Source organism: Gammaproteobacteria bacterium (assembly GCA_024235095.1).
Taxonomy (GTDB): domain Bacteria; phylum Pseudomonadota; class Gammaproteobacteria; order Competibacterales; family Competibacteraceae; genus UBA2383.
Map to the genome: position 1 here is coordinate 115344 of JACKNC010000004.1, position 47449 is coordinate 162792.

Below are 47449 nucleotides of genomic sequence, written 5' to 3' on the forward strand. Positions count from 1 at the left end.
AGCCATTCCTTATTACGCAACCGGGCGTTAAAACGCAGGAAACGCTCGGGACTGTTTTTAGCATCCGCCGGGATGTGTAAATAGGTAAAAGGCTGTCCGGGCTGGGCGCGCATCCCGCTAATGTAGAACCAGCGGCCTTCTAATTGGGCAGGCGCCATGTAGTTAAAGTACTCGTGGGCCACGCCCGTGGCATCGCGCAGTTTGAAAGCAAAACTGGGTCCAAAATTACGGAACTTGCGATCGCCTGGTTGTGCGTCGGGTTCCGGCAGCAGATTAAATAATCGGAATTCGTCCAGTTCCAGCGTCAGTGCAGCATCCTGGCTCCCTACCTTGAGCGTGTTGCCTACAGTCCCCTGCGCTGCAATGGGATCAGGACGGGCGGCCATCAACGGCCAGGCCCGCAGATCCAGCCGGGAGCCGCCATCGCCAAAATCGGATTGGTAAATAGCGTAGCCCCGATAAACCAGCGGGTGATTAACGCGAATGGTCGCTTTTAGAGGGTGCTCGCCCAAATGCTCCTGATCATGGATCAACACTTCGCTGGCGAAGGATTTGGGCTGACCCGTGTCATAGTAGGCTACCTGGAAGTCCTTCAATTCGATAGCAAACGGCAGTTCCTGGAGCACGAAACCGTCGCGCACCCGCAGAAAGACGAAGTTCGCAGCGGCGCCCTCGGGCAGCATCACATTGCCGCGAAAAGCGGGCACCGCGCCCGGTGCCAGCCGGCTTTCCGGGGGAAGGTCACGGGCAGCCAGGTTACGGGTTTCGATACGCAAATCGCCCCGCCATTCCTTGAGCTTCAACCACAGGTTGCCATCCAGCAGTCCGCCTACCCCAATGACCACTACCGCTGCATGAGTGCACAAATAACCCAACCGGCTAAAGCGACCTTTGCTTGCCGCCATCACTCGATGATCGCCATGATTTTCAACTCGCCGGCGGTAGCCGCGACTGCGCAGCATCTGCCCAACAGTCTCCTGCACCGCGTCGACGGCATGATTCGGCAATCGCCATTCCGCCTGGTGATGAAAACCGCGCAGGGAATCGAGACGCACTCGGGTGCGGAACCGGGTCATCTCCCGCCACAAAATCGGCGCCTGGCGGTAGATGCACACGCTGGTGGACAGGATCAAAAAGGCAAGAATCCCGATGAACCAGCCAGTCCCGTAAACATCGTAGAGGCCCAACTGACGGAAGACCTCGAACCAGAACGGCCCGAATTTCAACACATAGTCAGGATAAGGCTGGTTCTGCTGCAACACCGTGCCGATGATCGAGGCGATAGCGATCACCACCAGCAAGGTAATGGCCAGATTCATCGAGCCGAAGAATTCCAGCCACACCCAGCTCAAGGCGCGCGGGCGGACAGGCTTACAAGCGGTGGTATCGTTCACGGAATCCTTGAGCAGTCGAGGCAAGTTGCCTGAATGTGACCCGGTGAGCGGCAATCCGTTCACCGCAGGAACAGAATATCAATGCTTGGCTAAACCTCCACCTTGGCATAAACATCCTGGAGCTTCAGGCTGCAATCCACGCTCTTCAATCCGACTTCATCATTGATCTCATCACTTTGCGAATAGACCCAAGTGTCATCAGACTGGCGCGTGAATTGTTCAATTCGACAGGATTTCTGCGAAACCAACAGATATTCAGCCAAGGACGGGATACCCTGGTAATGAAGAAATTTATCACCACGATCATAAGCTTCTGTTGAATCCGACAATACCTCCATAATTAGCAACGGGTTTAGCAAAACGTCCTCGTTTTCGTCCTCGAATTGTTGTTGCCCACACACGATGAGAACATCCGGATAGGCGTACTTGTTCAGTTTTTCGATCTTAACCTTCATATCGCTGGAATAGACGCTACAGGGTCGATTCGCCAATTGATTGCCTAGAATGCGCGTCAAGTTGGATGAGATTTGATTGTGCCGACGACTGGCACCCGCCATCGCGAAGATTTCACCATCAAGATACTCGCGCCGGGTTGCGGAAAGCCGCTCCTGAAACAGATACTCCTCAGCGGTCAATCGGTGTTGTAGTTTCGGCAGCATGAATCGAGGTTTCCTGATGAGCATCAAAAAAGGCGGCCCGAGAGCCGCCCTGAATTAGCCTAGCCAACCCGGTTCAACCCGGTCTTATGGCGATAAGTTACTGCAAACCCTGAATATAGGACGAGACGGCCTTAATTTCCTGATCGGTCATCTTACCGGCGATGCTGCGCATCATTTGACCTGCGTCATTCGCTCGCTCCATGGCGCGGAACGCCTTGAGTTGCAATTCAACATACTCCGCGTGTTGTGCAGCGATGGCTGGGAATTTGGCAGCCGGAATCCCTGCGCCATTGACGCTATGACACGCCATACAGGCGGAAACCCCACTGTTCAGGTTACCGCCGCGAAAGATCGCTTCGCCTACCGGAGCCAACGCTGGATCAGCAGCGGCGCGCGCGACCTGTTGCGAGGAAAAATAAGCCGCCAAATCTTCCATATCCTGGGGACTCAGGGGCGCGACCATGCCGGCCATGATCGGGTTGACCCGCGCCCCGCTCTTATAATCATGAAGCTGTTTGAGCAGGTATCCCTCGCTTTGGCCAGCCAGCTTAGGGTATTGGGGATTGACGCTGTTGCCGTCTGCACTATGGCAGGCCGCGCACGTCGCGGACTTGCCTTTGCCAGCGGTCGCGTCGCCCGCAGCCAGCGCGGCGGTCGCGGAACCGAACAATGCGCATGTCGCGGCGATCACAACGAGTTTTTTCATTTTTTGAAGGCTCCTGTACGATGACGAAATTCGGTTCAGGCGACCTGCCGCCGGTATGAAGTCAAAATCTAGCGTAACCCGGCGACCGAGCCTTGCTTGATCGCAGCGGAATCGGTATTGACTGGATCGATCCCCACCTGCGAAAGCAGCGGTTTTATATATCAGTTTCGGCCTCCAAGTTCAATGAAAAACCCTGACAATGCTATCCCTTTTACACCAGCAACTAAAGCAGCCCGGCGTTATCAAACGGTTCATTTCCTGAATAGCGTCAACGAGTTCGGACAACTATTGCCCGATATTGGCCGGGAAGCCGCCTTTGCGGGGCGCTCTAACGCCGGCAAATCCAGCGCGCTTAACCTCCTGACGGGTCAGCGTCAACTGGCGCGGGTCAGCAAGACTCCCGGGCGCACTCAGATGATTAACTTCTTTGAAGTAGAGCCGGATCGTTATCTGGTCGATCTGCCCGGCTATGGTTATGCCCAGGTGCCCGAGGCGATTCGCCGCCACTGGGGGGCGCTGCTGGAGCGCTATTTGCGCGAGCGGCAAGCATTGTGCGGCCTTCTACTGTTGATGGATATTCGCCATCCATTGACCGAACTGGACCAGCGGATGCTGGACTGTTGTGTCGCCCGTGAACTGCCGGTGCATATCTTGTTGACCAAGGCGGACAAACTGAGCCGGGGTGCGGCAGGGTCTGCATTGCAACAGGTACGGAAGGTGCTGAAAACCGATTATTTGCACGCCACCGTCCAGTTATTTTCCGCAACGACTCGCCAGGGTGTGGAAGAAGCTCATGCCCGGCTCGATGAATGGCTGGGGTATTAAGATCACGCCCCTTGGGCCGATGGCGGATCAGGCATGGCCCGCCAGCCTTCCGCCAGCAATCGCGCCTGCAATGCCTGGCTTACCAGCTCGCCGATGCGTTCCAGAAACAGCGTCCCCACGCCAGGATGGAAGCGGTTGGCGTCACTGCTGCCGACCGCCAGAAGACCGCGCCATTGTCCGTTATCCAGGGGAATCAGCGCCGCTGAGATCGCATGGCAGGCCCCATCGCTAAACAAGGCGGCAGCCTGCTCTGGACTCAATAGACCGCATTGAGGACGACCGGCGCGAAAGACGTCGTCGAACAGCCTGACGACATCCGGACGCAACAACTCCTCTACGGCGCTAAGACACACAGTTGGCGGCACCGCTAGACACAAGGCGACACAGTCGGCTTTGAATTCATCGCGCAGAATCGCCTTGATGCCGTGCAGCAGTTCATCCAGGCCGCCTCGCGCATCCAATAGACCCAACGCCAGACGCTGCACCCGTTCCGCTAAACGGTCGTTATCGCGGGCAATGTTAACCAGCTCCATCAGCTTATCATGCAGGCGCTGAACGTGTTCTCGCAGCAAGCGATTTTGGTATTCCAGCAGTGATACTGCGGGCCAGCAGGGATGGGGAATGCGCAGGCTCTCCACCAGTTCGGGATGACGGGTGAAAAATTCAGGGTGATCGCGCAGCCAGGCGACCGCCTCTTCCTCAAAGTCTGCCTTCTCCAGGGATTCCGGTATTTCCTGTTCTTCACTCACAGCTCGATCCATCCTTCAAATACAGTGACCGCTGGTCCGGTCATCATCACGGATTCGCCTTCGCCGGCCCAGTGAATCTCCAGTGCGCCGCCCGGCAGATCCACCTGGACGCTAGGGGATAGCCGACCCCAGAGCCGCCCCACGACAACGGCGGCGCAGGCGCCGCTGCCACAAGCCAGGGTTTCGCCAACGCCGCGCTCGAAGACGCGAAGCCGGATATGGTCCGGCGCGATGATTTGCATGAAGCCCACATTAACCCGCTGGGGAAAACGGTCATGCCGTTCCAGTAATGGCCCCAGATGCGCGACCGGCGCTTGGTCAACATCATTCACCATCCATACTGCATGAGGGTTGCCCATCGATACCACACCGATTTCAAGCTCCATGCCATCGACAGCGATGGGGTAGCGTGGAGCGCGTTCGGCAGCGATGAATGGCGCGTCAGCCGGTTCCAGGCGCGGTTGACCCATGTCCACACGCACCCGGTTATCCGGCAGGAGTTGCATTTGCAATAAACCGGCCAGCGTTTCAACCCGGAGCGCGTGTTTTTCAGTCAGGCCCTGATCATGGACAAAGCGCGCGAAACACCGAGCGCCATTGCCGCATTGTTCGACTTCGCCGCCGTCGGCATTGAAGATGCGGTAGCGGAAATCCGCATCCACTCGTTGAGATGCTTCCACCAGCAGCACCTGGTCACAACCAATGCCAAAGCGGCGATCGGCCAAACGGCGAATTTGCGCTGGCGCTAACGCCACAGTCTGACGGATGCCGTCGATGACCACGAAATCGTTGCCGAGTCCGTGCATCTTGGTGAACTGGAGTTTCATTATACAAACTCAACTATGGCTAAACCAAAACTTCTACACAAGCGGGATGGCTCAGGAAGCGGGCTGGGCTGGCGGTCAACCCGTAAGCACCTGACTGAAATACGACAATCAGGTCGCCAACATCGGCTTTTGCCAGTTCCATTCGATCAGCCAGAATATCGAGCGGCGTGCAAAGCGGCCCTACCACTGATACGATTTCCCGTTCGTTACCCATAACCCGGTTGCCCACCACGACCGGGTAATTTTTGCGCACGACCTGACCAAAATTGCCGGATGCCGCTAGATGATGGTGCAGGCCGCCATTGGTGACTAGAAAAGTATGACCGCGCGAGACTTTGCGATCGACAACCTCGACGACGTAGATACCCGCTTCGCCAACCAGATAACGCCCCAGTTCCAGCACGACATGGGCTTCTGGCAATTGTTCTTTGACCGTGGGCAGCCAGTGATCCAGATTGGCCGCGACCGGCTCCAGATCCAGCGGCGTGTCCCCCGGAAAATAGGGGATGCCGAAGCCGCCGCCGATGTTTAGCATACGCACCGGCGCTGGTGCGTCCACCGCCAACCGTAACGCCAGTTCAAACGTGCGGTCATGGGCGTCGATCAGCGCTTCGGCGCGCAGATTCTGCGAACCGCTGAAGATGTGAAAACCGCGAAAATCTAGGTCCAGTTGGCCGATTCGCCGCAGCAGCGCCGGCGTTTGTTCGGCATCCACCCCAAAGGGTTTGGGGCCGCCGCTCATTTTCATGCCGGATGCTTTCAACTCGAAATCTGGATTGACCCGCACGGCGACCCGGGGTTGTCGGCCCAGCCCATGTCCCAGACGGGCCACGGTTTCCAGTTCCCTGGCGGATTCCAGATTGATCGTGATACCGGCGGCGATCGCCGCAGTGAGCTCAGGCGGACGTTTGCCCGGACCGGCAAAGCTGATTTCCGCCGGGTCCATACCGGTATCCAGGGCAACAGACAATTCGCCCAGCGAAGCTACATCCAAGCCATCCACCAAGCTGGCCAGATGTTGCGTCACTGCGGACATCGGATTAGCCTTGACGGCATAGTGCAGCTGGATGGCGGACGGCAGGCGCTTGCGCAGCAGGGCGACCCGTTCATCCAGCAAGCGGCGGTCATAAGCGTAGAATGGCGTTTGTCCAACCCTCGCCGCCAGTTGCGTTAAGGGCATGCCGCCAATGTGCAGACAGTCATCGATGACCGGAAACTGGCTTATCGGCCAGTGAGTGGGACGAACGGCGCTCATCAGCTTCTACCTGTTAATTTAAATCTATAATACGAAATATTGCGTAATTCTCCTGTTTATCATATCCGAAATTTAGAATGGATAAAAACTGATGAAAATTCGAGCACATATTGCTTTATGGCCAGTAATCGCAAGACCAATGATCCGAGAAGTTGGCTTTTCAGGATTACTGCTGTATCTCTGGCTAGGCGTAGTCATGGCCGCTTATTCCCAGGAATGGATTTACACCGTTCGTCCCGGTGATAATTTATGGAATATTACCGAGGACTATTTAATCCATATGAACTACTGGCCTCGATTGCAGGCGCTCAATCGCGTAGCTGATCCCCACTACCTGCCGCCTGGGATGAAGCTGCGCATTCCCGTCGCGTGGCTCAAGGGTCAACCCACTGCAACGCGAGTTTTAAGCACGCAGGGTCAGGTCAGGGCAACGATTAAATTTACGGGGCAGACGATAGCCGTTGATTCCGGTCAACTGCTGCACAGTGGCGATGAAATTCGCACCGGCCCCGATGGCAGCGCCACGCTGGAGTTTGGCGATGGTTCACGACTTTTACTACAGGCTGACAGCCAGTTGGTCATTAACACCCTGAATAAATATGGCGAAGACTCTTTGATGGAGGCGCGCTTGAGCTTGCCGCAAGGCCGGGTGGACAATCAGGTGACGACCCGCCGCAGTCCCCGCACGCGCTATGAAATCTGGACGCCCGCTGCTGTTTCAGCGGTGCGCGGCACCGATTACCGGCTCAGTATGGATCCGGTGGCCGCCATCGCCCGAACGGAAGTACTAAAGGGCGCCGTAGAATTCAAGGGTTCCCGGACAACGCGCAGAGTGGCGCAGGGATTTGGCGCTCGGACGACCCAGGGTCAACCGCCGGGGATGGCCAGGCCACTACTGGCGGCGCCGTCGGTCGTTAATTTGCCGACCGAGATCACGCGGACGCCGATTCAGTTCAGTCTCGTCGAACTGCCAGGAGCAACCGCTTATCGCGCCCAAATTGCAGCTGACGAGCGATTTGAAGCACTGCTGTTCGACGGCGTCGCCTCGGCGCCGCAAGTGCGCGGCCCCGATCTGCCGGATGGCGACTACGTCCTGCGCGTGCGCGGCATCGATGCGCAGGGTCTGGAAGGGTACGATGCTTATCATCGGTTCCGGTTACATGCCCGTCCTGAACCTCCGTTCCTGGTGCGACCGGATCACCAAGCCACCGTGCCGGAAAAAATCCCCACTTTCGAGTGGACCGAATCGGCAGCGGCAGTGGCTTATCATTTTCAACTCGCCAGCGACGCCCAGTTTGCCAAGCTCCTGCTGGACCTGCCGGACTTAACCCAGTCACGATTGACTCCCGAGCAACTATTGGCTCCAGGGGTCTATTATTGGCGGGTTGCGACGCGCGACGCCGCTGGCCGGCACGGACCATTTAGCGATCCGCAACAGTTCAGACTGTTGCCCACTCCTGAAGTAGGACCGCCGGAGGCGACCGGAGATACTCTGGTGTTTCGCTGGAGTGCGGGGTTGCCGGATCAGAGCTACCAAGTGCAACTGGCCAGGGATATCCACTTTCAGGAAATCGTCGTTGATCAACAAGTGGACAAGCCACAACTGGCGATTTCATGGCCTGAGTCCGGTTTTCATTACCTGCGGATGCGCACGATTGATCCCAACGGTTATGTAGCGCCCTATGGGCCGGTGCAACGAATCGACATTCCACCCAGGAACTATTGGCCGTTTGGTCTGGGTACGATTCTGGTCCTGATCATTGCCCTGTAGGCGCCGGTGGGCGTGAACGATCGATTCCATGCGCAATGGTGGCCAAAACTTGGTTTGATCGCGCTATTGACCGTCTGCGCCCTGATCCTGTTCCATACGAGTTGGCTGGAGCGCTGGGATAACCTGTTTTACGATGCCCAGCTGGCCAGCAGATCGCGAGCGCCAGCGGATGATCTGGTCATCGTCGCCATTGACGAACAGAGTCTGCGCGAACTGGGACGCTGGCCGTGGTCGCGCCGCCGCCACGCGGACTTGATTCGCCGACTTACCGCAGCCGGCGCCAAGGCGATTGCGCTGGACATTATATTCGCTGAACCTGAGCGCGCCGATCCGGGGGCTGATCTGGATTTAGCCGCTGCATTGGTTGAAAACGGGCGTGTGATTTTACCGGTGCTTGGCGAGCAGGCTCGGCTGGACGGCCCGTTAATGGAGACCTTGCCCATTCCGATCCTGGCGGAAGCAGCGGCCGGACTCGGACATGTGGACGTAGATCTGGATGCGGATGGCATCGCTCGTAGCATTTATCTGAAAGCGGGCCTTGATTCGCCGCATTGGCCGACGCTGGCGCTGGCCCTGCTGGAGGTGGTCGATCCGACCGCTGGGCAAGTGCTGCCAGGCTGCCGCACACCGACGCTCCGTGCGACATCGTCCGATGGCTGGAACACCTGGAAGCGCGATTATCATGTTCTGATCCCCTTCGCCGGTCCACCGGGACATTTTCGGCGCGTGTCCTATAGCGATGTATTACAGGGTCGTTTTGCGCCCGCCGTATTTCGTGACAAGCTGGTTTTGGTGGGCGTCACCGCCGCCGGTTTGGGCGATATGCTGCCCACGCCGGTTTCCGGTCAGGCGCAGCCGATGTCCGGCGTGGAATTCAACGCCAATGTCCTTGACGCCCTGCAGCGGGGACTCATGATCGAGCCGCTGTCCCGGCGGAAATCCTTGTGGCTGACGGGATTGCTGGTTTTTCTGCCGTTGACTTTCTACACCGTATGTCCGCCGCGCTGGGTGTTGGTGCTGGCGGGAGCAACGCTGCTGTTGACACTGGCGGTCAGCTTTGGATTGCTGCATCTCTTCCAGCGCTGGTTGCCGCCGACCGCCGCGCTGCTGGCGCAAGGCTTGGGGTGTCTGCTATGGATCGGATGGCGCTGGCGACAGGCGAGACGGGCGCTATTCGCGGAACAGGCGCGCACTCAGGCGACCTTGCAGTCCATTGATGACGCAGTGATTGTCACGGATCTTCATGGCGTTGTGAAATCCATTAATCCCAGGGCCGAGTCCTTGCTCGACTGTGCACAGACCGTGACGCAAGGTCAGCCGCTGGGCGTCATTTTCCGCCTTGCCCATGATCGCGATCATCGGGTTCCGCTGGATTTGGTGGCGTTATGCCGGCAACGGAACCCGGCCTTCCAGTGGTCGGAAGAAGGTTTCCTAGCGAATCGCAGCGGCCAGGAATACACCGTGCGGGCGGCGGCGACGCTAATCCATGACCCACAGGGGAAGGCGTCAGGCGTGGTCATTGTATTCAGCGATATCACTGAAAATCGCCGCTTGGCGCAGCAAATGACGTATCAGGCCACGCATGATGGGTTAACGCAGTTGCCCAACCGTCATTTGCTTCAAGACCGGCTCCTGCGCGCTCTCGCTCGCGCCCGCGGCGCGAGGCGGATCTGTGCGGTGCTGTGCGTGAATCTGGATCATTTCAAAAAAGTGAATGAGGGTCTGGGTCACGCTGCGGGCGATACCTTGCTGCGAGCGGCGGCGACCCGGTTGCTCGCCTGCGGGCGTGGGGAGGACACCGTTGCCCGGCTGAGTGGTGACGAATTTTTCATTGTATTGGAGAATCTGCGGCAGGGACATCAGGCGGCGGCGTTCGCGCGAAAAGCTTTAAATGTCTTGGCGCCCTGCTTTGAAATCGATGGCCAAGAGTGCTTCATTACCGCCAGCATTGGCATCAGTCTGTTCCCCAAGGATGGCGACGATACGGAGGCGCTCTTGAAAAACGCCAACCTCGCGATGCATCAAGCCAAGGACAGTGGCCGCGACATGATCCGGTTCTACAGCCACGACATGCATGTGCGCGCTTTGGACCGGCTGAGGCTGGAGCAAAGTTTGCGTCACGCCCTGGAGCGTCGGGAGCTGGAGCTGTACTACCAGCCCCAGATGGATTTGGAAGAGGGCCGGATCATCGGGGTTGAGGCGCTGTTGCGGTGGCGGCATGCTCAGCGGGGCCTGATATCGCCCGTCGAATTTGTGCCGCTGGCTGAAGAGACGGGCTTGATTGAGGTGATTGGCGAGTGGGTGCTGCGAACCGCCTGCGTACAGGCAAGGGCGTGGCAGCGTGAAGGGCTTGCGCCACTGCGCATGGCGGTTAACTTGTCTCCTCGCCAGTTTTTGCGGCCTGGTCTGGTCGACCGAATTCACCACATTTTGAGAGACACTGGATTGGAGCCGCGCTATCTTGATCTGGAAATTACTGAAGGCGTGTTTATGAAAGATGTGGAGGGCTGTATCGCTACCTTGCATGCGCTCAAGAAAATCGGCGTTCATCTGTCCATCGATGACTTTGGCACCGGTTATTCCTCGTTGAGCTATTTGCGGCGTTTTCCGATTGATCAGTTGAAAATTGACAAGTCCTTTGTCAGCGATAGCGTTGCCAGTCAGGGTGATACAGCGATCGCTATGGCGGTGATCGCCATGGCGCACAGTATGCAACTCAAGGTAATCGCCGAGGGAGTGGAAAATCCGGCGCAACTGGCGTTCTTACAAGAAAATCAGTGTGATGAAATACAAGGTTATTACCTGAGTCGTCCGGCGCCCGCTCAGCAAATCCGGGCCTTGTTACGCGGAGAATCGCTGAGTGCAGCGCTTCAGGACCCGAACAGTCGGCGGTCGGCTTGATGATGAAACGGGCAATTGCCCTATGACCCCACAAGCGTTCATCCAGAAATGGCGCTGCGCGACCTTGACCGAGCGCGCGGCGGCGCAATCGCATTTCAACGATTTATGCGCAGTGCTGGCTGAGCCTGCGCCGACGGATGCCGATCCGTCCGGCGAGTGGTTTGCGTTTGAGAAAGGCGCGAAGAAAACCGGCGGGGGACAGGGATGGGCGGATGTGTGGAAGAAGGGTTGTTTTGCCTGGGAGTACAAGAGCAAGCACAAGGACTTGCAGACGGCGCTCCGGCAGTTGCAGCAGTACGCGCTGGCCCTGGAGAACCCGCCGCTGTTAATCGTCTCGGATATGGAGACGATTGAGATTCATACCAATTTTACCAGCACGGCGCATGTCGTTCACCGATTGACGCTGGATGATTTGGATCATCCCGACCAGCGTCGTCTCCTGAAGCTGGCGTTTACTGAACCGGAGCGGCTCAAGCCCGGCCTGTCCTGTCCGATGGTGACGGAAAGCGCGGCGGCCTTGCTAGGCGGGTTGGCGCAGCAGTTGCGCGAGCGCGGTTATGATCCGCTGCGGGTCGCGCATTTTGTGACCCGGTTGCTGTTCTGCATGTTTGCTGAAGACGTGGGGTTGTTGCCGCGCGAGTTGTTGACCCGCTTGCTGGCGGCGGCGCGGCGGCAACCGGAACGGTTTGTGAGCATGGCGCATCCTCTATTTGCAGCGATGAGCACCGGTGGCGTCTTTGGCGTGGAAGAGATTGCCTGGTTCAATGGTGGATTGTTTAACGATCCTGACGTAATTCCGCTGGAGACCGAGGAGTTGCGGATTGTCCATCAGGCGGCGCTGCTGGATTGGGCGGCGATTGAGCCAGCCATTTTCGGGACGCTGTTCGAGCGAGGTCTGGACCCGGACAAGCGCAGTCAATTGGGTGCGCATTACACCGATGCCGCATCCATTCGCCGGTTGATTGAGCCGATCATCCGCGATCCGTTGTTGGCGGAATGGGCTACGGTCAAGGCGGAAATCGCTCATTTTCTGACGGCGAAGAAACCGAAACGCGCCTTGGCGGAACAGGCGCTGCACAGTTTTCTGGAGCGGTTGCGGATGTTTCGGGTGCTGGATCCGGCCTGTGGTTCGGGGAATTTCCTGTATTTGGCGCTGCAAACACTGAAGGATATAGAGCATCAGGTGATGCTGGAGGCGGAACAATTAGGTTTGCAGCGCGGCTTTCCGGCGGTGGGGCTGGAGGCGGTTTGGGGGATTGAGATCAATCCATATGCGGCGGAACTGGCGCGGGTGACGGTGTGGATCGGGGAAATTCAATGGATGCTGTCGCGCGGTTACAGTTTGAATGATCGACCGATTTTGAAGCCGCTGGAGCAGATTTTCTGCCGGGATGCGTTGTTATGCAGGGCTGACTCGTTAGATCACGGCCCTGCGGGCCACCTCTCCTTATCCAAGGAGGGAAATTCAGCATGGGAAGCTGAGTGGCCGGTTGCGGATGTCATTATCGGCAACCCACCGTTTTTGGGCGGCAGCAAAGTGCTGGGGCTACTCGGTGATGACTACGTTCATACGCTGCGGCAGGTTTATCAGGGCCGGGTTCCAGGCGGGGCGGATTTGGTGTGCTATTGGTTCGAGAAAGCGCGGAGTCTGATCGAGCAGGGCCGGGCGCAACGTGCGGGTTTGGTGGCGACCAATTCTATCCGGGGCGGCGCGAATCGCAAGGTGCTGGAACGCATCATCGACACTCCTCTTCTGCAAGCGGGTGAGGGGCGGAGGGAGCGCGCGCGCATTTTCAACGCCTGGAGTGATGAGCCGTGGATCAACGAAGGCGCGGCAGTGCGGGTCTCGCTGGTGTGTTTTGGGAATCCCCCCCAACCCCCCCTTTTCAAAGGGGAGAGCCTTGAAAATCCCCCCCAGCCCCCCTTTTTCAAAGGGGGGAGTGATACTGCTGACCCCCCTTTTTCAAAGGGGGGTGGCGAAGCCGGGGGGATTCTGAACGGCCAGCCCGTCGCAGAAATTTATGCGGATTTGACGGGGCGGGCGCTGGATGCTGGCGAAATGGATTTGACTGATGCAGGCGGATTGAAGGAGAACGTCAAAATAGCATTCATTGGCACTATGAAGAAGGGTTCTTTCGACATAGCTGGAGAGCTTGCCCGTCACTGGTTATTGTTCCCCAATCCAAATGGCCGCCCTAATTCCGATGTTTTACTTCCGTGGGTAAATGGACTGGATATAACACGCCGTCCTTCAGATACATGGATAGTCGATTTTGGTATAGATATGTCGGAATCAGCAGCAGCGCTCTATGAGGCTCCCTTTCAGCATGTTCTCGTCAATGTTAAACCCCAGCGTGATGCAGTACGCAGCGATATGGAACGTCAACACTGGTGGTTGCTGGCAAGACCTGCGCCAGATTTGCGGCAGGCAATTACCGGATTGCCTCGCTTCATCGTAACGCCTCGGGTTGCAAAGCATCGGCTATTTGCCTGGCTCTATCCACCAGTTGTTTGCGATGGCCAACTGGTTGTCATCGCCCGTTCCGATGACATCACCTTTGGCATTCTTCATTCGCGCTTTCATGAATTGTGGGCGTTGCGTACTTGTACTTGGCTTGGTAAAGGCAACGATCCCCGCTACACTCCCACCACCTGCTTCGACACCTTCCCTTTCCCCGAAGGCTTGCAACCTAAAATCCCCCCTAACCCCTCTTTGCCAAAGGAGGGGACTGAACGACTACATGCTGAAAATCCCCGCGCCCAAGCCATTGCCGAAGCCGCTTGTCAACTCAACGCATTGCGCGAGAACTGGCTGAATCCCCCGGAGTGGGTGCAGCGTGTTCCAGAAATCGTGCTCGGCTATCCCGACCGCTTGTTGCCCGTGAACGATCACGCCGCCGCCGAATTGAAAAAGCGTACTCTGACGAACCTGTACAACCAGCGCCCAACCTGGCTGGTCAATGCACATCAAACTCTGGATGCAACGGTCGCCACCGCTTATGGTTGGCCAGTTGATTTGAGCGATGAGGAAATACTGCGGCGCTTGCTGGCGCTGAATCGGGAACGCGCCCGTTTGCAGAACCCTTAATGTTTATTGAGCGGAGAGCCTGCTATGTCAACACAATTAGCACAACGGGAATTATTGAACCTTCAACCGCGCCATCGCTGGACTGTCATGGAATATCACAAAATGGCGGAAGTCGGCTTATTGAACGAAGATTCGCGAGTGGAACTCATTGACGGGGAGATTATTGAAATGGCGCCGATTGGAAGTCCGCATGGGGGTCATGTAAAACGCTGCATTCGCCTGTTTTCCAAAGTCATCGATGATCAGGCGATTATCGCGGCGCAAGACCCGGTTGTGCTCGGCGATTATGAAGAACCTGAACCCGATATCGCCCTACTGCGTTGGCGAGATGATGATTATGAACAGACTCATCCACACCCGGAAGATGTATTGTTACTGATCGAAGTTTCCGACAGTACATTGCGCTATGACCGTGATGTCAAGGTTCCCCTCTACGCCAAAAATGGCATTCCAGAAGTCTGGTTGCTCGATATTCAAAATCGGCAACTGGAAATCTATCGTGAACCGGTTGATGGAATCTATCAACAAAAAACTAGCCAATGCACCGGAAAAATTGCGCCACTGCTTTGCCCGGATGCGGTGATCGATCTGACTGAGCTGTTTCCCAATTCATCATTGAACCTACCTAATAATGACTGAACTCGCCCTGTTTAACGCCGACGCCACCGAGCGTTTACCGCTCAAAATATTCACGGAAAAGGCGTACCTGGATTATTCCATGTACGTCATTCTCGACCGGGCGCTGCCGCATATTGGCGACGGATTAAAACCCGTGCAACGGCGCATTGTTTACGCTATGTCTGAACTGGGTTTAAATGCCGTAGCTAAGCACAAAAAATCGGCCCGCACGGTCGGCGACGTGTTGGGAAAATATCATCCGCACGGTGATTCCGCCTGCTACGAAGCGATGGTCTTAATGGCCCAACCCTTCTCCTATCGCTACCCACTGGTCGACGGGCAAGGCAACTGGGGTTCGCCGGACGATCCTAAGTCCTTTGCCGCCATGCGCTATACCGAGGCGCGTCTGTCGCCGTTCGCACAAGTGTTGCTGTCCGAGCTGGGCCAAGGCACCGTGGACTGGACGCCTAACTTTGACGGCACGCTGGATGAACCGGTGCTACTGCCCTCCCGGTTGCCGAATGTGTTGTTAAACGGCGCGACCGGCATCGCTGTCGGCATGGCTACCGATATTCCCCCGCACAATCTCGGCGAAATCGCCGCCGCCAGCATCCGATTGCTTGATGAACCCGAAGCTAGCGTGGATGCGCTCTGTGGAATTGTTCTGGCCCCGGACTATCCCGGTGGCGCGGAGATCATCACGCCCCGCGACGAACTCGGCAAGCTCTACCAGACCGGCAATGGCGGGGTGCGGTTGCGCGCCCGTTTTGAGCGGGAAAACGGCGATGTAGTGATTATCGCTCTGCCGCATCAGGTCTCCGGATCGCGGATCATGGAGCAAATTGCTGCGCAAATGCGCGACAAAAAGCTGCCGATGATTGAGGACTTGCGCGACGAATCCGACCACGAAAACCCGATCCGCCTGGTGCTGGCGCTGCGCTCCAATCGGGTGGACGTGGATTTACTGATGGATCACCTATTCGCCACCACCGATCTGGAGAAAAGTTATCGGGTGAATCTGAACATGATTGGCCTGGATGGCCGGCCCCAAGTCAAGAATCTCAAGGAAATCCTGGAAGAATGGCTGCGCTATCGGGTGGCTACTGTGCGCCGGCGGCTGGAGTTTCGCCTGAATCAGGTCGAGCAGCGTTTGCATATCCTGGAAGGCTTGCTGGTCGCCTATCTCAATCTGGATGAGGTGATTCGCATCCTGCGCACCGAGGACAAACCCAAGCCGGTGCTGATCGCCCGTTTCCAACTCTCTGATGCACAGGCCGAGGCGATTCTGGAAACCAAGCTGCGCCATCTGGCCCGGTTGGAAGAGATGAAACTGCGTGGCGAACAGGATCAGTTGCGCAAGGAGCAGGAGCAGTTGCAACTGCTGCTCAGTTCGGAAAAGCGCTTAAAAACCCTCATTCGCAAGGAGATTCAGGACGACGCTAAGCGCTACACCGATCCGCGCCGTTGTCCGCTGGTGGAGCGGCGACCGGCGCAGGCGCTGGATGAAACCAATTTAACGCCTAGCGAGCCGATGGTGGTGGTGCTGTCGCAGAAAGGCTGGGTGCGCGCCGCCAAGGGCCGCGAAATCGACGCCTCATCGCTCAGCTACAAGTCCGGCGATGGTTTTCTGGCCCAAGCGCAAGGCCGCAGCAATCAGTCCGCCGTATTTCTCGACTCGACTGGTCGAACCTACACCTTGCCGGTGGCGGGACTGGCTTCGGCGCGCGGCTATGGCGAACCCCTGACCGGCAAGCTCAGTCCGCCGAATGGCGCGGCTTTTCTCCAGGTGCTGCTCAGCAATCCCGAAGACCTTTATCTGTTGGCGACCGATGCCGGTTATGGCTTTATCTGCGCCTTTGATGACCTGCTGACCCGCAACAAGGCGGGCAAGGTGGTGTTGACCGTGCCGGAAGGCGCGCAAATTTTGCTGCCATTATTGATTACTGGATTGGAAACTGACCGGTTGGCGGCTATTGGCAGCGGCGGACGGTTGTTGTTGTTCCCGGTCAAAGACTTGCCGCGTTTGCCCAAAGGCAAGGGTAACAAGATTATCGACCTGCCGGGTCAGGAGCGACTGATTGCCCTGAGCTTCGCGCCGCCAGAACGGAGTCTGGTACTGACCGCCGGCAAACGGGATATGAAGCTCAAACCGTCGGATCTCGAAGGGTACATGGGCGAACGAGGCCGGCGAGGCAAACCTCTGCCACGCGGTTTTCAGCGAGTGGAGCGGGTGGTTGCCGGGGAGTGAGCAACTCATCACGAAACGGGGTTATAAGCCCCAAAACAGGTCCGGATGAGGATTTTTAACACAGCCAAATTGCCTTTGAAACTGCTGATCTTGGTCGGTACTTCGCCGGTAGCCGGATAGCGGCGGGTGGTCGGCAGTTCGATACAGCGATAACCTAACTTTGGCGCACGGTAGGAGAGATAGGCGAGCAGTTCGTAAGTTAAGAAGATGTCCCGGAACGGGGCAACTTTCGGGTCGAGCAGTAATCTTCGACGGTAAGCTCGGAACCCTTGGGTGGTATCGGTCCAGTGGAATCCGGAAAACAGACTCAACAATGGCGCATGCAGCCAGCGAATGGCGAACTCGCGCAGCCGGGGGGTATTTTCGCCCACGCCGCCGGGCAGGTAACGGGAAGCCTGGACGAAATCCACGCCACTCTGCAAAGCTTCGATGAAACAGGGAATGGCTTCCGGGTCGTCCTTGTTGTTGCCATCAATGGTGATAATGCCCGTGTAACCTTGGTCGAGAGCGAAGGCGTAGGCGCAACGCAATTGGGCGCTAAGCTTGCCGGGGCCGGTTTTGACCAACAGACCGCGCACCCCCTGAGTTTGGAGTACATCCGTGTTCAGCGAGCCGTCGGTGCTGCCGCCATCGACAATCAGAATATCCGCCAGATTAGCGATTTCCAGCGCTTGCATCCGGTCGAGCAGTTGACCGATACGTTCGCCTTCGCTGATAACGGGAATCACCACGCACCAGGGATGGCGTTGACCTTGCCATAAGGGAATGTCGAAGGCGGGCGCTTGCCAGGAGGCGCGGATTTCCGGGGTGACCTGAGAATCCATCGTTTTGATAGCGTCCTTATGCATCTCAATTCACCCGCGCCGTAATCAAAATCATACCACTTACCATTATGTTTTGTTATTTATAGCAGTTAGAATAAAATTAAACCCCGTTAAGGACGCCAGTTCATCAGGGAGAATCGATCGGATAATCTCATCGAGTTCTTTACGCAATTGATCCAGATTCTTAAAATTTAACCATCCCAACGTATCTTTGAAGGATTGCCAAACACGTTCAATAGGGTTCACATCGGGACTATAGGGAGGCTGAAATAACAAAACGACATGATCAGGAATCGTCAATTTCTGGGCTTTATGAAAACGACCATTGTCGAGGTGTAAGATACTCCCCCTTGTCAAGACAAAAATTCTATGAAATTAAGAGAGAGGCGGGTTGATAAACACGTATCCTGTCATCATTGTATGCGAATTAAGAGCTAACGGTATTGGATAAATTAGATTGCCAGTCCATTGTATAATAGGTGCTTCTCACCACACCTATTGGAGCGGCTACGATGGACTGGCAAATTCAGTTAATTACCCTTTATGATATGGTTTGCAAACACTATCAAGAAGAGCTTTGGGTTTATTGCCAAAGATTTAGTCCTTACTGCGATCTATCATTTACGGATGAAGAGGTGATTACTATTTTCTTATTTGGGATTATAAGTAAACACAGTCAAATTAAAACGATCTATGACGAAGCTCAACGTCATCTGGGTGATTGGTTTCCGAATTTGCCCTCGTATCCTGGATTTGTGCAACGGGTGAATAAAGTCTGTGATGTTTTCGCGCCGCTCGTCGAAATTCTGTCGGCCCGTGGCCCTATTTTGGGTGATTGGTTGCTGGATTCTCAACCGATTATTCTTGCTCAGCAAGGGCATAGCTTCAATGCACGCGTTGCTCTAGAGTATGCCAGTCGGGGCTACTGTGCATCGAAGAAGCTGTATTATTATGGCGTAAAATTGCATGTTTTAGGCCAGCAGCAGATCGGCAGCTTACCTTTTCCTGATTATATCGGCATCACTCCTGCTAATGAAGATGATGGGAAAGTTTTGGAGAGTCTATTACCTTACTTACCCGAAAATAGAGCGTATGGTGATAAATCATATGCGTATTTGAAACCGATTGCGGCCCTACAAGGAATCGAGTTGTTATTGTCTTGCTAATAGTTATCCCCACAAAAATCATGCTGGAGCTTTTTCAGGATTAGCGTATTGAGTATCAGGGAGCCTAAAAAATGATTTGACCCTTTCCTGAAATTCTTTTAGCTTTTCCAAAGCAGAATAAACGCGCGCTCTGAAATCAGCCCGGTTTTTAATTGGCTCCTTTTCCAGATGATCATTTTTGATCTCATTCCAAACCTGTTCATCCGGATTTAACTCTGGCGAGTGGGGGGGAAGAAAGAACAAGCGGATTTGTTTTCGATGCGTCTCAAGAAAGGCTTTGACTTCTTTCGAGGTATGATAAGACGCATTGTCCGTGATGACAATTAATGGGCGCTCTCGACCCTCTAATGCCTTCTCTAAAAAGGCAATGAAAACCCCACTCACTCATTTTTGAGTGGTCACTTCAAATATTAACTCGCCCGTCGCCGTAACCATCGATAAAATGTGAAACCCACCCCGGTCATCACTCACTTTAATTTCAGGCGGATGACCGACTAAGCCCCACGTCCGTCCAGAACGCGTATGGCCTTGAACCCATGACTCATCCTGAAACGCAATATCCGCTCCAAGTTCTTGAGCCCGCTTCTGAATCTCTTTAAATTCTTCATTAATAAACTTTTTAACTTCCTCCTGATCCTGGTTTAAGGCATGATAACAAGGTTTTTGACAACTCAGTCCTAATTGATGTAAATGCAGACGAACCGTGGCATCCGATACCCATAAACCAAAGTACTCTTTCAATAAATTAACCATGATCTCTAAAGTCCATAAAACCGTATCATAGCCATGATCCGCCGGCGTCGTATTGAGTATCGTTTCTTTTAACCATCGATCAATATCCGGAGTCATCACACACGTGGCGCCGAGCGCTTTCCGGGTATCCAGGGCTTCTTCTCCTTCATAACGATAGTTGCGAAGCCAATCATAAATACTCGTTCGGTCGATACCCAAAAAATCAGCAACAAGCTCCGGACCATAATGCTTCTCTTCGACCGCGCGAACCGCAATACGCCGGATGTAATTCATCACTTCATCCGGTATTTTACGTGCATCAAACATCCATTCCGCGTTCATTGCCGCACCTCCTCTATAAATTTAGAGTCTCTAAAGAGGTCTTCTATAGTTATTAGACAATTTGATTAACGCTCAGTTCGTTGATAATGTAGGGATAATCGTTGGCAAGCCTATAGGCGACCAGCAGTTCCAAGAGAGGTCTGAGCAAGCCTTTGCCCCGAATGCGGACGTTATGCACGAACTGAAAGAAGCCCAGGTAGAGCGGCAGCTTTTCTTGCGAAATTCCTCGATGGGGTCGCAACCAGGAACGCAACAGGGACCAGAAACCCTCAGCGGTATTAACATGAATCTCATGGAAGCCATCGCCATCGTCGTCGCGGGCGTATTCACCCCGGCTGTGACACACCGTATGATGATCAAAGCCCCAATCCTTCAATGGGTTATAGATTGCATATTCATCGGTATACACCCGGGTTCCCGGGGCGATGAAAGTCTGAAGGAGCGGTTGGATGGTCGCTTGCTGGACATTATCCAGCATCCGGACGACCACCGCGCCGCCGCGCTCAATCATGCCGAGAATCGGCGGCTTTTCCTGCTCCAGGGTGCCTCGACCCCGTGCCCCCTTCAGCCGGCGACGCCGCCCGCGGCGGCCTTTTTTTTCACCGCGTCCGGATGCCCTTTATGCCCGGCCACCATATAGACCTCGTCGCATTCCACTTCCCCCGCCAAGGTGGGTTCGGGTTGGCGGGCGACGATACCTTGGCGCAGTTGCTCGGTCATCCGCTGCACGTCTCCGGATTCAACGCCAACTCTTGGGCAATCTGGGCATTAGACAAGTTCAAACCCATAAAATATAAACATAATATCCAAATTCGTAACGGCGGGTGGTGGCCGGCCAACACCGTCCCGGTTAGATCGTCAAAAGAGCGATGGCACCCAGCACACCGATATTTCTGTCGCGCCGGTTGGGTCGTGTCGTGACCCTGCTTCGTCACGTTCGCCGCCCCACAATGGGGGCAGTGAACCCCATCGGGCCAGCGCAGTTGGCGGACCGTTTCGTAACACCGGACATCGTCCAGTAGATTCTGAAGGTTGATCATCGACGGGAAACCTGGAGCGCGGCGGTTCAAAACCTCTTCAGTGTAGATCCTGTCCCTTGGCAGGGCGAGCCATCTTCAACAGCCTGGAATCCATATTGAGCCTAAAAAAAAACAATTTCTCTACGAAGAAAGGGATGAACAAAAAAGGACGGAGTTTGCCCAGCAATTAGAGGCGAATGCATCCCGAGGGGAAGCGTCTCAACAGGTTGTTTATGTGGATGAATCTGGATTTCATAATAATGTTAGAAATGAATAGGGCTGGAGTCCACGAGGCCAACTCATTGTTGGTAAAAGGAAAAGCAGACCTACTGAAAAGCTGAACGTGTTAGGTGGACTACTTCACAATGAAATTATTGCGCCACTCGTCTATCAATCTTATACAGATACGGAGATATTCAATACTTGGCTTGAGAAATGCCTAATCCCTGTACTTCCAAAAAATTGCATTATCGTGATGGATAATGCCCGTTTTCACAAATCGGAAGAGATGAGAGAAATTATTGAAGACCATGGCCATCAATTGCTGTTTTTACCTCCTTATTCTCCGGATTTAAATCCTATCGAAAACTACTGGGCACTTCTTAAGGGAAAGTTGAGGAAAATTGTTGGAAATTTTCAAAATCTCTTTGATGCGCTAGCGGCAGTTTTCCAAACTATTTAAAAACTGTTTAACTATAGTTAGACAATTCGATTAACGCTCAGTTCGTTGATAATGTAGGGATAATCATTGGCAAGGCTATAGCAGATAGCTTTATCAAGACTCCATAAGCCTACATGACTATCAGTATGGATAAGGAAAATGATGAATGTCGAAATTGCTTGACCAGGCGATCTAAAAAAACGGCGGCCCGGAGGCCGCCGCTGCATTCATTAACAGAATCGAGAATCAGCCTTTAGCCCGCTCCTCCAGCATGGCGACGGCAGGCAATACCTTGCCTTCCAAGAATTCCAGGAACGCGCCGCCTGCGGTAGAAATGTACGACACTTTGTCATAGATGTTGTACTTTTGAATCGCAGCAATAGTGTCGCCGCCGCCGGCCAGCGTGAAGGCCGAAGTTGCCGCAATCGCTTCAGCGACCTTCTTGGTGCCGTCGCCGAACTGATCGAATTCAAACACGCCCACCGGGCCATTCCACACCACAGTGCCGGCTTTCATGATGATGTCCGCCAGTTCCTGGGCGCTCTTGGGACCGATGTCGAAGATCATGTCGTCATCGGCAACCGAACCCGCATCTTTCTGCACCGCCGGCTCGGCGGCGTCAAACTTCTTCCCGCAAACTACATCGACGGCGATCGGAATGTTTGCGCCGCGCGCTTTCATCTTCTCGATCAGCGTTTGCGCGGTAGGCACCAGATCGTGTTCAGACAGCGATTTGCCGACATTCTTGCCGACCGCTTCCAGAAAGGTATTGGCGATGCCGCCGCCGACGACAAGCTGATCAACCTTTTCGGACAGGCTTTCCAGCACGGTCAGCTTGGTCGAGACTTTCGAGCCGCCGACAATGGCGACCATTGGGCGGGCCGGCGTAGCCAGCGCCTTAGTCAGCGCGTCCAGTTCTTCGGTCAACAGAATGCCAGCGCAGGCCACCGGGGCAAATTTGGCGACGCCATGCGTGGAAGCCTCGGCGCGGTGGGCGGTGCCAAAGGCGTCCATAACGAAAATATCGCACAGCGCGGCATATTTCTTCGCTGTCTCCTCGACATTCTTCTTTTCGCCCTTGTTGACGCGGCAATTTTCCAACAGCACCACTTCGCCGTCAGCCACTTCAAAGCCACCGTTGACCCAGTCGCGAATCACCCGCACCGGCTTGCCCAACTTGGCCGACATCACGTCAGCGACCGGTTGCAGTGAATTTTCTTCCGAGAATTGCCCTTCGGTCGGGCGACCCAGATGGGACGTGACCATCACCTTGGCACCCGCCTTCATCGCAAATTCGATGGTCGGCATCGACGCGGTAATGCGGGCGTCGGAGGTGACTTTGCCGCTCTTGACCGGCACATTCAGGTCCGAACGGATGAAAACTCGCTTGCCAGCGAGGTCAAGATCAGTCATGCGCTTGAAATTCATGGTCTTCACTTTCTCCAAACAAAACCCCCGTCCGACTGGGCGCAAGGCGCGAGACGGCGGGGGCGGGTTCAATCAGGTTGTGAACCGCCAGGGAGTGGCGACGGCTTACTTGGCCATGACGCGGACCATTTCCAGCACCTTGCAGGAATAACCCCACTCGTTGTCATACCAGGCCACGACCTTGACGAAGGTATCGTCTAGGGCGATGCCGGCGTCAGCGTCAAAGGTGGAGGTGCAGCTCTCGCCACGGAAGTCGGTAGCGACGACCTTATCCTCGGTGTAGCCCAATACGCCCTTCATCGCACCCTCAGAGGCAGCCTTCATCGCCGCGCAAATGTCCTTGTAGCTGGCTGACTTGTTCAGTTCCACCGTCAGATCGACCACGGAAACGTCAGAGGTGGGAACGCGGAACGCCATGCCAGTGAGCTTCTTGTTCAGCTCGGGGATGACCACGCCCACAGCCTTAGCGGCACCGGTCGACGACGGGATGATGTTCTCCAGGATGCCGCGACCGCCGCGCCAGTCCTTGTTAGAGGGACCATCCACCGTCTTCTGGGTGGCGGTGGCAGCGTGAACAGTGGTCATCAGGCCGCGCTTGATGCCCCAAGTGTCATTCAGCACCTTGGCCACCGGGGCCAGGCAGTTGGTGGTACAGGACGCATTGGAGATGATGGTCTGACCGGCGTAGGTCTTGTCGTTAACGCCGTAGACAAACATCGGGGTGTCATCCTTGCTAGGCGCGCTCTGGATGACTTTCTTGGCACCCGCCGTAATGTGCTTCTGGCAGGTTTCTTTCGTCAGGAACAGGCCGGTGGACTCGACCACGATGTCAGCGCCCACTTCACTCCACTTCAGCTCGGCGGGATCCTTGACGGCGGTCAGGCGAATCTTCTTGCCATTGACGACCAGCGTGTTGCCGTCGACGGAGACCTCGCCCTGAAAGCGGCCATGCACAGAGTCATATTGCAGCATGTAAGCCAGGTAGTCCGGCTCGAGCAGATCGTTGATCCCGACAATTTCGATGTCGGAAAAATTCTTGACGGCAGCACGAAACACCATGCGGCCAATACGGCCAAACCCATTGATGCCAACTTTAATGGCCATGCTTTCCTCCATTTTTACATCACAGTGGTTTTCATCAGAAGACAGGCGGGCGTCATCACCCACCCAACACGATCAAGTGTAGACCGGATTCATTAAAAAACAGCATAAGCTAGAACAGTGCTTCCACGGTAGCTGCAACCCGTTCAGCGGTAAAACCGAAATGTTGGAAAATAATTTCCGGCGCACCGCACTCGCCGAAACAGTCAATGCCAATAACCGCGCCCTGCGTACCAGCGTATTTGTACCAAGGCGCAGTCACGCCCGCCTCGACCACCACGCGCCGGGTCACTTTCGCGGGCAGCACTGATTCGCGCCAAGCTGCATCTTGGGCGTCGAACACATCCACCGAGGGCATGGAGACCACGCGCACCCGCCGACCCTGGCCGTTTAACCGTTTGGCGGCTTCCATCGCCAATTGCACTTCGGAACCGGTGGCGATGATGATCGCTTCGGGATCGTCGCCGCAATCGAGCAGCACGTAGCCGCCCCGGGCAATGGCCCGCACCTGCTCCGGCGTACGATCCTGATGCGGCAGCTTTTGCCGGGTGAAAATCAGGGCGGTGGGGCCATTGGTGCGATCCAGCGCCGCTTTCCAGGCGACCGCCGTCTCCGTGGTGTCGCAGGTCCGCCATACCGACAGATCGGGGATAATGCGCAGGCTGGCGACATGTTCGACCGGTTGATGCGTGGGACCGTCGCCGCCGACACCGATGGAATCGTGGGTCAGAACGAACACGCAACGCAGCTTCATCAATGCCGACATGCGAATGGCGCTGCGCCCGTAATCGGCGAACATCAGGAAGGTGCCGCCGAACGGTACATAGCCGCCATGCAGCGCCAACCCGTTCATAATGGCGTTCATCGCAAACTCGCGAGCGCCATAGTAAATCAGATTGCCGTCGGGATGCTCGAAATCCACCGGGCGACAGCCGATCCAAGGAATGCCGGTCGACTCGGTGAGATCGGCGGAACCACCGACCAGACTGGGAAAATGGGGATTGAACGCTTCCAGCGCGCGCTGGGAAGCGGCCCGCGTAGCCAGGTCCTCGTGACGTTCCTGAGTAGCTTGAATGAAGCTCCAGGCTAGTTCCTCCCAGTCGGGGGGAAAGCCGCAGGCCAGGCGCCGATCCAGTTCCGCCGCCGCTTCCGGGTATTCCGCGCGGTAGCGGGCAAACATTTCATTCCATTCGCCTTCCCAGTCAGCACCCTTGGCGCGAGCGTCAAAGGCCCGGTAATACTCGTCGGGAATCTCGAACGGCGCATGTCGCCAACCGATGTTCTCACGGGTCGCGGCGACCTCAGCGGCCCCTAGTGGCGCGCCGTGCGATTTTTCGCTGCCGCCCTTATTCGGCGATCCCCAGGCAATGGTGGTCTTGCACACGATCAAGGTGGGGCTGCCGGTGAAGGCGTGCGCCTGCTTGATGGCCCAGTGTACGGCATCCGGATCGTGGCCATCGACGTTCGGGATCACATGCCAGCCAAAACCCTCGAAGCGCTTGACGATATTCTCGCTGAACCAGCCGCTGACCGGTCCGTCGATGGAAATGTCATTGCTGTCATACAGACAAATCAGCTTGCCCAGCCCCCAGGTGCCGGCCAACGAACAGGCTTCGTAGGAAATGCCCTCCATCAGGCAGCCGTCACCGAGGATAACGTAGGTGTAATGATCGACGATGGGAAATCCAGGACGATTGAAGCGCGTAGCCAGCGCCCGTTCGGCCAGCGCCATACCGACGCCATTGGCCAGACCCTGCCCCAGTGGCCCGGTGGTGGTTTCCACGCCGGGCGTCAGACCGTATTCAGGATGACCGGGGGTGCGCGTACCCAAGCGGCGGAAGTTGCGCAGGTCATCCATGGTCAGGTCGTAGCCGCTCAGATGCAGCAGCGAATACAACAACATCGAGCCGTGACCGTTGGACAGAATCAGCCGATCGCGATTCAACCACTTGGGATTGGCGGGATTGTGGCGCAGAAAGTCATTCCACAGGACGGCGCCAAAATCAGCCATGCCCATGGGAGCGCCAGGGTGACCGGACTCGGCGCGTTGCACCGCGTCCATGCTCAAGGCGCGGATGGCGTTCGCCAGCTCCTGGCGCGAGGGGGTCAGGGTTTCCAGATTGGCAGTAGTGGGGCCGGAGATAATCGGGGTCTCACTCAAGGCATCCACCAGAGAACGGGCAGCCAGTTCGCTACGCAAAGGCATCAACATCTCTCCTACAGTACAACTTAAAAAGCTGGGGAAGATCGGAACGCATCACGTGGTGCTGTAAGATGCATTGCGATCCGGCTGCGCGCGTCGCTCTTGCTGGGACGTTTACCGGAGAGATCACCAAGGACGTCCGGTCGCGCCAAACCCCCCTTTGGGATTCGGTTCGGCCGAAAAATGGCGGCGATTATAGGAAAGATTGCAGTAAACGCCAATCATTTGTGTAAAACAGCCCAGGCTGAGCCCGCCGATCATTGATTTTGCGCCGATGCGGATGCCTTTAGTCATGATTGAACTTAATGCGTCAGGATAATCAGGCAGTCACTCTGCGGATCGGCGCCACCCTGGAACAATTCTTGACTATAATTAGCTGGACAGGACTTGAATCAGTTTCAGGACACGATCACGGATTACCGATAGCCTTGAGCAGGCAAATCATTTTCGGACTGACCGCTCGCACTGTCGTCGTTTTCAGCTTTGCAGCGATCTTGGCAATGGGGGCGACGATTATGACGGGCCGCGTCTTCGATCGACTGCGCGCAAGTCAGGAGCGTTTGACCAAGGTCGAGGTTGAAGAGTTGATGACATCGGTGCGCCTGATCCAGCAGACCGAGACGCTGATCGGCCTGGGACTGATGCTGACGCACGCCGATCATCATGCTGAGCGCCGGCGCGCGGTGATGGAACTCAATGACCGCCAGGCATGGATCACCGAGCTAACAGGTGAACTGACGTCCGCCGATCCAGATCGGCGCCTCATCGAACGAGCCGCCGATGCGCAGCGCCGCCTGTCAGAAAACATCCAGACGCTGAATGCGGTGGTGCGTGATCGAATCGATGCGCAACACCCGGACAAGGGACCGGTGTCTCCCGACCAGGAGGAACAGGCTCGCCGTATCCGTCAACTCTCGATGGATAACCGCGAACTAGCGAGCCAGCTCTCGGTATTGATGAGCTATTTCTCGGCATCAAAACGCCGACAACTGCAAAGCCAGAGTGAACAACTTATCCAGGATATTCAACATCATCAGCAAAATCTCTTCATCCTCACCATTCTTTTATTGCTTTCCACGCTCGGCGCTGGTCTGTACTTCAAATACGGGGTAGTGGACCGTGTCGTAAAGTTGCAACGAGCGGTGGATCAAGATGAAGTGGATCCCACTGATCTGACGCTCAGCGGCAATGATGAGGTCGCGCAACTGGCCTACACCGTTAAGCGATACGTGAGGCGCATCCAGTTGCAGGAAGCGCGCATGAAACAGATCAATGCTGATCTGGCCTTTCTGGCTGAGCACGATCCTCTGACGCAACTGGCTAACCGGCGGCATTTCGACGTCGCCGCTCGCCAATTGCTGCAACACAGCCGCGCGCCTTTGTGCATAGCCATTATCGATATCGATCACTTCAAGCGCGTTAACGACCGGTATGGCCATGCTGTCGGCGATTTGGCGCTGCAACATATCGTCCGGTGGATTCAGGCCGGTCTCCGCGAAAGCGATGTGCTGGCCCGCTTGGGAGGCGAGGAGTTTTGCGTGGCGGCGCCAATGCAATCGATCATGATTGCCTGCGATGTGTTCGACCGCATCCGGCAGCGCATCGCAGACGAACCCATGCCGCTCGATCATGGCGGCTCATTGCGTCTCACCCTGAGTTTTGGCCTGACCTTGATCGAAGGATTGCCCTTGCCGCAGGATGCAGACCCGGAGCAAATGCAGCATTTGTTAAACGCCGCCCTGCGTGCCGCCGACGAAGCGCTGTATACCGCCAAACATGGCGGACGTAATCAAGTGCGCGCGTCCAGCATCTTATTCAATGCTATGAAATACTTGAGCGACGCACCAGAGGTGATGTCCTGATGATTATCAAGCGGCTGTATCATTTTTTAGGTTTTGGCATGCTGCTCGTTGGCCTGAATCTGCCCGTCGCAGCGCACGATGTCATTCGCCTGGGGACTGAGTTGGAGCCGCCAGTCCTGGACCCGACGCGGACCGCTTCAGCTTCCGCCGGTGAAATCACCTGGTGCAATGTATTTGAAGGTTTGACGGTGATCGATGGCCAAGGTCGCCTGCAACCGCGGCTGGCGACCGGTTGGACTTTATCAGACGATGGATTGCGCTACGCATTTACGTTGCGCAAGGGGGTGCGCTTTCACGATGGCCGGCCCTTCGACGCGCAAACGGCTGCGTTCAGCATAAACCGCATCATCGAACCCAACTCGGCAAACCCGCAAAAAGTCTGGTTTGGAAAGATCGAAACTGCGCAAGCAAAAGAGCCATATCTGTTGATTATTCAACTCAAACGGCCTGATGCGTTGTTGCCATTTGCGCTGGCGTTGCCTGCCGCCGTCATGGTGCACCCTGACACGGCGGCTGACAATGGCGCACACCCTGTCGGCACTGGTCCCTTCCGCTTTGCGGACTGGAAGCGCGGGCATTCGACCTGGCTGGAGCGCAATGACACGTACTGGGGAAAAAAACCGGCTTTGCGACGCGCCGAGTTCATCTACATGCAGACCGCCGCAGAAAAGGAGACCCTGCTGGCCGAAGGACTGGTGGATGGACTAATGAGTGTGACGGCGTTGACGAATCGCTTCCTGATTCGTCCAGACTTCCAGATGATTCCACGCAAGATTGAAGGCAAAACGCTGTTAGCTATCAACAACGCCCGTCCGCCCTTCAACGACCTGCGGGTGCGCCGAGCGCTGGCCCACGCCATTGACCGCGTCCGGCTGAGCGCTTTGTACGGCCCCCCCTTCAAACCGGAACTGATTGGCAGCCACTTCGCGCCCTGGCGTCCTGGCTACATCAATCTGGTCAATCGTTACCCCTACGACCCGGCGCGCGCCCGCGCTCTGCTGCGCGCCGCCGGCGTGGAAAATGGCGCGCCCGTAACGCTGAAAGCGCCACCGACCGATTATGGCCGGTATGGCAGTCTGAAAATTGCGGCGGACCTGGAGGCAGTGGGTTTTCGGGTCGAGGTGGAACAACTGGACTGGCGGCGTTGGATGAGCGAGGTGTTCGAGCAAAAAAACTATGCGCTCACCCTGATTGTTCACATTGAGCCGATGGATCTCGATATCTACGCCCGCGATGATTACTACTTCAACTATAACAATAAGGCATTTAAGGCCATTTGGGAGCACGTGTTAAACGCCCACAGCGAATCAGAGTTGCTCCACTGGCTCGGTGAAGCCCAGCAGCAGGTTACTGAAGACGCCGTGAACGTCTTTCTTTACATGCTCCCTGAATTAAGCCTGATGCATCGTCGTCTGACCGGTTTCTGGGAAGAAACGCCGATACCGTCGATCGTACTGGAGGATGTGCGCTGGATTGATCCATAATAAAGTTGTTGCTTGGATCATCCAGCGCCCTTGCAAGGGGCTAATCCCGCCGCAAACTGTCGGAAATCGCCACTGGCGTGGGGTAGGTGAGCACCAGATAATAGGTCGAGGCGATGAAAGTCAGGAGGGTCGTCGCCTGCACCAGATACGACGCCTCCCGGCTGATCAGCTCATTCTGTTGGGCCAGCACCGCGATCAGCAGTGAAAACTCGCTCACCTGTCCCAAACGCACGCCGACCTCCATGGCAATGCGCGGTCGCTCCCCGGCCCATTGCAGGAAACCGCGAAACACCCAGGGTTTGACCCCCATCAGCAATACGCCCAATACCAGGGTGGGAAAGAACACCGTGCTCAGCATACCCAGGTCGAAGCCGGCGCCCAGCGAGAAGAAGAACAGCACCAGAAAGAAATCACGCAGGGGTTTGAGGCTTTCCGCAATGTACAGGGCAATGGGGCTGGCAGCCAGCGCCACTCCGCCGATGAATGCGCCAATCGCATAGGAGAGTCCTAAGAGAGCGGCGATCTGTGAGATGCATAAACACCAGCCAATCGCGACCAGGAAGATGTATTCACGAATCTTGTCAAATTTATGGATCAGCGGGATCAGGAGATAGCGTGAAACCAGGAAGGCGAAGCCCAGCAGCATGGGCAGCGTCACAATGAGCAGGCCCAGTCCTTGTAATGAGGAACCGCGTCCGCCCAGTCCCTCAATCAGCAGCAAAATGGCGATCGCCAGCAAATCCTGCAACAGCAGGATACTGATGATAATCTCACCGGTATGCTGGTGATGCAGGGTGCGAGTGGGCAGCAGTTTGAGACCGATGATGGTGCTGGAGAAGGTCATTGCCGCGCCAATCAGCAAGCACTCGCCTAAGGTATAGCCGAACAACCAGGCGACTCCCGCGCCCAGTATGGCGAAGACCAGCGAAGTACCGAAGGTAATCAGCGTGGCCTTGCGTAGCATTTGCAGCAAGCGTTGTGGCGACAGATCCAGCCCGAGCAGGAATAACAGAAACATAATGCCCACCTGCGCCATTTCTTCAATCGCGGCTGCATTGTCGATCCACCGAAAACCGTAGGGACCGATGGCGATGCCCAGCACGATGTAGGCGATGGGCAAGGCCTGACGGGCGTACAATGCCAACGTAGCGCACGCCGCCGCGCCGGTAAAAATGAGGAACAGGGAGAAAACCAGAGCGTTTTGGGCTTCGTGCATGATGGACTCGTTAGACGGATGAAATCGCTCGCTCCAATAGCGCCTGAACAGAAATCCGCCAGGTTGGCGCGCCAGCATTTTCGTTCGGACACTACTATAACAGCAAGCGCGATGATAACGAGACTGGGCGACATCGCAAGGCATGTTTCCCGCCAAACCCGGCAACCATGCCATAATGCATTTTTTCGCTGTCCTGGCGATAGCCCGAATAAGAACCCTTGAATAACACTGACGCTAACTTGTTCAATAACCTACCCCGCTGGCGCCGCTATCGGGTGGGCGCGGCATGCAATCCGCCGCCTGGGTTGGCCTGCTGGCTATTTGATCCCGGTTCACTGACTTGGCGGTTGCGCCAGTGCTGTCCAGACCGGTTCCAGGTACGGGTGCTCCGGCAGGGTTGGAGCCGTCCTTATCGGGATGAAGCGCGGGTCTTGCGCCTGCGTCTGGAGGCTCGAACGTGGACGCGCGAGGTACAGCTCTTCTGCGGTGATCAACCTTGGGTCTTTGCTCGGACGCTGATTCCAGCGGCGACCCTGCGAGGCCGTGGTCGTCGGCTCACCCAGTTGGGCAATCGCCCTTTGGGTGAAGTGCTGTTCTCAGACCCCGGCGTTCAACGCGGCCCTGTGGAAATTGCTCGTATTATTACTGGCCAACGGCTGCATCAATGCGCTTTTGCCGGCTTTGCCGAACCTCCAGACGCGATCTGGGGACGACGCTCCATTTTTCGTATCGATGGCCAGCCCCTGCTGGTCTGCGAAATTTTCCTGCCTGATTCACCGGCATCTCCTGCTGATCGGATTCGCCCTTACCATGAATATTGACGTTTTTGAAGATCGATTTCGTGAATACGCACTACTGATGCGTTTGCATCGTCCAATTGGCATATATTTGTTGCTATGGCCGACCCTATGGGCCTTATGGCTGGCTGGGAACGGCCAACCTCCTGCCAGCACTGTGCTGGTTTTCGTACTCGGCGTAGTTCTGATGCGCTCTGCAGGTTGTGTGATCAACGATATCGCCGATCGCGATTTCGATCCGCATGTTGCCCGCACCCGCGATCGCCCTCTGGCGGCTGGACGGGTTACCCTGAGCGAAGCGGCTGGCGTGACGGCGGCCCTGATCCTGCTGGCCTTCGCCCTGGTGCTAACGCAGAACACGCTGACCATTCAATTAGCCTTTATCGGTTTGGCGCTGACCATCAGTTACCCCTTCATGAAGCGGCTGCACTCCTTGCCTCAGATTCATCTGGGCGCAGCCTTCGGCTGGGCGATTCCCATGGCCTACGCGGCAGTCAGCAATGAATTGCCGTTGATCGCCTGGTTGCTGTTCCTGGCCAATGTTTTGTGGTCCGTCATTTATGACACCGAGTACGCGATGGTCGACCGGGAAGATGATCTCAAGATCGGCGTAAAATCCACGGCTATTTTGTTTGGCGACCGGGATAAGCAAATCATCGGTTATCTGCAAGCCGCCTTGCTGACGCTATTGGCGGGCATCGGCCTGTTAAGCGGTCGAGGCGGCGTCTATTATCTGGGATTATTGACGGCGAGTTGGCTGGCGCTCTATCAGCAATACCTGATCCGTGACCGTGCGCCGGAAGAATGCTTCAAGGCGTTTCTCAACAATAATGCCTTTGGATTAGCCATTTTCTGCGGATTGTTGGTGGATTTCCTGCCAGCCGCGGCTACCTGAACCTTCATTGGGAGAAGAACTATGTTAATCGTTCATGTCTTCGTCCACGTCAAACCGGACTGCATTGAAACCTTCAAGAACGCCTCACTGGAAAACGCCCGGCACAGTGTCCATGAACCGGGTATTGTCCGGTTCGATGTCATTCAACAAACCGATGATCCCACTCGCTTTGTGCTCATCGAGATCTATCGCGCAGTCGATGCGCCCGCTCAGCATAAGGAAACCGCGCACTACGCAATGTGGCGCGATACCGTAGCTGATATGATGGCCGAACCCCGTAGTAGTGTGAAATATGTCAATCTATTCCCGGACGACGAGGGTTGGAATTATCCGGGCAGCGAGCGGTGAGTGGTCAGTGACGGAGCGTCCTGCGCGTGGTTGAGGAGTTGTGCCTGCGGACGCCCTGGCTAAACCTTGCGGCGCGAGCTTGGGGGCCGCCGGATGGAACCCCCGTGCTTGCCGCGCATGGCTGGCTGGATAACGCCGCCAGTTTTGACGCCCTGGCGCCTCTGTTGCCTGACATGCGCTTGGTAGCGGTCGATCTGACCGGACATGGCGGGTCGGATCACCGCCCGCCCGGCGTCCCTTATCACTTCGTGGATTTTATTGCCGATCTGGTGGCTGCCGCCGATGCGCTGGGTTGGGATCGCTTCGCTCTGCTGGGTCATTCGCTGGGCGGCGGTTTGGTCAGTTTCATGGCTGCCGCCTTGCCAGAACGGGTCAGCCGGGTGGCGATGATCGAGGGTCTCGGGCCGCCGACCAGCCATCCCGCTGACGGTCCAGCGGACTTGCGCAAGGCAATTGAGCAGATGAATGCCCTGCCGCGCAAGCACCCACCGATTTATCCCAGTGTAGACGCCGCTATTCAGGCCCGTTGTGAAGCCAGCGGTCTGTCGTGGTTGGCGGCAAGCATTCTGGTCGGGCGCGGCCTGCAAGCGGTCGGCGAGGGTTATGGCTGGCGCACTGATCCCCGCCTGCGCTTTGTCTCGCCGCTGTATCTGAGCGAACGGCAAATCCTGGCCTACATGGAACGGATTCAGGTCCCGGCGCTGTTGATCTGCGGCGCGGACGGCTATCTAGTCAAGCGCGCCTACATGCAAGAGCGTTACGCACGCATTCCCCAATTGACTGTTAAAGTTTTGCCTGGTGGACACCACCCCCACCTGGAAGACCCTCAATCCTGTGCTGATTTACTAAAGCCATTCTTCGCGGCGGTCACCACCGCATAGCGCCTCTTCTGCTATCGGAACCATCCTTCTGTAGTCTCGCTAGCAGTGATCCCTACATTCCAAGGGATGTATTTTTTAATAATTTATAAAAATCAATTATATGACGAATATTTTAGTGAATTTCTCTATTAGCAGGACAATGGCTAGTCTATACGTTTTTAACCTTATTTTTATTATTTAAATTTATTATTACTAATAAAACAAAATTGGTATAGTTAAAATTTTATGTCAATAAAAAAGTATGAAAACTATTTAACTACCCGTTCGTCCATTCAGGTACAATATAAATTGTTATTAACGACTTTAGTTGTTCATTTTTAATTTATTAAATTTATTATAATTTATTAAAATATAACAACTGGATAACAAAAAAAATTGTAATTTATTTCCTGCGCATCAAGCACCAATCATTAAATTATATTTAAAGTACAATAACTTGAATAAATGTTCATTGTTGGCCCGGAATTGGCTATTAAGACAGGGAAAGTCACACACCTCAAATATAGCTTAGGAGCCGTTGATCATGAACCTCAAACACTACTTTGTCCTTTTCTCATCGACCATCATTTTACTATTTTCTCTATGGTTATTCAATTATCTATTTGAAAATGCAAATTATATTATCAGTGAGTTGTCATGGCTGTATTGCTTTGGAGCAATTGCCGGTTGTGGCTTAGCGACCATCGGATTTATGACAGAATTCGCCGACGATAAAACCGAGTTTTTATTAGCAACTTTATGAAATTTATAGTAAAACTGTTTCATATTGATTATTCCGTCGGGCAAGGGATACCGCAATGGTTTGAGCACCCGGAGAACTATCCAAAAACTGTTTTACTATATGTACCATTTTGTTATTTTCACAATTTTGTGACCGATAGGCGCTAAGTCATTAATCCGGTTCAAAATTATCCGATCTTCCTTCTTCATCTTGCGTACCTAAAGTAGAGGAGTCATTCTCATGTTTTCCAAGTGGAGCATTCAACTCAAATACTCCCTGATCTTCATCCTGACGTTGGCGCTCATTATCACTGGGCTTTTCATCGGCATTTACAACCTGAAAACCGCTCAATTGCGCAATGAAGCCATAGCTTCGGCCGAACAGGTAATTGCTTTCCGTGCATGGGTAGCGAATACCGGCGTGGTTTGGGTCGACCATTTAGCGCCTGGCTTCCGCGATTTTCTCGGTAAGCGTAGCAACCATGACAACACGATGGAGTTTTTCTCGAAAAATCCCGCATTAGCGACCCGTGAACTCTCGGACATCGTCAGCAAGACAGCGACCCGCGCTACTTTTCGCGTCACCAGCGATGAATATCGCAACCCCGCCAACGCCCCGGATCGCTTTGAGACCGCTTCGATCCAGGCGTTCAAAGCCAATCGCGATGTCAAGTACAACGACACGTACGAAGGCGCTTTTTACCGCTATGCCCAGCCGATCCTAGTCAAGGAATCCTGCTTAAAATGCCATGGCGATCCGAAAGACGCGCCAGCGGATGTTATTGCCAAATATGGCGACAAACGGGCGTTTGGCTACAAGGTCGGCGATGTGCGCGGCATTATCAGCGTCAAATTGCCGGATATCACCCTGATTAACGTTTTGCAGACTTTCCTGAATCCCTACACGCTTGGCTTGATCGTGGTGGCGTTCCTCCTGAATTTTCTATATACCCACCAATCAATTATAATGCGCCTGAAAAAATTGGCGCAGACCACCGAACGCATCGCTCAAGGTGAGTTAGGGTTGACGTTGCAGGACAAACCAGACAGTCACGATGAAGTCGACCATGTACAACATGCGGTTGGCTTGTTGCGCAATAGCGTCGTAGTCGCCATGAAGCGATTACAGAAAACTCTCTCCTAATCCCAAATGAGGCATGGTCAGAAAAAGCCCATGCCTCAACTGAATCACGAGACGCTATCATGTTTGAACAGTCTTTATCATTTTTGGCGATCGTTGCCCAATTACGCAAATTATGCCAGGAAAAACAGACCGGTCTCTTGTATGCTATTGAGAACGGACATTTTCTGGGCCAGATTGGCCTGCACGATGGCGAAATCGTCTTTCTGAAAGCCCAAAAAAAACAGGGCGCTGACGCGATTCCGGTCATGCTCGGTATAGAAAACGGCAGTATCGCCTTTACCAAGGGGGCGCCGCCAACAACCCGGATGGCCTTGCCGCCCACTGCAGACATTTTGGCCATTTTCGAAGGCGCTAGCTCTGCCGCTACGCTGCCTCAACCCGTTCAAGAGCCTGCGCATGCTCCACTGACGACGACTGCCAAAACGATCCTGGAGCAAACGCTCAAGGAATTCATCGGCCCTATCGCCAACTTGATCTGTGTTGATCATTTTCGAGACGCCACCACGCTGGCTGCCGCCATCGATGCGCTCGCCGACGAAATTCCGAATGCGCAGTCGGCGACTCAATTCCGGGAACGAGTGCGGCAACGACTAAACTGATCTATCCCCCTATTCATGCTTTGGAGAGCAGATACAGGTTTGTTGATGCGCCATTCCTTGAATTTCCCCCAAATCACCACCATTTGCCAGGGAAATAATCCTGTCATAGGAGTACCCATCAATGCGAATGGACAAGTTGACCAACAAATTTCAAATGGCCTTGAGCGACGCCCAGAGTCTAGCAGTGGGCCGCGACCATCAATTCATCGAACCGGTGCATGTAATGGCGACCCTGCTGGACCAGGAAGGCGGTACGGTGCGCCCGCTATTGGCTCAGGCTGATGTCAACCTTAATTTGCTGCGCTCGCAACTGAATGAGGCGCTGGATCGGTTGCCCCAGGTCACTGGGACCGGTGGTGATGTACAAATCTCCAATGCCTTGTCGCGGTTGTTGAATCTGACTGACAAACTGGCCCAGCAGCGCAAGGACGCTTACATCAGCTCCGAGTTGTTCGTGCTGGCGGCGCTGGAGGACAAGAGCGAACTAGGTGCGTTGCTGCACAAGGCCGGCGCGACGAAGACCTTAATCGAACGCGGCATCGATGCCCTGCGTGGTGGCCAGAAGGTCGCGGACCAGAATGCTGAGGATCAACGCCAGGCGCTGGAAAAGTACACCATCGACCTGACTGAGCGGGCCGAGCAGGGCAAGCTTGATCCAGTAATCGGGCGGGATGACGAAATCCGGCGCACGATTCAAGTCCTGCAACGGCGCACCAAAAACAACCCAGTGCTAGTCGGCGAGGCGGGCGTCGGGAAAACGGCCATTGTCGAGGGTCTGGCCCAGCGCATTGTCAATGGCGAAGTGCCGGAAGGTCTGAAGAACAAGCGGGTGTTGGCACTGGACATGGGTGCACTGATCGCCGGCGCCAAGTTTCGCGGCGAATTCGAAGAACGGCTGAAGGCGGTGTTAAAAGACCTCGCCAAGCAGGAAGGACAGATCGTTCTGTTCATCGATGAACTGCACACCATGGTCGGCGCGGGCAAGGCTGAGGGAGCAATGGACGCTGGCAATATGCTCAAACCAGCGCTGGCTCGCGGCGAACTACACTGCATCGGGGCAACGACCCTGGATGAGTTCCGAAAATATGTTGAGAAAGACGCGGCGTTGGAGCGGCGTTTTCAGAAGGTGATGGTCAACGAACCGAGTGTCGAGGACACTATCGCCATTCTGCGCGGGTTGAACGAGCGTTACGAGGTGCATCATGGGGTGGAGATCACCGATCCAGCGATTGTTGCCGCCGCCACGCTGTCGCACCGCTACATTACCGACCGTAATTTGCCGGACAAGGCGATTGACCTGGTGGACGAGGCGGCCAGCCGCATCCGCATGGAGATCGACTCCAAGCCGGAAAATATGGATCGGCTGGAACGGCGGCTGATTCAGCTCAAGATCGAACGCGAAGCCTTGAAAAAGGAAAGCGACGAAGCCTCCAAAAAGCGTTTGGAATTGCTGGAGCAGGAAATCACCCGACTGGAGCAGGAATATTACGATCTGGAAGAAGTTTGGAAGGCGGAGAAGTTGGCGCTGCACGGTTCCGCCCAGGTTAAGGAGGAACTGGAGCGGGCGCGACTGGAGCTGGACGCTGCCCGCCGCGCCGGCGATCTGGCGCGCATGTCGGAATTGACTTATGGCCGTATCCCGGATTTGGAGCGGCGGTTAAACCAGGCGACGGCTGCTGAGGTGGGCCAGTTCAAGCTGTTGCGCAACAAGGTCACGGATGAGGAAATCGCCGAGGTTGTTTCCAAATGGACTGGGATTCCCGTCGCCAAAATGCTGGAAGGTGAACGCGAAAAGTTGCTGCGGATGGAAGAAGCCATTCAGCGCCGGGTGGTCGGGCAGAATGATGCAGTCAAGGCGGTATGCGATGCGATTCGCCGCTCCCGCGCTGGCTTGTCTGATCCGAATCGGCCTAATGGCTCCTTCCTGTTTCTCGGCCCGACCGGAGTGGGCAAGACCGAGCTGTGCAAAGCGTTGGCCGCGTTCCTGTTCGACACCGACGAAGCCATGGTGCGCATCGACATGTCCGAGTTCATGGAGAAACACTCGGTAGCGCGGATGATCGGCGCGCCGCCCGGTTATGTTGGTTACGAGGAGGGCGGCTACCTGACCGAGGCGGTGCGGCGGCGGCCCTACAGCGTCATCCTGCTTGACGAGATCGAGAAAGCGCATCAGGACGTGTTCAACGTGCTGCTACAGGTATTGGACGATGGCCGATTGACCGATGGTCAGGGACGCACCGTGGATTTCCGCAACTGCGTGGTGGTGATGACCTCCAACCTGGGGTCGCAGATGATCCAGGAACTGGCGGCGCAGGATAACTACCCGTTGATGAAGAGCATGGTCATGGCGCAGGTAGCGGATCATTTCCGTCCCGAGTTTGTGAACCGGATTGATGAAGTGGTCGTGTTCCATCCATTAGGCCGCGAGCAAATTCGCGCCATCGCCGATATTCAGATCGGCTATTTGCGGCAACGGTTGGCCGACCGGCATATTGATCTTGAGGTCAGCGCAGCGGCTCTGGATAAACTGGGCGAAGCCGGTTTCGATCCGGTTTATGGGGCGCGGCCCCTGAAGCGGGCGATCCAGCAGGAGCTGGAGAATCCCTTGGCGCGGCGCATTTTGGCCGGGGAATTCGGGCCGGGCGATGTCATCGCTGTGAACGTGGGCCAGGACGGTTTGGCGTTTGGCAAGGGGGGCGGGGTGCGGTTGGGGAAGTAATCCCTCACCCTGATGCAAGTTACCCAACAGCCTGTGTCCAGGATGTTGGGTTTCATGTTCTGTCGACTAAAATGGTACCCCTATTTTTATCCAAGACGTTAGGTTTCAGTGTTTTTATTAGCGCTTCTGTATATAGCGCCACCTTTACTGTTACCAATCTTAACGACAGCGGCCCTGGTTCGCTGCGGCAGGCGATCCTTGACGCTAACAGCGCCGCTACTGACGATGTCACTGTGGTAATCGTTCAGTCCCCCTCTTTGGCAAAGGGACTCAAGGCAAGATTCTTTTTTTTTAGTTCATTAATGACGGTCGTCGGACTGATGTCTAAAATTCTCGCGGTATCCCGGATTCCACTGCCATTGATCGCCATGTCAATAATCTTATTTTTGACTTCAGGCAAATATCCATTATAATCATAGTCTAAAATAAATGTTTTGATAGAGCATTCCGGGTTCTGACAAAGATAGCGTTGTTTTCCATTCTCTGTTTTCCCACGCTTTGAAATGTTGTCGTGACGACAAACGGGGCAAAGGACAGTGGTTAAAACCATATTGAAATTCCTTAAATAAAGATTAAAAATACTTAAGAAAATTTTAGGCTAGAATACAATATATCCAAGTCTAGAACACTACCCGGCAGGCATCATATTTTCCGGCATTCGCACTGCGATGACTTGGCCGCGTGCGCAAACTTCGCCGTTGGCGGTGACCGTGGCTTTCACCACCACCTTGCGCTCCTTGACTTCCTCGATACGACCACGGATTTCCAGCGGTACGCCCAACGGCGTCGGTCGCAGGTACTCGACCTGAAGCGAAGCGGTGACGAAGCGCAGGGGAGGTTGACTATCCATCTCTCGCCCAGCGGCGCGATAAGCCGCCGCCGCCGCTGTGCCGGTGCCGTGGCAGTCAATGAGCGAGGCCAACAAACCGCCATAAACATAACCGGGAATCGCGATGTGATAAGGTTGCGGGGTGAAAGAAGCCACGGTTTCCTCGCCGTCCCAGTAGCTCTTGATCTGGTGACCATGTTCGTTGAGCCGGCCACAACCATAGCAATGACTGAGTTCCTTGGGATAAAAATCTTGAAAGGCTTTTGAATTCATAGAAATATCTCCTGGATGGGCGCCAGTGTGATCCTGAACTGGCGGTAAGTTTCCCGCTGCTGGATGCGCAGCAGGAGGCGAAAGTCAAAACTGATTGATGAAAAACTAAAAACGGCTGAATATTTTATAATACTATAATAATTCATTATCCATCGGCTGCACTGGTTTTTTATTATCCTCAATCAATTTTTACATCATGTCAGATTATCGAAAAAAGATTGGCGCAATACTGCACCATCCAATTACTGCTTGGGTAATTCTGTTCTGCTCAGTGATTCTAACCGCAGCCGCTTGGTATATCTCGGAAAAATTTGTTTATCAACGCGCCGATGATCGCTTTTATTTCCAAACTGAGGATATTAAGGAAGCAATTCTCAAACGCATGATTGAGTATGAGACCGTTTTGCAAGGAGGATTAGGGCTGTTTGCCGCATCAGAAAATGTCACTCGGGAAGAATGGCGCACTTATGTCAGCAAGTTGAAAATTGACCGTTATTATCCCGGAATTCAGGGCATCGGGTTCAGTCTGGTCGTTCCATCCCAGGACAAGGCGGCGCACATCCAGCAAATCCGCGCTCAGGGATTTCCAGATTATACGCTTTACCCCGAAGACGAACGAGAGATTTATACAGCGATTATTTACCTGGAGCCCTTCGCCGGACGGAATCTGCGCGCTTTCGGCTACGATATGTTTTCCGAACCCGTGCGCCGATCCGCCATGGAGAAAGCCCGGGATACGGGCGAACCCGCCTTGTCCGGCATCGTGACCTTGGTGCAGGAAACCAATCAGGATACTCAACGCGGCTTCCTATTATATATTCCTTTGTATCGCAATGGAGCGCCCACCCAAACCATCGAGCAGCGCCGCGCCAATCTGCGGGGCTATGTCTATAGTCCCTTTCGCGTCAGGGATTTAATGGAGGGAATTCTGGGCGCCGGGATGGCTGGCATCGATCTGCAAATTTACGACGGCGCAACGCAAACTCTCGACCGGCTACTGTTCGACAGTAATCCGCATGACCGTGAGCGCGAACTGGACGAGCCACCGGTGCTTTCCCGCACTCTGCACATTTCACCAGCGGGGCGCGCCTGGACTCTTTCCCTGTATGTGCATTCCGGCTACATTTCCACTGCGGAAGCCAGTCAGCCGTTGATTGTGGCAATCGGCGGCATTGTTATTGATTTGCTGTTGTTTATCATTATCGGGTCTGTTTCCAAACAACATAAATCCGTCCGGGCGTTGGCCCAAAGAATGACGGAGGACTTGCAACACGCCAACCTGGCGCTGATGAAGACCGAAAATGATTTGAATCGCGCGCAAGCGGTGGCTAAAACTGGCAGTTGGATTCTCGAAATCGCGACCGGACGTTTACAGTGGTCGGCTGAAACCTACCGTCTGTTCGGTTACAAGCAGGGCCAGGCGATTACCTTGGAGGATTTCGTCAGACGACTCCACCCGGATGATCGTGGCGCCGTCCTGGCCGAGTGGGACCAGGCGCTAGAGGGAAAACCTTATAATATTGAGCATCGCATCGTCGTTGATGACAAAACGCTCTGGGTCCGCGAGCGTGCTGAATTGATCTTCGATGCAGCGGGCCATCCCGTGACCGGAATCGGCACGGTGCAAGATATTACTGAGCCAATGCGGATCAGAAATGCTCTCAAAGCGAGCGAACGGAATTACGCGACCCTGGCCGAGGCGGCTCCCGTAGGTATTTACCGCACCGATGCGGTGGGCAGTTGCCTCTATGTGAATCGGTTGTGGTGTGACATCACCGGGATCCCTGCTGAGGACGCTTATGGCAGCGGCTGGACTTATGCGATTCATCCGGAGGACAAGCCGATGGTGATCCACCACTGGCGCGAGGCGACGAAAACGCTCACGCCTTTTCGCCTGGAGTACCGATTTCTTCGGCCCGATGGCGAAGCAACCTGGGTGTTGGGCCAGGCGGTTCCCGTACTTAGCGAAGCAGGCGAGTTAACGGGTCATGTTGGCGCGATCACCGATATGACTACGAAAAAGCAAGCTGAGCTGGAAATGGAGAAAGCGCGGCGACTGGCGGAAGAGGCCAACCGCGCCAAGAGCGAGTTTCTGGCGAACATGAGCCATGAGATTCGCACCCCGATGAACGTGATTATTGGCATGAATCACCTGGTTCAGCAAACCGATCTTTCCGCCAAACAACGCGATTGCCTGGTGAAGATCGACCAGTCCGCTCAATTGTTGCTCAGCATCATCAACGATATTCTGGACTTTTCCAAAATCGAAGCCAATCGCCTGGAATTGGAGCAAGTGGTCTTCCCACTGGTGAGCGTACTTGAGCCGTTGACAACATTAGCGACCACCCCCCAGCGCGATCACCCCCTTCGCTTCAGCCTGATGGTGGATGCCGATGTTCCGCCGCGGTTGCAGGGCGATCCATTGCGCCTCAGTCAGATCCTCAACAATTTGATCAGCAATGCCGTAAAATTCACTGAAGCTGGCCAGGTCACGGTCCAGGTGCGGCAGCGCGATCAACAGGACGACCATGTGACGCTCGACTTCATCGTCAGCGACACCGGTATCGGTATGCCGCCCGCGCAAATGAATCAGTTGTTCCAGCCTTTCGTGCAGGGTGAAAGCTCCACCACCCGGCGCTTCGGCGGGACAGGGCTGGGATTGGCGATCAGCCAGCGTTTAGCCAGGCTGATGCACGGGGATATCCAGGTGGAAAGCCAGGCGGGCCAGGGCAGTGCGTTTACGGTTACTTTGCCGTTTGGTATAGGTCAAACTGGCGAAAACGAACCTGTAGGCATCCTGCCCCCGGACTGGAAGCAGCAATTGACGGGCAAGCGCGTTCTGGTGGTGGAAGATCATCTTCTCAATCAGCAGGTCACCTACGGATTCCTGCGTCACTTAGGAATGATCGTGGATTGTGTAGGCAATGGTCAGCATGCCGTGCAACGGATTCAGTCCGCCAGCAACTATGACGTGGTGCTCATGGACTTGCAGATGCCGGTCATGGATGGTTTTGAGGCGACCCGGCAGTTGCGCAAACGCTTCTCCGCCGAACAGTTGCCGATTATCGCCATGACGGCCAGCGCCTTTGATAAAGATCACGCCCACTGCCTGGAAATTGGCATGAATGATCACATTGCCAAGCCGTTTGATGTTAATCAATTGCCCGCTTTACTGGTGCGCTGGACTTGCGCGCCGACGACATCCGTTTCGCCCGAACCGGAGAATGGTTCGCGCCCCGCAGCCGTCAAGGAACCATTCATGATAACTCCCCCGGTTGAAGAAAAAAACTTTTTGCCCGAGTTGCCTGGCATCCTGGCCGGGGAGGCTCTGTCCCGGCTGGGCGACAATACCGAACTCTACCGCAGTCTGCTCGAAAGCTTTGCCCAATCCCGCCGCCACTTGGGCGTGGAATTGAAGCAGTTGCTGAAGACCGGCCAGATCGATGAAATACGTCGCGTCGCGCATGACCTGAAAAGCGAAGCGGGTAACCTGGGCATGATTTCCCTGCAAGAATTAGCCGTGGATCTTGATGCGGCTATTAAGCAGCAACGCCTGGATCGCGTTCCCGAGTTGTCCAGTCAGCTCGGTCATCTCTGCGACCTCATTGTGCAGATGCTGGATGAGCAACTCGCTCCTTCCATAGAAGCGCAAAGTCAACAAAAGACACTGATTATTGAGGATCATCAACAGGTGCTGGCGCTGATGAAGCAAATGGCCGCCTCACTTAAGCGGAATAACCTGCAAGCGCAGAACCACTTAAAAGAGATCGAAAAGTTAGTGGCGAACACCCCCTTGGCCAGTAGTCTGGCTGAGATCAGCCGGAATGTGCGACAGCTCAAATATCGGGCAGCCCTGGAACAACTGCGCGATCTGGCCACGGCGCAAGGCTGGATGCTGGACTAAAGCTCATGAACGAAGCCTTGCCCAAGGTTCTGGTCATCGATGACATTCCGGCGAACATCCATATTCTGAACGAAGCCTTGCAGCAGAACTATCAGGTGTTGTTCGCAACATGCGGCGAGGACGGATTGATTCTGGCTGAAGATGAACAACCCGACCTCATTCTGTTGGACGTGATGATGCCGGGCATGGACGGTTACGAGGTCTGCCGTCGCCTGAAGCGTAATCCGCTCACGCAGGATATGCCGGTGATCTTTGTCACAGCCCTGAGCGACACAGCCAGCGAAATGAAAGGTCTCGAACTGGGTGCGGTGGACTATCTGACCAAACCGGTCAATATCGCGATCGCTCAAGCGCGAATTCGCACCCAGATCGCATTACGACGCACCGGGCAGGCTCTGCGGCTGGCGGCCAGTGTGTTTGAACACGCCCGCGAAGGGATTCTGATTACTGATCCTAGCGAATGCATTCTGGATGTCAACCGGGCGTTTAGCGAAATCACCGGTTACCGCCGTGCAGAAGCAATCGGACAAACCCCGCGCCTGCTGCGATCCGGCTATCATCGTTCGGAATTCTATCAGACGTTGTGGGAAGACCTGCAGGAGAAAGGCCACTGGTATGGGGAAATCTGGAACCGCCGTAAGAATGGCGAGATTTACGCCCAAATGACCAGCATTTCGGCGGCGCCCGCGCCCAGCGGCAAAGTGGCGCTCTATGTCAGCCTTTTCACCGATATTACTCAAAGCAGGAAATATCAGCGACAAATCGAGATTGACTGATCGTCAGAGGAGATCGCCATGTTCTTTGGCCAGAAAATCCACCCGCTGAATTTCGATATTCCCGAACAGTGGACGGTCAACAAGGATGCGGTTGAACTCAGCGGACCAGGCGTTCGGTTAATCGTGCGCTGCGCTGATATTACGGATGGCTGTTTGCGGCTCCGATTCGAAAATGCGGCTGATGCCGACCCACGCCAGCACTCCGATGCGGTATTACCGGAGTTGCGGGAAGGTCGCCCGGTTGCGCCGAAAGTCTCCCCCCATCCTAACCCTCCTCCACTTGGGTGGAGGGAAACTAATTGTGCGCGATTTTCCGCTGCCGCTGGCCACATTGAATTGAGCGCATCCCGCCTGCGGCTGGAGCTGGCCGGCGTGGCGCTGGAAACCGTCGCCGAGGGTATTGGCGCGTGTGGGGAAAATTTGTTGCTCAATTTCGCGTTAAGCGGCGTGGAAGGTTGCTACGGCTTCGGCGAGCGCACCCGGCGACTCAACAAACTGGGCGACAGCGCTGAGTTCCTGACCGTGGACGTAGTCGCCGTATTTCGCCATACCTACGCCCGCGATGACTACGACCCGACCTACGTCGCTATCCCGCTGGCGATTCTCAAGATTGGCGATGGCTTTCTCGGCCTGTTCTTCGACAATCCCGGTCACGCGGTGATGGATGCTGGCAAGAGTCGCCCCGGCGAGTTCTGGTATCAGGCGTTTGGTGGCGTGACCGACTTTTACGCGCTGGCCGGTCCCGGTCTGGCCGATGTGGTTCGACGTTATGCAACGCTGACCGGGCGTGCGCCGCTACCGCCGCTCTGGGCGCTTGGTTATCACCAATGCCGCTGGAGTTATCGGAGTGCGACGGAATTCCGCGAACTGGCCGCGCAATTCGCCGCCGCTGATCTGCCAGTCAGCGCCCTGTGGTACGACATCGACTACATGGACAGCTTCCGGTTATTCACCTGGAACCGGCAAGCATTCCCCGATCCCGCTGCGCTGAATCAGGAGCTACAGGCAGCAGGGATTCGTGCAGTGATCATTGTCGATCCTGGCGTCAAGCGTGAACCCGGTTATCCGGTTTACGACAGCGGGCGGGAACAGCAAGCATTTTGCCAAACCGCTAGTGGGCGCGATTATGTTGGCAAGGTCTGGCCCGGTGATACAGTGTTTCCCGACTTCACGTTGGAAAATACCCGTGACTGGTGGGCGGGCAGGCTGGCCGATTTTTTGCGCGAGAGCGCTGTGGACGGCGTGTGGCTGGACATGAACGACCCCGCGACCGGCTACAGTCGCAGCGAAGAAATGCGTTTCGCCCAAGGTTCCGTACCCCATGATCGCTATCACAATCAGTATGCGCATTTCATGGCGCTGGCCAGTCGCATGGCCTGCGACCGGCTTCATTCCGAGGGGCGCCCGTTCCTGCTGACCCGCAGCGCTTGCGCTGGAACCCAGCGTTACAGCGCAGTATGGACCGGCGATAACGCCAGCAGCTGGAAGCATCTGCGCATGGCGTTGCCCTGTTCGCTAAATTTGAGCCTGTCCGGGGTGGCGTTCAACGGCCCGGACGTGGGCGGCTTCATGGATGACGCCAGCCCGGAACTACTGGTGCGCTGGCATCAGGCTGGCTGCCTGTTCCCTTTTTTCCGTAACCATGCGATCCGTCATTCCCGGCAGCAGGAACCGTGGCAATTCGGCGCAGAGGCGCTGGCGGCGATTCGCGGTGCGATTTGCACCCGCTACCGCCTGTTGCCCTATCTCTATCAGTGCTTTTTCGCCCACTGGCGGGACGGCGATCCCATCATCCGTCCGCTGCTTTATCACTATGAGGGGCCGGAATATGCGCATCTGGATGATCAATATCTGGTCGGCGACGCCCTGTTGGTCGCGCCAATCCTGCATGGCGAAGGGCAGGGGCCGGAAATCATCCGTCACGGCGTCAAGATGCAGGAACGCTCAGTATTATTGCCGCCGGGTGCCTGGTTCGATCTGAATCGCGGCGAATGGCTGAACGGTGGGCGCGTTCTCCACTACGCCGCCGCTTTGGACGAGTTGCCATTGTTCGTTCGGGATGGAGCCGTGTTGCCGTATTACTCCGGGCCGCTATGCAACAGTTTTATGGATTTGGGCAAGTTGGAGTTGCATCTGTTCTGTCGCGATCGGCCCGCACGATTCGATTATTACCTGGATGACCAGGAAACTCGGCGTTACCAGAGCGGCGGCTATGGCGTCGCTACCATTCTGGCGGAAATCGATGACCAACAGCTACGATTGGAGATCACCGAGACTGGCGACTATCCGCAAAACACGGTGATGTTTACGCCAGTGATTTATGGTCGCCCAGGGATAACGGAACTGGAGTTGACGCTCAACGGCCATACGGAAATTCGCCCTTTACAATCCAGTCAGCGCGAATGGCTGCGCCGACAGTGGGAGGTGCTTGTCTAGATACTTGAGTAGCGATGCATGGTCGTGCGTTGCTACAGATATCCATTAC

The 47449-nt window shown here is 55.4% G+C and carries 38 protein-coding genes and 1 pseudogene (1 of these 39 running past the window's edge); 21 read left to right on the forward strand and 18 right to left on the reverse strand.

Annotation, left to right across the window (positions count from 1 at the left end; all coding sequences use genetic code 11):
• The 3 genes from H6973_20510 to H6973_20520 form a co-directional block, all read right to left on the reverse strand.
• Nucleotides 1–1394 carry the 5' portion of a cytochrome c biogenesis protein ResB gene (locus H6973_20510; GenBank protein ID MCP5127898.1) on the reverse strand. It extends 610 nt beyond the left edge of the window, so the window shows 1394 of its 2004 coding nt (coding positions 1–1394); it begins with the start codon at nt 1392–1394; its stop codon lies beyond the left edge, outside the window.
• 89 nt (nt 1395–1483) lie between these two features.
• Nucleotides 1484–2053 (reverse strand): Uma2 family endonuclease, encoded by a 570-nt coding sequence (locus H6973_20515; protein ID MCP5127899.1) that lies wholly within the window; start codon nt 2051–2053, stop codon nt 1484–1486.
• 97 nt (nt 2054–2150) lie between these two features.
• Entirely contained in the window at nt 2151–2759 is a 609-nt protein-coding gene (locus tag H6973_20520; GenBank protein MCP5127900.1) for a cytochrome c4, read from the reverse strand.
• Nucleotides 2760–2942: 183 nt separating this feature from the next.
• Between H6973_20520 and H6973_20525 the strand changes: the two genes are divergently transcribed.
• Complete coding sequence (locus H6973_20525; GenBank protein ID MCP5127901.1) at nt 2943–3584, forward strand: YihA family ribosome biogenesis GTP-binding protein; 642 nt, start codon at nt 2943–2945, stop codon at nt 3582–3584.
• A gap of 2 nt (nt 3585–3586) precedes the next feature.
• On the opposite strand, the gene H6973_20530 is transcribed toward H6973_20525, so the two are convergent.
• From H6973_20530 to H6973_20540, 3 genes are read right to left on the reverse strand one after another with little or no spacing between them, the layout of a single operon-like run.
• Nucleotides 3587–4333, reverse strand: coding sequence for a DUF484 family protein (locus H6973_20530; protein MCP5127902.1), 747 nt, complete (start codon nt 4331–4333; stop codon nt 3587–3589).
• Nucleotides 4330–5160 (reverse strand): diaminopimelate epimerase, encoded by an 831-nt coding sequence (dapF, locus tag H6973_20535; protein ID MCP5127903.1) that lies wholly within the window; start codon nt 5158–5160, stop codon nt 4330–4332. Before dapF ends, H6973_20530 begins: the two co-directional genes overlap by 4 nt.
• A gap of 19 nt (nt 5161–5179) precedes the next feature.
• Nucleotides 5180–6415 carry a pyridoxal-dependent decarboxylase, exosortase A system-associated gene (locus H6973_20540; protein ID MCP5127904.1) on the reverse strand — a complete coding sequence of 412 codons (1236 nt, stop codon included), beginning with the start codon at nt 6413–6415 and terminating at the stop codon, nt 5180–5182.
• Nucleotides 6416–6554: 139 nt separating this feature from the next.
• On the opposite strand from H6973_20540, the gene H6973_20545 reads away from it, so the two are divergent.
• From H6973_20545 to parC, 5 genes are read left to right on the forward strand one after another with little or no spacing between them, the layout of a single operon-like run.
• Entirely contained in the window at nt 6555–8186 is a 1632-nt protein-coding gene (locus H6973_20545) for a FecR domain-containing protein (protein MCP5127905.1), read from the forward strand.
• 12 nt (nt 8187–8198) lie between these two features.
• The gene (locus tag H6973_20550) at nt 8199–11087 is read left to right on the forward strand and encodes an EAL domain-containing protein (GenBank protein MCP5127906.1); all 2889 of its coding nucleotides are present in this window, start codon (nt 8199–8201) and stop codon (nt 11085–11087) included.
• A gap of 22 nt (nt 11088–11109) precedes the next feature.
• The gene (locus H6973_20555; protein ID MCP5127907.1) at nt 11110–14175 is read left to right on the forward strand and encodes a class I SAM-dependent DNA methyltransferase; all 3066 of its coding nucleotides are present in this window, start codon (nt 11110–11112) and stop codon (nt 14173–14175) included.
• 24 nt (nt 14176–14199) lie between these two features.
• Nucleotides 14200–14814, forward strand: coding sequence for a Uma2 family endonuclease (locus tag H6973_20560; GenBank protein ID MCP5127908.1), 615 nt, complete (start codon nt 14200–14202; stop codon nt 14812–14814).
• Complete coding sequence (gene parC, locus H6973_20565) at nt 14807–17041, forward strand: DNA topoisomerase IV subunit A (GenBank protein MCP5127909.1); 2235 nt, start codon at nt 14807–14809, stop codon at nt 17039–17041. The genes H6973_20560 and parC overlap by 8 nt, the downstream gene beginning before the upstream one ends.
• Before the next feature lie 8 nt (nt 17042–17049).
• Here parC and H6973_20570 read toward each other — a convergent pair whose 3' ends face one another.
• Together H6973_20570 and H6973_20575 are read right to left on the reverse strand one after the other, a co-directional pair.
• Entirely contained in the window at nt 17050–17865 is an 816-nt protein-coding gene (locus H6973_20570; GenBank protein MCP5127910.1) for a glycosyltransferase family 2 protein, read from the reverse strand.
• Between the two features lie 66 nt (nt 17866–17931).
• Nucleotides 17932–18222, reverse strand: a complete 291-nt coding sequence (locus H6973_20575) for a transposase (protein ID MCP5127911.1) — start codon at nt 18220–18222, stop codon at nt 17932–17934.
• Between the two features lie 155 nt (nt 18223–18377).
• Here H6973_20575 and H6973_20580 point away from each other — a divergent pair, with 155 nt between their 5' ends.
• Nucleotides 18378–19031, forward strand: a complete 654-nt coding sequence (locus tag H6973_20580) for a hypothetical protein (protein ID MCP5127912.1) — start codon at nt 18378–18380, stop codon at nt 19029–19031.
• Between the two features lie 18 nt (nt 19032–19049).
• Here the strand turns inward: H6973_20580 and H6973_20585 are convergent, their stop codons facing one another.
• The 3 genes and pseudogenes from H6973_20585 to H6973_20595 all read right to left on the reverse strand — a co-directional run bounded on the left by H6973_20585 (nt 19050) and on the right by H6973_20595 (nt 21145).
• Nucleotides 19050–19415, reverse strand: a complete 366-nt coding sequence (locus tag H6973_20585; GenBank protein ID MCP5127913.1) for a transposase — start codon at nt 19413–19415, stop codon at nt 19050–19052.
• Nucleotides 19416–20105, reverse strand: coding sequence for an IS630 family transposase (locus tag H6973_20590; protein MCP5127914.1), 690 nt, complete (start codon nt 20103–20105; stop codon nt 19416–19418).
• Nucleotides 20106–20220: 115 nt separating this feature from the next.
• A pseudogene (locus H6973_20595) lies at nt 20221–21145 on the reverse strand (IS1595 family transposase).
• A gap of 280 nt (nt 21146–21425) precedes the next feature.
• Here H6973_20595 and H6973_20600 point away from each other — a divergent pair.
• On the forward strand, nt 21426–21806 hold the full coding sequence (locus H6973_20600; GenBank protein MCP5127915.1) for a transposase: 381 nt from the start codon (nt 21426–21428) through the stop codon (nt 21804–21806).
• 225 nt (nt 21807–22031) lie between these two features.
• On the opposite strand, the gene H6973_20605 is transcribed toward H6973_20600, so the two are convergent.
• The 4 genes from H6973_20605 to H6973_20620 form a co-directional block, all read right to left on the reverse strand.
• On the reverse strand, nt 22032–23213 hold the full coding sequence (locus H6973_20605; protein ID MCP5127916.1) for a phosphoglycerate kinase: 1182 nt from the start codon (nt 23211–23213) through the stop codon (nt 22032–22034).
• Nucleotides 23214–23318: 105 nt separating this feature from the next.
• The gene (gene gap / locus H6973_20610) at nt 23319–24317 is read right to left on the reverse strand and encodes a type I glyceraldehyde-3-phosphate dehydrogenase (GenBank protein MCP5127917.1); all 999 of its coding nucleotides are present in this window, start codon (nt 24315–24317) and stop codon (nt 23319–23321) included.
• Between the two features lie 109 nt (nt 24318–24426).
• Nucleotides 24427–26520: a transketolase gene (tkt, locus tag H6973_20615; GenBank protein ID MCP5127918.1), complete on the reverse strand. Its 2094-nt coding sequence runs from the start codon at nt 26518–26520 to the stop codon at nt 24427–24429.
• Nucleotides 26521–26643: 123 nt separating this feature from the next.
• Nucleotides 26644–26811 carry a hypothetical protein gene (locus tag H6973_20620; GenBank protein ID MCP5127919.1) on the reverse strand — a complete coding sequence of 56 codons (168 nt, stop codon included), beginning with the start codon at nt 26809–26811 and terminating at the stop codon, nt 26644–26646.
• A gap of 134 nt (nt 26812–26945) precedes the next feature.
• Here H6973_20620 and H6973_20625 point away from each other — a divergent pair, with 134 nt between their 5' ends.
• Together H6973_20625 and H6973_20630 are read left to right on the forward strand one after the other, a co-directional pair.
• Nucleotides 26946–28379: a GGDEF domain-containing protein gene (locus H6973_20625; GenBank protein MCP5127920.1), complete on the forward strand. Its 1434-nt coding sequence runs from the start codon at nt 26946–26948 to the stop codon at nt 28377–28379.
• A complete protein-coding gene (locus H6973_20630; GenBank protein MCP5127921.1) occupies nt 28379–29863 on the forward strand; it encodes an ABC transporter substrate-binding protein in 1485 nt (494 codons plus the stop codon). Before H6973_20625 ends, H6973_20630 begins: the two co-directional genes overlap by 1 nt.
• Nucleotides 29864–29903: 40 nt before the next feature.
• Here the strand turns inward: H6973_20630 and H6973_20635 are convergent, their stop codons facing one another.
• Complete coding sequence (locus tag H6973_20635) at nt 29904–31079, reverse strand: cation:proton antiporter (protein ID MCP5127922.1); 1176 nt, start codon at nt 31077–31079, stop codon at nt 29904–29906.
• A gap of 218 nt (nt 31080–31297) precedes the next feature.
• Between H6973_20635 and H6973_20640 the strand changes: the two genes are divergently transcribed.
• From H6973_20640 to clpB, 8 genes are all read left to right on the forward strand, one after another.
• On the forward strand, nt 31298–31900 hold the full coding sequence (locus tag H6973_20640; protein MCP5127923.1) for a chorismate lyase: 603 nt from the start codon (nt 31298–31300) through the stop codon (nt 31898–31900).
• Nucleotides 31890–32771, forward strand: coding sequence for a 4-hydroxybenzoate octaprenyltransferase (gene ubiA, locus H6973_20645; protein ID MCP5127924.1), 882 nt, complete (start codon nt 31890–31892; stop codon nt 32769–32771). The genes H6973_20640 and ubiA overlap by 11 nt, the downstream gene beginning before the upstream one ends.
• Before the next feature lie 21 nt (nt 32772–32792).
• A complete protein-coding gene (locus H6973_20650; protein ID MCP5127925.1) occupies nt 32793–33119 on the forward strand; it encodes an antibiotic biosynthesis monooxygenase in 327 nt (108 codons plus the stop codon).
• Nucleotides 33120–33145: 26 nt separating this feature from the next.
• On the forward strand, nt 33146–34000 hold the full coding sequence (locus tag H6973_20655) for an alpha/beta hydrolase (GenBank protein MCP5127926.1): 855 nt from the start codon (nt 33146–33148) through the stop codon (nt 33998–34000).
• A gap of 523 nt (nt 34001–34523) precedes the next feature.
• Complete coding sequence (locus tag H6973_20660) at nt 34524–34742, forward strand: hypothetical protein (protein ID MCP5127927.1); 219 nt, start codon at nt 34524–34526, stop codon at nt 34740–34742.
• 219 nt (nt 34743–34961) lie between these two features.
• Entirely contained in the window at nt 34962–35864 is a 903-nt protein-coding gene (locus H6973_20665) for a DUF3365 domain-containing protein (protein ID MCP5127928.1), read from the forward strand.
• 59 nt (nt 35865–35923) lie between these two features.
• Nucleotides 35924–36463: a DUF4388 domain-containing protein gene (locus H6973_20670; protein ID MCP5127929.1), complete on the forward strand. Its 540-nt coding sequence runs from the start codon at nt 35924–35926 to the stop codon at nt 36461–36463.
• Between the two features lie 121 nt (nt 36464–36584).
• Nucleotides 36585–39182 carry an ATP-dependent chaperone ClpB gene (gene clpB / locus H6973_20675; GenBank protein ID MCP5127930.1) on the forward strand — a complete coding sequence of 866 codons (2598 nt, stop codon included), beginning with the start codon at nt 36585–36587 and terminating at the stop codon, nt 39180–39182.
• Nucleotides 39183–39426: 244 nt separating this feature from the next.
• On the opposite strand, the gene H6973_20680 is transcribed toward clpB, so the two are convergent.
• Nucleotides 39427–39732: an IS1 family transposase gene (locus tag H6973_20680; GenBank protein ID MCP5127931.1), complete on the reverse strand. Its 306-nt coding sequence runs from the start codon at nt 39730–39732 to the stop codon at nt 39427–39429.
• 78 nt (nt 39733–39810) lie between these two features.
• Nucleotides 39811–40284 (reverse strand): PaaI family thioesterase, encoded by a 474-nt coding sequence (locus H6973_20685; GenBank protein MCP5127932.1) that lies wholly within the window; start codon nt 40282–40284, stop codon nt 39811–39813.
• 382 nt (nt 40285–40666) lie between these two features.
• On the opposite strand from H6973_20685, the gene H6973_20690 reads away from it, so the two are divergent.
• From H6973_20690 to H6973_20700, 3 genes are read left to right on the forward strand one after another with little or no spacing between them, the layout of a single operon-like run.
• The gene (locus H6973_20690; protein ID MCP5127933.1) at nt 40667–44188 is read left to right on the forward strand and encodes a CHASE domain-containing protein; all 3522 of its coding nucleotides are present in this window, start codon (nt 40667–40669) and stop codon (nt 44186–44188) included.
• Between the two features lie 5 nt (nt 44189–44193).
• Nucleotides 44194–44964, forward strand: coding sequence for a response regulator (locus H6973_20695; GenBank protein MCP5127934.1), 771 nt, complete (start codon nt 44194–44196; stop codon nt 44962–44964).
• An 18-nt stretch (nt 44965–44982) separates the two neighbouring features.
• A complete protein-coding gene (locus tag H6973_20700) occupies nt 44983–47400 on the forward strand; it encodes a DUF5110 domain-containing protein (GenBank protein MCP5127935.1) in 2418 nt (805 codons plus the stop codon).
• Nucleotides 47401–47449 lie beyond the last annotated feature (49 nt).

What these genes read in the sequence shown, in the direction of transcription:
- H6973_20515 (MCP5127899.1), bottom strand. Translation starts at nt 2,053, where the DNA reads ATGCTGCCGAAACTACAACACCGATTGACCGCTGAGGAGTATCTGTTT.
- H6973_20520 (MCP5127900.1), bottom strand. Translation starts at nt 2,759, where the DNA reads ATGAAAAAACTCGTTGTGATCGCCGCGACATGCGCATTGTTCGGTTCC.
- H6973_20525 (MCP5127901.1), top strand. Translation starts at nt 2,943, where the DNA reads ATGAAAAACCCTGACAATGCTATCCCTTTTACACCAGCAACTAAAGCA.
- dapF (MCP5127903.1), bottom strand. Translation starts at nt 5,160, where the DNA reads ATGAAACTCCAGTTCACCAAGATGCACGGACTCGGCAACGATTTCGTG.
- H6973_20540 (MCP5127904.1), bottom strand. Translation starts at nt 6,415, where the DNA reads ATGAGCGCCGTTCGTCCCACTCACTGGCCGATAAGCCAGTTTCCGGTC.
- H6973_20545 (MCP5127905.1), top strand. Translation starts at nt 6,555, where the DNA reads ATGATCCGAGAAGTTGGCTTTTCAGGATTACTGCTGTATCTCTGGCTA.
- H6973_20555 (MCP5127907.1), top strand. Translation starts at nt 11,110, where the DNA reads ATGACCCCACAAGCGTTCATCCAGAAATGGCGCTGCGCGACCTTGACC.
- H6973_20560 (MCP5127908.1), top strand. Translation starts at nt 14,200, where the DNA reads ATGTCAACACAATTAGCACAACGGGAATTATTGAACCTTCAACCGCGC.
- parC (MCP5127909.1), top strand. Translation starts at nt 14,807, where the DNA reads ATGACTGAACTCGCCCTGTTTAACGCCGACGCCACCGAGCGTTTACCG.
- H6973_20570 (MCP5127910.1), bottom strand. Translation starts at nt 17,865, where the DNA reads ATGGATTCTCAGGTCACCCCGGAAATCCGCGCCTCCTGGCAAGCGCCC.
- H6973_20580 (MCP5127912.1), top strand. Translation starts at nt 18,378, where the DNA reads ATGGACTGGCAAATTCAGTTAATTACCCTTTATGATATGGTTTGCAAA.
- H6973_20590 (MCP5127914.1), bottom strand. Translation starts at nt 20,105, where the DNA reads ATGAACGCGGAATGGATGTTTGATGCACGTAAAATACCGGATGAAGTG.
- H6973_20605 (MCP5127916.1), bottom strand. Translation starts at nt 23,213, where the DNA reads ATGAATTTCAAGCGCATGACTGATCTTGACCTCGCTGGCAAGCGAGTT.
- gap (MCP5127917.1), bottom strand. Translation starts at nt 24,317, where the DNA reads ATGGCCATTAAAGTTGGCATCAATGGGTTTGGCCGTATTGGCCGCATG.
- tkt (MCP5127918.1), bottom strand. Translation starts at nt 26,520, where the DNA reads ATGCCTTTGCGTAGCGAACTGGCTGCCCGTTCTCTGGTGGATGCCTTG.
- H6973_20620 (MCP5127919.1), bottom strand. Translation starts at nt 26,811, where the DNA reads ATGACTAAAGGCATCCGCATCGGCGCAAAATCAATGATCGGCGGGCTC.
- H6973_20630 (MCP5127921.1), top strand. Translation starts at nt 28,379, where the DNA reads ATGATTATCAAGCGGCTGTATCATTTTTTAGGTTTTGGCATGCTGCTC.
- H6973_20635 (MCP5127922.1), bottom strand. Translation starts at nt 31,079, where the DNA reads ATGCACGAAGCCCAAAACGCTCTGGTTTTCTCCCTGTTCCTCATTTTT.
- ubiA (MCP5127924.1), top strand. Translation starts at nt 31,890, where the DNA reads ATGAATATTGACGTTTTTGAAGATCGATTTCGTGAATACGCACTACTG.
- H6973_20650 (MCP5127925.1), top strand. Translation starts at nt 32,793, where the DNA reads ATGTTAATCGTTCATGTCTTCGTCCACGTCAAACCGGACTGCATTGAA.
- H6973_20660 (MCP5127927.1), top strand. Translation starts at nt 34,524, where the DNA reads ATGAACCTCAAACACTACTTTGTCCTTTTCTCATCGACCATCATTTTA.
- H6973_20665 (MCP5127928.1), top strand. Translation starts at nt 34,962, where the DNA reads ATGTTTTCCAAGTGGAGCATTCAACTCAAATACTCCCTGATCTTCATC.
- H6973_20670 (MCP5127929.1), top strand. Translation starts at nt 35,924, where the DNA reads ATGTTTGAACAGTCTTTATCATTTTTGGCGATCGTTGCCCAATTACGC.
- clpB (MCP5127930.1), top strand. Translation starts at nt 36,585, where the DNA reads ATGCGAATGGACAAGTTGACCAACAAATTTCAAATGGCCTTGAGCGAC.
- H6973_20680 (MCP5127931.1), bottom strand. Translation starts at nt 39,732, where the DNA reads ATGGTTTTAACCACTGTCCTTTGCCCCGTTTGTCGTCACGACAACATT.
- H6973_20685 (MCP5127932.1), bottom strand. Translation starts at nt 40,284, where the DNA reads ATGAATTCAAAAGCCTTTCAAGATTTTTATCCCAAGGAACTCAGTCAT.
- H6973_20690 (MCP5127933.1), top strand. Translation starts at nt 40,667, where the DNA reads ATGATTGAGTATGAGACCGTTTTGCAAGGAGGATTAGGGCTGTTTGCC.
- H6973_20695 (MCP5127934.1), top strand. Translation starts at nt 44,194, where the DNA reads ATGAACGAAGCCTTGCCCAAGGTTCTGGTCATCGATGACATTCCGGCG.
- H6973_20700 (MCP5127935.1), top strand. Translation starts at nt 44,983, where the DNA reads ATGTTCTTTGGCCAGAAAATCCACCCGCTGAATTTCGATATTCCCGAA.